52 protein-coding genes, 5 tRNA genes, 1 pseudogene, 1 riboswitch and 1 other annotated feature (1 of these 60 running past the window's edge) are annotated in these 57,671 nt (G+C 37.8%); of the genes and pseudogenes, 10 read left to right on the forward strand and 48 right to left on the reverse strand.

Going from position 1 to position 57,671, the window contains the following annotated elements:
- Window positions 1-240: 240 nt before the first annotated feature.
- From rpiA to B5E95_RS04490, 3 genes are all read right to left on the reverse strand, one after another.
- Window positions 241-933: a ribose-5-phosphate isomerase RpiA gene (gene rpiA / locus B5E95_RS04480; protein ID WP_087235668.1), complete on the reverse strand. Its 693-nt coding sequence runs from the start codon at window positions 931-933 to the stop codon at window positions 241-243.
- The gene (rbsK, locus tag B5E95_RS04485) at window positions 933-1,859 is read right to left on the reverse strand and encodes a ribokinase (protein ID WP_087235669.1); all 927 of its coding nucleotides are present in this window, start codon (window positions 1,857-1,859) and stop codon (window positions 933-935) included. The genes rpiA and rbsK overlap by 1 nt, the downstream gene beginning before the upstream one ends.
- Before the next feature lie 85 nt (window positions 1,860-1,944).
- Window positions 1,945-2,748, reverse strand: coding sequence for a DUF4931 domain-containing protein (locus tag B5E95_RS04490; protein ID WP_025005439.1), 804 nt, complete (start codon window positions 2,746-2,748; stop codon window positions 1,945-1,947).
- Between the two features lie 153 nt (window positions 2,749-2,901).
- On the opposite strand from B5E95_RS04490, the gene B5E95_RS04495 reads away from it, so the two are divergent.
- Window positions 2,902-4,203, forward strand: a complete 1,302-nt coding sequence (locus B5E95_RS04495) for an extracellular solute-binding protein (RefSeq protein ID WP_087235670.1) — start codon at window positions 2,902-2,904, stop codon at window positions 4,201-4,203.
- Window positions 4,204-4,372: 169 nt separating this feature from the next.
- On the opposite strand, the gene B5E95_RS04500 is transcribed toward B5E95_RS04495, so the two are convergent.
- From B5E95_RS04500 to B5E95_RS04525, 6 genes are all read right to left on the reverse strand, one after another.
- Window positions 4,373-4,816, reverse strand: a complete 444-nt coding sequence (locus B5E95_RS04500; RefSeq protein ID WP_025005437.1) for a hypothetical protein — start codon at window positions 4,814-4,816, stop codon at window positions 4,373-4,375.
- The gene (locus B5E95_RS04505) at window positions 4,813-5,733 is read right to left on the reverse strand and encodes a DUF2974 domain-containing protein (RefSeq protein WP_025005436.1); all 921 of its coding nucleotides are present in this window, start codon (window positions 5,731-5,733) and stop codon (window positions 4,813-4,815) included. Before B5E95_RS04505 ends, B5E95_RS04500 begins: the two co-directional genes overlap by 4 nt.
- A gap of 77 nt (window positions 5,734-5,810) precedes the next feature.
- On the reverse strand, window positions 5,811-6,467 hold the full coding sequence (locus tag B5E95_RS04510; RefSeq protein WP_025005435.1) for an amino acid ABC transporter permease: 657 nt from the start codon (window positions 6,465-6,467) through the stop codon (window positions 5,811-5,813).
- A 14-nt stretch (window positions 6,468-6,481) separates the two neighbouring features.
- Window positions 6,482-7,123 carry an amino acid ABC transporter permease gene (locus tag B5E95_RS04515; RefSeq protein ID WP_087235671.1) on the reverse strand — a complete coding sequence of 214 codons (642 nt, stop codon included), beginning with the start codon at window positions 7,121-7,123 and terminating at the stop codon, window positions 6,482-6,484.
- Window positions 7,123-7,938, reverse strand: coding sequence for a transporter substrate-binding domain-containing protein (locus tag B5E95_RS04520; protein WP_025005433.1), 816 nt, complete (start codon window positions 7,936-7,938; stop codon window positions 7,123-7,125). Before B5E95_RS04520 ends, B5E95_RS04515 begins: the two co-directional genes overlap by 1 nt.
- An 11-nt stretch (window positions 7,939-7,949) precedes the next feature.
- Window positions 7,950-8,690, reverse strand: coding sequence for an amino acid ABC transporter ATP-binding protein (locus tag B5E95_RS04525; protein WP_087235672.1), 741 nt, complete (start codon window positions 8,688-8,690; stop codon window positions 7,950-7,952).
- 239 nt (window positions 8,691-8,929) lie between these two features.
- Window positions 8,930-9,172: a binding site (T-box leader), on the reverse strand.
- 155 nt (window positions 9,173-9,327) lie between these two features.
- Here B5E95_RS04525 and udk point away from each other — a divergent pair.
- Entirely contained in the window at window positions 9,328-9,966 is a 639-nt protein-coding gene (gene udk, locus B5E95_RS04530) for a uridine kinase (protein ID WP_087235673.1), read from the forward strand.
- Between the two features lie 34 nt (window positions 9,967-10,000).
- Here udk and B5E95_RS04535 read toward each other — a convergent pair whose 3' ends face one another.
- From B5E95_RS04535 to B5E95_RS04560, 6 genes are all read right to left on the reverse strand, one after another.
- A complete protein-coding gene (locus B5E95_RS04535) occupies window positions 10,001-10,768 on the reverse strand; it encodes an MFS transporter (protein WP_241146316.1) in 768 nt (255 codons plus the stop codon).
- Between the two features lie 218 nt (window positions 10,769-10,986).
- Window positions 10,987-11,703, reverse strand: coding sequence for an MFS transporter (locus B5E95_RS04540; protein ID WP_241146317.1), 717 nt, complete (start codon window positions 11,701-11,703; stop codon window positions 10,987-10,989).
- Between the two features lie 310 nt (window positions 11,704-12,013).
- Complete coding sequence (locus B5E95_RS04545) at window positions 12,014-12,592, reverse strand: ECF transporter S component (RefSeq protein ID WP_087235675.1); 579 nt, start codon at window positions 12,590-12,592, stop codon at window positions 12,014-12,016.
- Window positions 12,593-12,639: 47 nt separating this feature from the next.
- Window positions 12,640-12,730, reverse strand: a riboswitch (TPP riboswitch).
- 27 nt (window positions 12,731-12,757) lie between these two features.
- Entirely contained in the window at window positions 12,758-14,527 is a 1,770-nt protein-coding gene (locus tag B5E95_RS04550; RefSeq protein WP_087235676.1) for an ABC transporter ATP-binding protein, read from the reverse strand.
- Window positions 14,527-16,257, reverse strand: coding sequence for an ABC transporter ATP-binding protein (locus tag B5E95_RS04555; RefSeq protein WP_087235677.1), 1,731 nt, complete (start codon window positions 16,255-16,257; stop codon window positions 14,527-14,529). Before B5E95_RS04555 ends, B5E95_RS04550 begins: the two co-directional genes overlap by 1 nt.
- Window positions 16,254-16,697: a MarR family winged helix-turn-helix transcriptional regulator gene (locus B5E95_RS04560; protein WP_087175909.1), complete on the reverse strand. Its 444-nt coding sequence runs from the start codon at window positions 16,695-16,697 to the stop codon at window positions 16,254-16,256. The genes B5E95_RS04555 and B5E95_RS04560 overlap by 4 nt, the downstream gene beginning before the upstream one ends.
- 142 nt (window positions 16,698-16,839) lie before the next feature.
- Here B5E95_RS04560 and B5E95_RS04565 point away from each other — a divergent pair, with 142 nt between their 5' ends.
- Window positions 16,840-17,658, forward strand: a complete 819-nt coding sequence (locus tag B5E95_RS04565) for a transporter substrate-binding domain-containing protein (protein WP_087175908.1) — start codon at window positions 16,840-16,842, stop codon at window positions 17,656-17,658.
- A gap of 44 nt (window positions 17,659-17,702) precedes the next feature.
- Here the strand turns inward: B5E95_RS04565 and B5E95_RS04570 are convergent, their stop codons facing one another.
- The 4 genes from B5E95_RS04570 to B5E95_RS04585 all read right to left on the reverse strand — a co-directional run bounded on the left by B5E95_RS04570 (window position 17,703) and on the right by B5E95_RS04585 (window position 22,144).
- Window positions 17,703-18,371 carry a type 1 glutamine amidotransferase gene (locus B5E95_RS04570; RefSeq protein WP_087235678.1) on the reverse strand — a complete coding sequence of 223 codons (669 nt, stop codon included), beginning with the start codon at window positions 18,369-18,371 and terminating at the stop codon, window positions 17,703-17,705.
- Window positions 18,372-18,384: 13 nt separating this feature from the next.
- Window positions 18,385-19,176, reverse strand: coding sequence for an XRE family transcriptional regulator (locus B5E95_RS04575; RefSeq protein ID WP_204206631.1), 792 nt, complete (start codon window positions 19,174-19,176; stop codon window positions 18,385-18,387).
- A 157-nt stretch (window positions 19,177-19,333) separates the two neighbouring features.
- Entirely contained in the window at window positions 19,334-20,956 is a 1,623-nt protein-coding gene (locus B5E95_RS04580) for an ABC-F family ATP-binding cassette domain-containing protein (protein WP_056945568.1), read from the reverse strand.
- 105 nt (window positions 20,957-21,061) lie between these two features.
- Entirely contained in the window at window positions 21,062-22,144 is a 1,083-nt protein-coding gene (locus tag B5E95_RS04585; protein ID WP_087235679.1) for a M42 family metallopeptidase, read from the reverse strand.
- A gap of 91 nt (window positions 22,145-22,235) precedes the next feature.
- On the opposite strand from B5E95_RS04585, the gene B5E95_RS04590 reads away from it, so the two are divergent.
- Window positions 22,236-23,435 (forward strand): MFS transporter, encoded by a 1,200-nt coding sequence (locus B5E95_RS04590; RefSeq protein WP_087235680.1) that lies wholly within the window; start codon window positions 22,236-22,238, stop codon window positions 23,433-23,435.
- Window positions 23,436-23,466: 31 nt separating this feature from the next.
- Here the strand turns inward: B5E95_RS04590 and B5E95_RS04595 are convergent, their stop codons facing one another.
- Window positions 23,467-24,936 (reverse strand): MFS transporter, encoded by a 1,470-nt coding sequence (locus B5E95_RS04595; protein ID WP_087235681.1) that lies wholly within the window; start codon window positions 24,934-24,936, stop codon window positions 23,467-23,469.
- A 128-nt stretch (window positions 24,937-25,064) separates the two neighbouring features.
- Here B5E95_RS04595 and B5E95_RS04600 point away from each other — a divergent pair, with 128 nt between their 5' ends.
- The 3 genes from B5E95_RS04600 (at window position 25,065) to B5E95_RS04610 (ending at window position 27,926) form a co-directional block, all read left to right on the forward strand.
- On the forward strand, window positions 25,065-25,856 hold the full coding sequence (locus B5E95_RS04600) for a Cof-type HAD-IIB family hydrolase (RefSeq protein ID WP_162606875.1): 792 nt from the start codon (window positions 25,065-25,067) through the stop codon (window positions 25,854-25,856).
- A 198-nt stretch (window positions 25,857-26,054) separates the two neighbouring features.
- Window positions 26,055-26,585, forward strand: a complete 531-nt coding sequence (gene pyrR, locus B5E95_RS04605; RefSeq protein WP_087235682.1) for a bifunctional pyr operon transcriptional regulator/uracil phosphoribosyltransferase PyrR — start codon at window positions 26,055-26,057, stop codon at window positions 26,583-26,585.
- A gap of 12 nt (window positions 26,586-26,597) precedes the next feature.
- Window positions 26,598-27,926, forward strand: coding sequence for a solute carrier family 23 protein (locus B5E95_RS04610; RefSeq protein WP_087235683.1), 1,329 nt, complete (start codon window positions 26,598-26,600; stop codon window positions 27,924-27,926).
- Between the two features lie 57 nt (window positions 27,927-27,983).
- Here B5E95_RS04610 and B5E95_RS04615 read toward each other — a convergent pair whose 3' ends face one another.
- From B5E95_RS04615 to B5E95_RS04625, 3 genes are all read right to left on the reverse strand, one after another.
- Window positions 27,984-28,820, reverse strand: coding sequence for an aldo/keto reductase (locus B5E95_RS04615; RefSeq protein ID WP_087235684.1), 837 nt, complete (start codon window positions 28,818-28,820; stop codon window positions 27,984-27,986).
- A gap of 55 nt (window positions 28,821-28,875) precedes the next feature.
- Window positions 28,876-29,409, reverse strand: a complete 534-nt coding sequence (locus B5E95_RS04620) for a GNAT family N-acetyltransferase (protein ID WP_255404982.1) — start codon at window positions 29,407-29,409, stop codon at window positions 28,876-28,878.
- A gap of 111 nt (window positions 29,410-29,520) precedes the next feature.
- Window positions 29,521-31,293 (reverse strand): oleate hydratase, encoded by a 1,773-nt coding sequence (locus tag B5E95_RS04625; protein ID WP_087235685.1) that lies wholly within the window; start codon window positions 31,291-31,293, stop codon window positions 29,521-29,523.
- Between the two features lie 109 nt (window positions 31,294-31,402).
- Here B5E95_RS04625 and B5E95_RS04630 point away from each other — a divergent pair, with 109 nt between their 5' ends.
- On the forward strand, window positions 31,403-31,915 hold the full coding sequence (locus B5E95_RS04630) for a TetR/AcrR family transcriptional regulator (protein WP_087235686.1): 513 nt from the start codon (window positions 31,403-31,405) through the stop codon (window positions 31,913-31,915).
- Window positions 31,916-31,922: 7 nt separating this feature from the next.
- Here the strand turns inward: B5E95_RS04630 and B5E95_RS04635 are convergent, their stop codons facing one another.
- The 7 genes from B5E95_RS04635 to rlmD all read right to left on the reverse strand — a co-directional run bounded on the left by B5E95_RS04635 (window position 31,923) and on the right by rlmD (window position 35,739).
- Window positions 31,923-33,389 carry an MFS transporter gene (locus B5E95_RS04635; RefSeq protein ID WP_087235687.1) on the reverse strand — a complete coding sequence of 489 codons (1,467 nt, stop codon included), beginning with the start codon at window positions 33,387-33,389 and terminating at the stop codon, window positions 31,923-31,925.
- 62 nt (window positions 33,390-33,451) lie between these two features.
- Window positions 33,452-33,524 (reverse strand) — tRNA-Val (locus B5E95_RS04640).
- 4 nt (window positions 33,525-33,528) lie between these two features.
- Window positions 33,529-33,604: transfer RNA gene (locus B5E95_RS04645), tRNA-His, on the reverse strand.
- Between the two features lie 7 nt (window positions 33,605-33,611).
- Window positions 33,612-33,685: transfer RNA gene (locus B5E95_RS04650), tRNA-Asp, on the reverse strand.
- Window positions 33,686-33,691: 6 nt separating this feature from the next.
- A tRNA-Ser gene (locus tag B5E95_RS04655) sits at window positions 33,692-33,778 on the reverse strand.
- Window positions 33,779-33,888: 110 nt separating this feature from the next.
- Window positions 33,889-34,389, reverse strand: coding sequence for a GNAT family N-acetyltransferase (locus B5E95_RS04660; RefSeq protein ID WP_087235688.1), 501 nt, complete (start codon window positions 34,387-34,389; stop codon window positions 33,889-33,891).
- A gap of 3 nt (window positions 34,390-34,392) precedes the next feature.
- Window positions 34,393-35,739 carry a 23S rRNA (uracil(1939)-C(5))-methyltransferase RlmD gene (gene rlmD, locus B5E95_RS04665; RefSeq protein WP_087235689.1) on the reverse strand — a complete coding sequence of 449 codons (1,347 nt, stop codon included), beginning with the start codon at window positions 35,737-35,739 and terminating at the stop codon, window positions 34,393-34,395.
- Between the two features lie 367 nt (window positions 35,740-36,106).
- On the opposite strand from rlmD, the gene nhaC reads away from it, so the two are divergent.
- Window positions 36,107-37,483: a Na+/H+ antiporter NhaC gene (gene nhaC / locus B5E95_RS04670; protein WP_056945565.1), complete on the forward strand. Its 1,377-nt coding sequence runs from the start codon at window positions 36,107-36,109 to the stop codon at window positions 37,481-37,483.
- Window positions 37,484-37,518: 35 nt separating this feature from the next.
- Here nhaC and B5E95_RS04675 read toward each other — a convergent pair whose 3' ends face one another.
- Window positions 37,519-37,860: a hypothetical protein gene (locus tag B5E95_RS04675; RefSeq protein WP_087175894.1), complete on the reverse strand. Its 342-nt coding sequence runs from the start codon at window positions 37,858-37,860 to the stop codon at window positions 37,519-37,521.
- 182 nt (window positions 37,861-38,042) lie between these two features.
- Here B5E95_RS04675 and B5E95_RS04680 point away from each other — a divergent pair, with 182 nt between their 5' ends.
- Window positions 38,043-38,747, forward strand: a complete 705-nt coding sequence (locus tag B5E95_RS04680; protein ID WP_025005413.1) for a Bax inhibitor-1/YccA family protein — start codon at window positions 38,043-38,045, stop codon at window positions 38,745-38,747.
- Window positions 38,748-38,787: 40 nt separating this feature from the next.
- On the opposite strand, the pseudogene B5E95_RS04685 reads toward B5E95_RS04680, so the two are convergent.
- The 17 genes and pseudogenes from B5E95_RS04685 to B5E95_RS04765 all read right to left on the reverse strand — a co-directional run.
- Window positions 38,788-39,479 (reverse strand): annotated as a pseudogene (locus B5E95_RS04685) (TMEM175 family protein).
- A gap of 65 nt (window positions 39,480-39,544) precedes the next feature.
- Window positions 39,545-40,465: a diacylglycerol kinase family lipid kinase gene (locus B5E95_RS04690; protein ID WP_056945564.1), complete on the reverse strand. Its 921-nt coding sequence runs from the start codon at window positions 40,463-40,465 to the stop codon at window positions 39,545-39,547.
- 25 nt (window positions 40,466-40,490) lie between these two features.
- Window positions 40,491-41,921, reverse strand: coding sequence for an Asp-tRNA(Asn)/Glu-tRNA(Gln) amidotransferase subunit GatB (gatB, locus tag B5E95_RS04695; protein WP_087235690.1), 1,431 nt, complete (start codon window positions 41,919-41,921; stop codon window positions 40,491-40,493).
- A 4-nt stretch (window positions 41,922-41,925) separates the two neighbouring features.
- Window positions 41,926-43,365 (reverse strand): Asp-tRNA(Asn)/Glu-tRNA(Gln) amidotransferase subunit GatA, encoded by a 1,440-nt coding sequence (gatA, locus tag B5E95_RS04700; RefSeq protein WP_087175892.1) that lies wholly within the window; start codon window positions 43,363-43,365, stop codon window positions 41,926-41,928.
- Window positions 43,365-43,673 carry an Asp-tRNA(Asn)/Glu-tRNA(Gln) amidotransferase subunit GatC gene (gene gatC, locus B5E95_RS04705; RefSeq protein ID WP_025005411.1) on the reverse strand — a complete coding sequence of 103 codons (309 nt, stop codon included), beginning with the start codon at window positions 43,671-43,673 and terminating at the stop codon, window positions 43,365-43,367. The genes gatA and gatC overlap by 1 nt, the downstream gene beginning before the upstream one ends.
- Window positions 43,674-43,684: 11 nt before the next feature.
- Window positions 43,685-44,833, reverse strand: coding sequence for a CamS family sex pheromone protein (locus tag B5E95_RS04710; protein WP_087175891.1), 1,149 nt, complete (start codon window positions 44,831-44,833; stop codon window positions 43,685-43,687).
- 12 nt (window positions 44,834-44,845) lie between these two features.
- Window positions 44,846-46,852 carry an NAD-dependent DNA ligase LigA gene (gene ligA / locus B5E95_RS04715; protein ID WP_087235691.1) on the reverse strand — a complete coding sequence of 669 codons (2,007 nt, stop codon included), beginning with the start codon at window positions 46,850-46,852 and terminating at the stop codon, window positions 44,846-44,848.
- A 40-nt stretch (window positions 46,853-46,892) separates the two neighbouring features.
- On the reverse strand, window positions 46,893-49,139 hold the full coding sequence (pcrA, locus tag B5E95_RS04720) for a DNA helicase PcrA (RefSeq protein ID WP_087235692.1): 2,247 nt from the start codon (window positions 49,137-49,139) through the stop codon (window positions 46,893-46,895).
- An 85-nt stretch (window positions 49,140-49,224) separates the two neighbouring features.
- Window positions 49,225-49,872, reverse strand: a complete 648-nt coding sequence (locus B5E95_RS04725) for a glycoside hydrolase family 73 protein (protein ID WP_025005407.1) — start codon at window positions 49,870-49,872, stop codon at window positions 49,225-49,227.
- 84 nt (window positions 49,873-49,956) lie between these two features.
- Window positions 49,957-50,044, reverse strand: a tRNA-Leu gene (locus tag B5E95_RS04730).
- Between the two features lie 65 nt (window positions 50,045-50,109).
- A complete protein-coding gene (locus tag B5E95_RS04735; protein ID WP_087235693.1) occupies window positions 50,110-50,580 on the reverse strand; it encodes a SprT family protein in 471 nt (156 codons plus the stop codon).
- The gene (locus B5E95_RS04740; RefSeq protein WP_087235694.1) at window positions 50,568-51,266 is read right to left on the reverse strand and encodes a glycosyltransferase family 32 protein; all 699 of its coding nucleotides are present in this window, start codon (window positions 51,264-51,266) and stop codon (window positions 50,568-50,570) included. The genes B5E95_RS04735 and B5E95_RS04740 overlap by 13 nt, the downstream gene beginning before the upstream one ends.
- A gap of 2 nt (window positions 51,267-51,268) precedes the next feature.
- Window positions 51,269-52,699 carry an oligosaccharide flippase family protein gene (locus tag B5E95_RS04745; protein ID WP_087235695.1) on the reverse strand — a complete coding sequence of 477 codons (1,431 nt, stop codon included), beginning with the start codon at window positions 52,697-52,699 and terminating at the stop codon, window positions 51,269-51,271.
- A gap of 4 nt (window positions 52,700-52,703) precedes the next feature.
- Window positions 52,704-53,858, reverse strand: a complete 1,155-nt coding sequence (locus B5E95_RS04750; protein ID WP_025005403.1) for a CDP-glycerol--glycerophosphate glycerophosphotransferase — start codon at window positions 53,856-53,858, stop codon at window positions 52,704-52,706.
- Window positions 53,859-53,944: 86 nt separating this feature from the next.
- Window positions 53,945-56,614, reverse strand: coding sequence for a calcium-translocating P-type ATPase, PMCA-type (locus tag B5E95_RS04755; protein WP_087235696.1), 2,670 nt, complete (start codon window positions 56,612-56,614; stop codon window positions 53,945-53,947).
- A 189-nt stretch (window positions 56,615-56,803) separates the two neighbouring features.
- On the reverse strand, window positions 56,804-57,634 hold the full coding sequence (nadE, locus tag B5E95_RS04760; protein WP_087175884.1) for an ammonia-dependent NAD(+) synthetase: 831 nt from the start codon (window positions 57,632-57,634) through the stop codon (window positions 56,804-56,806).
- Window positions 57,631-57,671, reverse strand: the final stretch of a protein-coding gene (locus tag B5E95_RS04765; RefSeq protein WP_087235697.1) for a nicotinate phosphoribosyltransferase. Its footprint extends 1,438 nt past the window's final position; only the last 41 of its 1,479 coding nucleotides appear in the window; its start codon lies off the right edge, out of view; the stop codon is at window positions 57,631-57,633. Before B5E95_RS04765 ends, nadE begins: the two co-directional genes overlap by 4 nt.

Raw genomic sequence — 57,671 nt, forward strand, 5'->3', positions numbered from 1 at the left:
CAGGGAAGTCGAACGTATGTCTCTATTTTTAGAATAAAAAAAGCTGACTGCTAGGTCAGCTTGGCCCTATCCATCCCCGCATTAAAATACGGGGATTTTCGGGCGTTTTTCATTAAAAATAAAATCTTCACTAGTATAGATAATTAATCCAGTGTTTACAATAAAAATATATTTTTAACAAAAGATATTAAAAAAACAAAATAAAAAATGGTTAAAGTTAACCATTTTTGCTAAAAATTATTATTTAATCTTATCTTCAATTGTGCCGTCGCTATGAGCAATGATTACCTCATCACACATATCAAGGAATAAGCCATGTTCAACTACACCTACAGTATGGTCAAGATAATCGGCTAAACCATGTGGTGCTGGAACTGGATCGGCAACCAAATCAATAATGTAGTTGCCATAGTGCGTGATGTAACGCTTATCGCCATCCATTCGCCATTGTGGCTTCAAGCCTTCTTGCTTAAAACGCTTAAAGTTTTGTTCACAAGAAATAGGCAATACTTCAACTGGCAAAGGAAATCCACTTAATCTGTGGACAAGTTTTGATTCATCCACAATCCAGATAATCTTTTTAGAATTAATGGCAACATTCTTTTCAAGGGTTAAGGCACCACCGCCGCCCTTAATTCCGTCTAAGTTGTTAGCAACACGATCAGAACCATCAACAGTTAAATCAACTTGATCAACATCAGCTAATTCACTAACTTTAAAGCCTAAGTCTTCAAGTTGCTTTTTACTTCTATTACTGGTAGTAACGATTGCTTTTAACTTTAAGCCATCATTATCCTTGCACTTGCCTAAGGCATCAATAAAGAAAGCAACGGTTGAACCAGTACCTACGCCTAAAATCATGCCAGATTTTACCATGCTTGCTGCCTTCTCAGCAGCTTCTTTTTTCAAGCGATCTTGTTCTGTTTTATCCATTATTCATCGTCCTCCATTGCATTTTCTACTTCTTTGGCAGTAGGAATTGAAGGTTGGGCACCTAAACGTTGAACGGCAATTGATGAAGCACGACTAGCAATTTTAGCGGCTTCTTCAAAGTTGGACAAGTCTGCTTTTAAATTGCTTGCCAAGTAACCAATAAAGGTATCGCCTGCACCAGTGGTATCAGTTGCCTTAACCTTGTAAGCTGGTACCAAAGTTTCAATATCTGCAGATGAGATATAGGCACCTTTATCACCATACGTAATTACTACATTTTTTACGCCAAGAAGATGCAACTTTTCAGCATTCGTTGCCAAAGTTGAATTATCCTTTATTTGGATGCCCGTAATCTTGGCACTTTCAGTTTCATTTGGCGTAATAATATCTGTGTATTGCAACAATTCTTCCGGAATCTTATCAATAGCAGGTGCAGGATTTAAAATTGTGATTTTTCCTGCCTTTTTAGCCAACTTGAAAGCCTCAATTGTTGCTTCAAGTGGGGTCTCGAATTGAGCAATCACACAATCTACATCTTTAAACAAATCACTAGCAGCCTGAATATCCTCTACAGTTAATTCATAGTTAGCGCCATGATCAATAATGATATCATTTTGTCCTGCTTCATTAAGCGTGATATAAGCATGACCGGTCTTGCTTCCCATCGTGGTTTGAACATAGGTAGTGTCAACGCCATAGCTCTTCAATTGATGGGTGATATAACCGCCTTCGCTGTCTTCACCGACACGATTAATAAAATAAGTCTCTGCGCCACTTTTAGCTGCAGCGATAGCTTGGTTTGCACCTTTACCACCACCAGCAGAGGTTATTTCTGTGGCATTAATTGTTTCACCTGGTTTTGGAAAGTCCTTTACGTGCAATGTAGTATCAACATTGCTTGAACCTATAACTACAATCTTCTTCATGAGCATCCCTTCTTAGAAATGTATTTAATCATTTCAATTATATCAAAAAAACGCATTCAATCTCGCTAATGCGTTTTTTGACATTTTAATGTAAAATACCGCCATTGACGAAGCCCTTAAGTCGCTCTGCTTCCCATTTTAAAGTATCGGAATCATCGACTTGCGAGATCTTATAGCCAACAAAATATGGTGAGGCATAAAAACGTGGAATAATCTTGCAGCAAGTTCCTTTGCCATCATTAATCGGATAAAAGAATAAGTTGTATGAATCTACACCGTGTGACAAAACAGAACGCATATATTGCGCACCTTTTTGGATTAAATCTGCCCACGTTTCTAAATTGGTATTATCTTGAGTTAAGATATTTACTTCTTGATAGCCTTGAATCGGATAAGCTGAAAGATTCATTTCTACTGAACCAGATCGACCAACCTCAAAGCCTTTGAAATTGTCAGGTCCAATATCGTGATAGCCATCTTTATGGTAAAGCCCAACAATCTGCATGTGGGGATGCGTTAAAGAACCATCAGATTTAGGACCAAAGTTTTTATACCAAAGAACACTTTCATAGCGGCCTGAGTTATTCATCTTTTGAAAACATTTCAGTCCAAACTTCATTAATTCTTGATTGTCTTCGCGTGTATAAGTTGAAATATCACCTTGGTGATCGCTTGATTCAATCAGAATTGTTTGGTCAGTATCCTGTAAAGTTGGATATTTATTCTTTAACCAAATTTTATCCCCATCTTTTTCATAGATATTGGTTAAATGTGCAACGTCACAGAAGGGGCAACCTGCATTTTGGTTACCCTGACGATTACCATAATCATAATCATAAGGCTTACGTTTACCGATTGAATATTCATATACTAAAGGATTTTTGTCCATATTTTCCACCTGCTAAAAATATTTACTTACTTTCAATATTAGAATCATTATATTTCGGTGTCAATTATGAACAATATTATATTTTATCTGTGAATAGTACGCTTATCTATGGTAAACTACCTTTGAAATGTAAAAAAGCGAAAGGCAGAAAAAATGAAATTTTACAAAAAAATGGCACTAATTGGAGCTTCCGTTTTAGCAGTTGCCAGTCTTAGTGCTTGTTCAAACAACAATAGTAGTTCTAAGAGTTCTTCTAAGATTCCTACTAAGATCAGCAAGAAGACAACGATTAACTTTTGGTACTCATTAACTGGTACTTCTCAAAGTGCTTTAAAGAAGTTAACTAATGACTTTGAAAAGAAAAATCCTAACATTCATATTAAGTTACAAAGCCAAGGTGGTAACTACTCTGACTTGCAAGCAAAGCTTGTTTCAGGTTTGCAATCACCAAAGGACTTGCCAACTATTACGCAAGCTTACCCAGGTTGGCTTTACAATGCGGCTAAGAACAACATGCTTGTTAACTTAACTCCATACGTTAACAACAAGTCAGTCGGCTGGGGCTCATACAAGAACAGTGGGATTAAGAAGGCACTTTGGGATGGTGCCAACATTGGCGGTACTCAATACGGTGTACCATTTAACAAGTCTGTTGAAGTACTTTTCTACAACAAGACTTTGCTTGATAAGTATGGTGTTAAGGTTCCAACTAACATGAGTCAACTTGCTAGTGCATCTGCTGAAATCTACCGTAAGAGTCACCACAAGGTTCGCGGTATGGGCTTTGACGCACTTAACAACTACTACATGATGCAAATGAAGGAAACTTACGGCAAGGACTTCAACAAGAACTTGAACTTTGCGGCTAAGGATTCTGTTAAGACTATTAACTACTACGCAAATGGTGTTAAGGCTGGCTACTTCATGCAAGCTGGTACACAAAAGTACATGTCAACTCCATTTAACAATGGTCAAGTTGCCATGTTCATCGGTTCAACTGCTAACGAAGCCTACCTTAAGCAAGGTCTTAAGAAGGGTTACGTTTACGGCGTAGCTGCTCGTCCAAGTCAAATGAATGTACAACAAGGTACTGACATCTACATGTTCAAGAAGGCTAGCGCAATGCAAAAGGCTGCCGCATTCAAGTACCTTAAGTTTTTAACTTCTAAGTCATCACAACTTTACTGGGCAAAGCAAACTGGTTACATGCCAGTTAACACTGCTGCTTTGAACGACTCAGCTTACCAACAAGCTAAGAACAGCAAGATTCCTGCAATTTTGTCTAAGACTTCAAAGAAGCTTTACTTCTTACCTGTAACTAAGAACTCAATTACTGCATATGACCAAGTTAATGTAAATATGCAAAATATTTTGGCTAAGGCAAGCAAGGGTCAAAACTGGACCAGTGATATTAAGACTGGTAAGGCTAAGCTTGACGCTTCTTGGAAGCAATAAAGATAGACTAATTTAGATAATTAAAAGGACATCCCCCAAGGAAAGAAGGGATGCCCTTTTTTATGTGGTCAGAATGTCGGACTCTGAATTATTCACTCAAAGCCTACTTTAAATTAAACCATTAAATCCAAATTTAGTCTGCAAAATTCCCACTACTGGGAAATATTTTCTACCTCAACACATAGCAAGTATTATCCTTACCCAAATCATACTGATCAAAGAGCTTACCAATCTCCACATTAAAATTCTGAATCAAATCATGCTGATTCTCCGCACTAAACTTCTGTGCAAACTCCTTAATCGCCGCATCCCTACTCTTCTCAAAATCTTCCACCGACTCTGCTCCAAGCACTGCAGCACTAATATCCGACTCCTCGGACAAAAACCGTAAATCATGATCAAAAACCAACTTATAACCATAATGATCATCATCGTTCTTCAAATAAAAGACAAACTCCACCTCATCAGGGTCCTTCTTCATTTGCCCCGTCAATTCCTTGAACTTCATAAAGTTCACGAAGAAATCATAAAAGTCGCCATAAAAATCTTCATCGAAATGATCAATCACTTTATCATTAATTACTTGCTTTGCTGCTAATTCATCTAGTTTCACTTATCTTCATCCTTTAACAATTCATTCTTAAATAGTTCAGCCAACTTCACCAGACTCTTATGATCTGGATAACGCTTCGTCAGCTCATCTATCTTCTCCGTTGCCATCTTCTTAATCTCATCGCTAGAGCTGATTTTTTCGATAAAGTCCGTCAATTCACCCGACCGGCTAAGCAGCTTATGCTCACTGCGGCTTTCTGCTAAAAACGCCTGGTCAATCTTACGCAACTTCAAGCTGCCATCCGGATTAAACTGGTAGCCGCCCCACATGTGCTGCTTAATCGGCTGCATTGGCTCACTATCAACATAGCATAACTTACCAACCATATGGTGCGTTTCCGTAATGCCCAAAGTTACCGGATCATAAATATCCACATAGTTAAAAATCCGTTCGCGCATCTGTACTACACGTCTTCTCTCCTTCGGTGTAAGCAATAACCAAATATTGGTACCTTCATACAAATAAGCTGCCGCTATCACCTCCGGATGACTGCAATTAGCCAAAGCAAACTGTGCGTTAATTGATCCCAGTGAATGGCCATAAATATAGAATCTGCTTCCTTTAAATTGACTAATCACATGATTCAAGAACTTACTGGCCGTCTTCAACTGACTCGGAATGCGTCTTTCGTTTGATAGCATCGCTCTTAAAATCGGGATATTCGTCTTAAACCATTCATCACGCCAAGTCTGCGGCGTGCCTTTTTTGATGCCATAAGATCCCTTAAACAGGATCGTAATTTCACTAAGATTACTAATGACGAACGCACTCATCCCGTCTTTAGCATGTTCTACCCGGCAAACAACGCCAACATGGTATTGGCCAATCGTTATGCTATCGCCTAATTGCAAATATTCATAAGATTTCTTAGTTAATTCGACCCGTTCACGGTCGGTTAATTGTTCATTTACGCCCATAATATTTTTCCTAATAAAAAAACTAACCCTTACCACCATAGTAGCATGAGTTAGTTTTTTGAATAAGATTATAACCACTAATTGTTGTACTTCTTTTGTAAGTAGTTGGCCACTTGTGATAAGCAGAAGCAGATGATGAAGTACATTACAGCGATGATCACGTACATCGGAATCAAGTAAGTCGTGTTTTGACTGTAGATGATTTGTGCGTGGTAAAGAAGTTCTGACAACACGATGATCGTTGCAAGTGAAGTATCCTTAACCAGTGATACGAACTGTGACAAAAGTGCAGGAATCATGTTGTGCAAAGCTTGTGGCATGACAACGTGATACATTGCTTGGCCATAAGACATACCGTTTGAACGGGCACCTTCCATTTGACCTGGATCAACTGAACCGATACCTGAACGAACGATTTCGGCCAACATTGCACCTTCGAAGATTACCAAAGCCGTAATCGAAGCCGACGTTGGATTCGTGACAATACCTAATTGTGGCAAACCAAAGTAGGTAAAGAAGATGATCAAAAGCAATGGCAAGTTACGGATAATATCAATGATAAAGCCAACGATTGCTGAAAGATATTTAATCTTCATGTAGCGGATCAAACCTAAGATCAAACCCACTACAAAACTAAGCGCAATTGAAATAAGTGATACATAAATCGTTACCCAAAGACCTTGTAATAAGAAGCGGATATCGACCCATGAATAAGCATGAATAAAAGTTTCCATTTTCTATCCCCTTCCTATTTAGCCAATTTCTTTTCTAGATGACGCATGTAGTAGCTGAGTGGCAAAGTCAAGATCAAGTAGAAAAGACCTACAATAATATATGTATCAATGGTTTGGAAAGTTGAAAATGCGATCAATTGTGCTTGATACATCAAGTCAAAACCAGCTACAAAGGCCAAAACTGAAGAGTTTTTAACTAAGTTTACAAATTGGTTGCCAAGTGGTGGGATCACGATCTTCATGGCTTGAGGCAAGATAACGTAACGCATTGCTTGCACATAAGTCATACCGTTTGAACGGGCACCTTCCATTTGACCTTCACCGATTGAGTTAATACCGGCACGCACTGTTTCAGCGATAAAGGCTGAAGTATAAAGTGTTAAACCAATTGTACCGGCTTGGAAACCTGACAACTTAACGATGTAACGCGGAACGATCAAGTAAAAGATCATTACGATAACTAGCAATGGAATGTTACGGAAAATTGCGATGTAAATCTTAGCAATCACGCGGCCAAATTTTGGCGGAGCTACTTCAAGCAGAGCGAAGAACACACCCAAAATCAAACTGAATACCAGGGCTATGGTACTACATAAAATAGTATTCCAAAAACCTGTCAAAAAAACACCCCAGTTATTGGTAATAATTTGCCACATTATTTCAATACCCCCTTAAGACTAAAACCAGGAATTCCTGCGAACCACTTCTTGAGCAAACGGTTGTAAGTACCATTTGCTTGAAGCTGCTTAAGAGCCTTGTCAATGTGATTTGCCATGTCAGTTTGACCCTTGTCAACAGCGATACCATAAGGAGCATCACTATAAACACCGCCGACTAACTTGTAGCCCTTGTTTTCTTGGGCGATACCAGCAAGAAGACCATTATCAGTAGTCAAAGCCACACCTTGGTTAGCCTTAAGTGCTGACATCGCTTGACCATAGTCATCATATTGAAGCACACGTGCCTTTGGTGCTGACTTATGCACATCATCAACTGCAGTAGTTCCTTTTACGGCAAGTACAGTTTTATTATTCAAATCTTTAACGTTGGTAATTTTGCTATTGTTGGGTACAAGCAAAGATGAACCAGCTGGGAAGTATGGCTTACTGAAGGTTACTTGTTTAGCACGCTCTGGCGTAATGGTCATAGTTGCTAAAACCGCGTCCACGTTACCGTTTTTAAGAAGTGGAATTCTAGTGTTGGCAGTAGTAGTAACAAAACTTGCAGTACCCTTTTTACCTAACATTTGCTTAGTTAAAGCCTTAGCCAGGTCCATTTCAAAACCTTCGATCTTACCGGTCTTAACGTTGGTCAAACCAAACAATCTGGTATCTGCTCTAACGCCCCAAACAATATGCTTATTTGCTTCTACCTTTTGGTAAACATTCTGATCCTTATGGCCACAGGCTGATAAAGTGAAAGCCAGCAGCACTAGTAAAGGTAAGAAAAGATATTTTCTTAATTTTTTCATGGCACGCCACCTTAGTCTTTAGAAATAATCTTGCTTAAGAATTGACGTGCACGTTCAGTATTTGGATGATCGAAGAATTCACCTGGATCACGGTCTTCTAAAATGTGACCTTGATCAAAGAAGATCAAACGATTACTTACTTTTCTAGCAAAGCCCATTTCGTGAGTAACCACAACCATAGTGATACCTTGTTCAGCAACATAGCGCATAACTTCAAGAACATCTTCGATCATTTCTGGGTCCAAGGCACTAGTTGGTTCGTCAAACAAAATAACTTTTGGATCCATGGCAAGTGATCTAGCGATGGCAACACGTTGTTGTTGACCACCTGACAATTGACGTGGGTAAGAATTGATCTTATCAGCCATACCTACTCTTTCAAGGTATTGCATGGCAATCTTACGGTTTTCGTCGTCTGGACGCTTCAAAACGATCTTAGGAGCGAGCATAACATTTTCAAGTACGGTGTGGTTGTTGTAAAGATTGAAGTGTTGGAACACCATGCCGACGTTTTTACGAATCTTGTTAATGTCTGTCTTTTTATCGGCTAAGTCATGACCAGTCACAATAAGTTGTCCACTGTTGATTGGTTCTAAGCCGTTCATTGTTCTAATTAAAGTACTCTTACCAGAGCCTGATGGACCAATAATTGAAACCACTTGGCCTTCATCAATTTTCAAGTTAATATCTTTCAATGCATGAAGTTTTCCGTAGTATTTGTTAACATGCTTAAATTCAATAATTGCTGTCATGGTTTCTATCTTTCCTCCATTTTTTGTAATAATATTATTCTACCTTTTTTTAAGGCAAAACTAAACCTATATTCAAGCTAAAATGATACATTTTTACATAAATTTACTATTTTTATTCGCTTTTGAGTAAAAATATCTTTCAATTGTCAAATGAAAGCAATTTCAATTTAGCTTTTTACGAATTTGTTTCAAGAAATGACTATGGCTCTTTTGAGTATAAAAAAAGCCTTCATCCCTTGTGCAGGGACGAAAGCTTTCCGCGGTACCACCCAAATTGTCTATCAAAAATAGACCTCCTCATAAAGCACAATCATGCTTTACCGGCGTGGTAACGTACCGGAGACGTCTCAACCTACTATAAGAATTGTTAGTTCGGCGAGCTGCTAAAAGTGTTATTCAATAATTCAGGGTCTACTGGCTTCCCACTAACGCCAATTCACTGTAAGAATGGACTATCTACTCTTCTTTTTCATAGCTTTTTAATTTCTTTATATGTATTTAACAGTATTTTGCTTAAAAAAGCAAGTAATATTTTTACATTTACGGATGAATCCGTTTTTAATGCAAATTTTTACTGTTAATATTCGGAAAATGCTTTAAAATGTTATTGATATGTAGAAAAATAAAGGAGTTATCTATGGGAAAACTTGAAAAACCCGTTATTATCGGAATTGCTGGTGGTTCAGGAAGTGGCAAAACTACCATTGCCCACGAGATTGCAGACAACATTAACGACAATGATCATGACCGCATTATGATCATGACGCAAGATTCTTATTATAAGGACAATACCGGCGTACCAATGAAAGAAAGGATGAAGATCAACTACGATCACCCTGACGCTTTTGATATGCCACTGCTTGAAGCACAACTTAATCAATTGATGCACAGAAAGCCAATTGAAATGCCAACTTATGATTTCACTGCTCACACAAGAAGTGATGAAACCATTCACGTTGAACCTGCCGACATCATTATTCTAGAAGGTATCTTAGTTTTATTTAACGAAGACATCCGTAACTTAATGGATATCAAGGTTTACGTTGATACTGATGACGACATTCGTTTTATCCGTCGTCTTGAACGTGACATGCAGGAACGCGGCCGTTCACTTGATTCAGTTATCAACCAATACCTTGGTACGGTAAAACCAATGTACAATCAATTTATCGAACCAACTAAGCGTTACGCTGACATCATTGTGCCAGAAGGCGGAGAAAATGATGTGGCAATCGACATGCTTACTACTAAATTACAATCAGTTTTAAACCAATAAAAAATGGGGCTAAGCTCCATTTTTTATTTTTTTATTATTTGGATTCTTCAGATGCATGACTATCACGCAAAATCCGATTATACTTTTTAGCAAATACGAGAATCAATACAACTCCTGACACAATATATAATGCAGCCGCAATAATATAAGCATTGGCATAACCTTGTTGCGTCTTCAAAAGATAGAATTCAGTAAATAATCCATCGATGACGCCAACAACTGACAATGCAATTTCAATTACCGCACTAAAAGCAGGACGCATATCCTTATCTACTAAAATCATTTGTACTTCTTGTTGTACAGGCATAGAGGCATTTGCAAGGCCTGAACGGAAGAATAAAATTGTGCCTACAACTGCAAATAAAGCGGCACCCGTTCCGAGCATCTTGGCATTGGCCATTACTAACATTAATGGTACACAAATGATTGTACTGATCGCAATCGTCATAATTGAACCTAACTTCTTAGCCAAATAAGGTGCAAAGAAGTAACCTACAAAGATGGCAACGGTTTGTAACGTATTAATAGTTGAAGTTATTACCCGTGGAATATGTAAAATATTATTCAAATAAATTGGCACGTATTGGATAAACAATCCAGCGCCTAATTGGACAGCACATAAATAAAGTACCCAGACAACCGTTTTATAGTTAACGCGTCGTTTGTAAGTTGTCATTTTCTGCTGCAATGTTTCTTTTTTATCTTTACTTTCAGTTGAACGATAATCAATTGGCTTATCTTTAATAAATAAAGCGAGAACAAAGGCATAAAGGTAATCACAGCTGTAATAATATTTACCCATTTATACGCGCTAATATAATTTGAAAGCATTGCCCCTTTCATTGCATTTGAATCGGCTGACAAATTTGAAGCTGTCTAATAACTGATACTTTGTAATTTACTAAAAATAAATACAACGGCTTTACCACCAATAAACATCATGATACTTTCAGCGATTAAGTTAACCACCTTAACTACAGTAAACATTTTCGTTCTTATTTTGCTAGGAACATAAGATGTTCACATCAGTGGGTACATTAAATCATAAACTCCAATTGCCGAAGAAGATACGTCACGTGGAATATGTAAATGATTATTTAAATAGATTGGCACATAGACAGCGATCAATCTCGCACCAAGTTGTACACCCGCAATATAAACAATCCACATAATGGTTCGTTTATTAAGCAACTTTTTGTACATTGCAGCTTTTTGAGCGGGTGTGGTACTTTCTTCACTTGCTTCTGAACGATGGTCTCGTGGTACATCATGAATGAATAAAGCTAAAATGAAGGCTAACATCGTTATAGCGGCGGTAATAACGAGCAAAATCCGATAAGCATTAGTATAGTTTGCTAATACTTGGCCGTGCATTAATTCTGGCCGTCCTGATGTAATAGATGCATCCCGATATGAAGTACCTTGAAGTAAACTAAAGAACCAAACAACTGCTTTTCCACCAAAGAAAGTACAGATCGTTTGAGTAATCAAGTTTACAATCATAACGACAGAGAACATTTTAGTTCTAATCTTCCCTGGTACATATGAAGTCCACATCAACGGATACATTAAGTCATAAACCCCAATTGCGGTCCATGAAATCGTATATGCAATCATAATGATAATTTGATTGGTAGTCACACAAGTTAAGGCCATAAAAATAGCAGTCATTGGTGGCAATACCAATAAGATATTTCTATAACCATATTTGTGAACAGTAGCAATCATTAAAGACATCAGGATCGCCGTTGCGGCATTAAAAATATTAAGTCCTGAAATTAAGTGTGGCGCAACAATCTTATAGTAAGAAAGTGCAGCATCATTAGTAATACCAGTAACTGCGCCTAAAATACCATAGATCCATAAATAATGACATTTTTACGATATCGCGGATTCCAATTTTTTATCGCTTCCGCTTCTTCTTTCTTTTCTTCACTTGTTCGTCGAGTCAAAAAAATCCCTTCTTTTCATGAAAGCGCATACACATATCCATATTCATTTTAGCACTCACCCATTATTAATTCAGTATATACGTTTTAGATAAGGCTTATTTGATTCTCGGCTTTAATGTTTTATCAAACAAATTAGTAATTAATTTTACTAGTACTCCATCAAAAAGAAAGGCTGAAATCATGCTAGTAATGAACATTGCGATCTGCAAGTTGACACTATAATGACTCCATCCAAATAAGAAATATGATGGAATAAAACCACCTAAGTTAGCAAAGAAGGCTCCTGTTAAAACGCTCTTCCAAGAAAATCTTTCATAACGTTCTTTTTTAGGGAAAAAGCCAATTTCATTTGTAGCACCCTGAATTAACCCTTCAAAAATAGTCAGAGCACCCCATTGGCCACCAATTGCCATCTCAACTGTTGCCGCTAATAATTCACCAATCGTACCTGAGCCTGCCGTAGGGACAAAATACATTGCAAGTGGTGCAGCCATATACCAGAGTCCAGTAAAGATATTGTCCACAACCGGTGCATATCCAGTCGGTAAAAAGCTAAGTTTAACCAAGTTATACACATTATTAAAACCATAAGTGTAGATGACTCCCATAATGATCCCAATTAAGGCAACTAAAATAATTGATTTAACATTCCACTTTGCTGATCGTGTAAACATAAAAATGCTCCTAACTAACTATTACAGTCAGTAGGAGCACAAAAATAATCGATTTCATCGCACTTTCCTTAACGCAAGTATTACCTTGTTCAGGTTCAAAGGGTATGTCTCAGCTTTTCAGCACCCCTAGTGACTTTTTTATTCAACTATTGTCAGTATACCACATTAATCAAATGCCATTTGGTCAGTATAAAGTTTGTAATAAAAACCTTTTTCTTTTAATAAATCTTCATGACTTCCTGACTCAATTACATTACCATCTTTGAGTACAACAATCTTATCAGAATTTAAGATTGTCTTTAGTCTATGTGCAATTACAAAGCTAGTCCGACCGGCAATTACCGCATCCATCGCCTGTTGAATCTTTTCTTCGGTTACCGTATCCACATTCGAAGTAGCCTCATCCAAAATCAGGAAATCGGGATTAATCAAAATAGTCCGTGCAATTGAAATTAATTGCTTTTGTCCTGTTGAAAAGACAGAACTACTATCATTCACCTTGGTTTCATAACCATCCGGTAAACTTTCAATGAAGTCATGAATATCTGCCTGTTTTGCGGCACTAATTACTTCATCCATCAACGCGTTTTGTTTACCGTAACGAATATTATCTGCAATTGTACCAGTAAACAAAACAGAATCCTGTAATACAATGCCGATATTATTCCGTAACGATTCAAGCTGAATATCACGCACATCGACCCCGTCGAAGGTTATCTTACCTGAGTTAACATCATAAAAACGATTAAGCAGATTCATGATCGTAGTCTTTCCTGATCCGGTTGGTCCAACTACGGCAACAGATTGACCCTTATTTACTGAAATGTTAACTCCATGCAAGATTTCTTTATTTTCATCATAGCCAAAATGGACATTCTCTAATTTAACAGCTTTTTGCAAACCGTTAATCTTTTTACCATTTGGCACTGCATTTTCGTCTTTTTGTTCTTCAACCGTTGCCAATCTTCTAGCACCTGTTAATGCCAACTGAATCATAGAATAAATAGAAGTAATTTGGGTTAATGGTTGGAAATAAGTCTGCGAATATTCCACAAAAGTTACAATTAAGCCCAAACCGATTGCTTGACTAACTTGACCGGAAATAATCATCCAAGCTCCCATCGCGATAACAATGGCTAAGTTAAGCAAATTTAGTCCGTTCATTAATGGAAAAAGAATGCCTGAGTAAAATTGTCCCTTAAACATAGCATTTCGAACTCGGTTGTTATAGGTCTTAAAGTTTTCTATAGATTCTTTTCTTAAATCATTGGTAATAATGATTTTTTCACCATTAATCTGCTCAGTAATATAACCATTCAAATCTCCGATTTCATCTTGTTGTTTATCAAGATAAATGCGAGCCTTTTTCATGATTAATACACTAACAATCAGGATTAATGGTGTGGTCGCAATTGTAGTCCAAGCAAGTTGTTGGTTGACCATAAACATGATGACAATCGTCCCAATGAACATTATTCCTTGGGAAATAATTTCAAAGATGGCGTTGTTCATTGCGTTAAAGATATTATCCAAATCGGAAGTAAATAAAGAAAGCAGCTTACCATCTTGATGCGTGTCAAAATAGCGCACTAACATACGTTGAAACTTAGCAAATAAATTTTCACGCATATCGTTAGTTGAATCTGCATTGAATTTGGACATAACCATCCATGCGATGAAAATTGCAACTTGACTTAGAACGTAGAACAAGAGCATTGACCATAATGCACTATAGAACGTATTTAAACTAGCTGTGTCTTTCTTTAAATCGGCTAAATAGTTAGTCAAATCAGTCACAGCACGGCCTAAAAACGTTGGAGCAATTACTTGTGCACCACTTGATAGCAAAGATAGAAGAATTACAATAGCAATGCCTTTTTTATATGGTTTTAGATACTTAATAAAATAGTGAATAGCTTTTCTTGTATCACTCATTATTTTCCTCCTCTCTTGCCCTTTTGTGTCTTGAAGATTTCTTGGTAAACAGGTGATGTCTTCAATAATTCTGCATGAGTGCCTTGAGCAACCAGCTTACCATCATCTAAAACTAAAATCGTGTCTGCATGCACAACTGACACAATCTTTTGCGCAATAATAAACGTCGTTGTATCTGGTAATTCATGTTCTAAGGCCTGTTGCACCTTCTTTTCAGATTCTGCATCAAGTGCAGAAGTGGAATCATCTAAAATTAAAATTGGTGTTTTAGCAACTAATCCTCGTGCAATAGAAAGACGTTGTTTTTGACCACCGGAGAAATTGGATGACCGCTCTTCTACCTCATGATCAAATGAATCATTATATCGCTCAATAAACTCAGATGCTTGAGCCATATTAGCCGCTCTTTGTAGTTCATGCATTCTAGCTCTAGAATTTCCTTGACGCAAATTAGAAGCGATCGTGCCAGAGAACAAAATTGCACGTTGCAAAACAAACGCTACAGTTTTACGCAGAGCCGTTTCATTAACATCTTTCAAGTTATGGCCACCAATTTTAACCTCACCTTTGGTTGGATCATAAAGACGCGCAATTAGCTGCGCCAAGGTTGATTTACCTGAACCTGTAGCACCAACAATACCAACCATTTGTCCTGGCTTGATCTTAAATGAAATATCTTTTAGAGTTTCATCTTCACCATCAGGATAAGTAAATGAGACATGATCAAATTCAACAGAACTGCCTAATATATCAGTAGACGCATTTTCATTGAATTTAACATCCGGTTCCGTATCCAAAATTTCTTTAATACGGCCTAAGGAAATGTTACCTCTGGCAAATTGCATCATAGTCATTCCGGCAATCATGATAGTCCACAGAAGTGTTAATATGTAGTTAACAAATGGACTGACGACTGCTACATCAGTTGAATGAGCTGCAATACCTTGTCCAATTAGATAAACTACCAGCGTAATTACTAAATACGCAATAAGTTGAAAGGCCGGCATAATCGTAGAGAACCAATAACCAATCACAATATTATAGTTGTTCAAATGATCTGAAGTCTGATTAAATTTCTTTATTTCTTGAGGACCTTGATTAAAAGATTTCACCACTCGTACACCTTGCAGAGTTTCCTGCGCTCGACCCGAAATCTTATCCATTGTTTTTTGAAATTTATCAAACAAACTGTTCATTTGTTTTAAAACATAAATACCAAAACCAATGATCAAGGCCACCATTATTACAGTTGCCCACCAAAAACGTGGGATAATTACAATACAGAAAATAAAAGATCCCACAATTAAAATAGGCATTCTGAGCAATTGCATAAAGAGTTGCATCAACATGTTCATGATCTGATTCATATCGTTGATCAAACGCGTGGTCAATGATCCCGCTGAAAAGTTTTCAATATTACCAAAAGAAAAGCTCTGGATCTTAGCATAGGTTTCTTCACGTAAGTCACTAGTCACTCCTTGTGCGATTCTAGCGGCATAGTAAACGTTGAAGACACCCGAAATGATGGCTACAATGCCTAATACAACTAAGATGATACCGTCGCGAACAACGATATCTTTTTGATCCAACATAATTGCTCGTTGAATATTTTCTAGCAAACGCGGTTGATATAATGTTGCAAAGGCGGAAACGATAATTGCAACAAGGGCTGCAAAAATATCTTTCTTGTAATGCTTAAAGTGCGGTATTAAGATTTTGAATGCTTTCATTTATTACTCCTTTCTTCATTAAAAAAATCCCAAAAGGTATTGCCCCATTCTGTTAATAAATCAGTTAAAAGCTGCATCTTTTCAGAGCCAAGTTTTTGAGCAGTCCGTTCTTCTAACTTAAATAATGACTGCATCTTTTGCTTAGCATACTTATTTCCGTCAGCAGTCAATTCGCAAAAACGTACTCGCTTATCTTGAGGATCCACGCTCATAATAAGATAGCCTGAATCATGCAATATTTTTATTCCCTTATTAATGGATTGTTTGGGTAAATCAGTTAAACCAACTAATTGTTTTTGCGTTAATTTTTTACGTAACAGCAATTCATATAAAATTACTGATAAATAATCTGAGAGTTCATGATCTTGATCCCACTGCTGGTAGGCCCTATTCCCATGAACTATGGCCATATTCAATTTTTCCGACTCACTTATTTTCATTTGTTTCACCTTCTTATTTAGTCTCTACACATACCAATAATATTAGTATATACAGAGACTATCATCAAGAAGATAAATTTTCATTTTTTCAGAATAAATTGGTATAATAAAAAATTATTATAGGAAGTTAGGAAGTGACACCATGAAAAAGAGATTTTTTCTTTCAACTTTACTAATTGGAATAGCGCTTTTTACACTATCAGCTTGTGGACAAAATAAAAATCAAAATGTCTACCAAACGGTGAAATCTACTAAAACAATCAATTGGGGTGTTAAGGCAGATACGCCGTTGTTTGGATCAATGAGCATCAAAACTGGCAAAATCAATGGTTTTGAAATTGATCTTGCTAAAGCATTAACCAAAGAAATGCTAGGTAAAAATGCTAAGGCAAATTTTGTTACTACAACGGCAAATACTAAAATTCAATTATTAAAGAATAGAAACGTAGATGCGGTAATTGCGGCGATGACCATTACACCTGAACGTGAAAAACAAGTTGACTTTAGCAAGCCTTACTTTCCTGCTGGTCAGTCAATTATGGTTGCCAAAGATAGTAAGATTAAAAATGTTAAGGATCTAAATAATAAGAAAGTTTTAGTAGTAAAAGGAACAACTGCTGCCGATGCAGTTAAAAAGTTCGCTCCAAAAGCAGAAATCCTCCAATTTGATGATTATGGTCAAGCGTTTGCTGCCTTAAAAGCTGGACAAGGTAATGCTTTTGTAACTGATAATGGTATCTTAGTTGGTATTTTACGCGACAGTTCAGGTTATAAATTAGTCGGCGGAAACTTTACCAATCAACCATACGGAATTGCTGTAAATAAAGGTCAGACCGAAATAGATAAACAAATTAATTTAGCTCTGACCAAGCTAGAAAAAAATGGCACTTACAATCGCTTGCTTAAAAAGTGGTTCGGCAATATTCCTGGTTTTAATGTAAAAACAGCTGAAAAATATTAATGAAAAAAAGATTAGCTATAAATTCATAGCTAATCTCTTTTTTACTAAGCAGTAATGTAATCAAGCAAAACAAACATTACATCTTTATTTTCTTTTGGAACACCATGAGCAATTATTTCTTGTGGTGTCTGATGCAAATCATTATTTTCTAATGCATATGCTCCATCATTAATAGCGATCTCTCGCACATTGTCTTCTTTAGGTTCAAAATGGAATTGCAATCCAATTACCTTATTTCCCAGTAAATATCCCTGATTCTTTACTAAATCACTTGAAAATAATAATTTAGCTTCTTTAGGAATTTCACTCATTTGCTGATGCCAATGAAGTGCTGTTAATTTTTCGGGAAGTTCAGTAATTGTATGATTTTGTAAATATACTGGAGCCCAACCGACTTCTTTAGCTGGTGCATCGAGTACCCGATATCCCAATGTTTTAGCAATCTGTTGACTACCAAAACAAATACCTAAAATTGGTTTATGAGCATCAAGCATTTGCTTAATTAACACCCGTTCATTTTCTACCCAATCCAATTCATCGTTAGGACTATTAGGACTTCCTAATATCACCAACAAATCAGTTTCATCAAGCGTAGGTAAAATACCAAAATCTGCTGGATGATAAACAAACATTTCATGGTTATGTTCATGGCACCAATCTTGAATAGATCCAGGGCCCTCATTAGGTGCATGTTGCAATACATTAACGCGCATTTCAATACTTCCTTTAACGTTGATTATCTACACTATAAAAAGCTCGCCAAATTTCTTCCATTCTAGCCAAACGATGCCAGTCGGCTTGCTGACACAATTTGTATAATTCATAAACAGGATCATAATCAATTGTGTCATTTTTGTTTTCCTTCAAATAGGCTAGCACAGTCTTAATCAGCATAAATCTGAATTTTTCTATTTCATTGCGATTAAAATATTTTTCATAATATTTAGTTATTAAGAAATTAATTGTAGAATTTGATGCTTGCTTTAAAGTTGCGGGATTTTTACGGTAATTGTTTAAATCATCTGTAGAAATACCCGTTTCTTTACTTAACTGTGATATTTTAATATTATCATCTGTTACTACTCGTTTAGCCTTTTCTACATCTGTTAAAAGGTGTGGCATAACCATATGAGGAGGTATTTGACGCTTATTCAACTCATTAATTATGTTCATAGCAGCTCGCTGCATTTGTTCGATTGCGGCATCTCGATCAAGATTACTATTCTTGATATGTCCCACGACAAAGGTATGATCCGACACCTCATACTTTTTAGTAACAGGATTAAAAAAATCACCTATTACATTATTTACTACAACTTCTTTTGTACTTGCATGATCATAATTAAAAGGTATATTTTCCAACTTACCTGTGACAGAAGAAAATGGTAAGTTATCTATCGTAAAAACTTGAACGTAAACATCGTATTCCTCCTTATTATCCATATCAGAAAAATGCTTATCATACATTCTTACTTCACGATCTTGAATAAAATCTTCAAAAATAATCTGCTCTTTCATTAACAACTTTCCCTATTCCCAATATAATATTTTTCTTATATTAATATTATAAACAAAGAACAACTCTTATAAAGCCAACTTTTTTAATTTTATTTTACTTTTCTATTTGTATTTTTAACACAAAAAAAGGATTCTTTTCATCTGAATCCTCTTAATTTTAATATATTTTCTTAACTTGTTCCTGAATACTGTCTTTATCCAAGAATTCATCATAAGTAGTATCTTGTCTGCTGACGATTCCTTTAGGGCCAACTTCGATGATATGATTGGCAATTGTTTGAATAAATTCGTGATCGTGAGAAGTAAATAATATTGAACCAGGATATGCTACCAAAGCGTCGTTCAAAGCAGTAATTGATTCCAAATCAAGGTGATTAGTTGGATCATCCATAATTAATACGTTAGCCGGCTCAAGCATCATTCTAGACAATTGACAGCGAACTTTTTCACCACCAGATAATACTTTAATTTTCTTCTCAATTTCTTCCCCACTGAAAAGCATTCTTCCTAAGAAACCACGAAGGAATGTATTATCATCTTGTTCCTTAGTCGCATATTGTCTTAACCAATCTAAGATAGTTAAATCATCGTTATTAAAGTTTGCATTTAAATCACGCGACATGTAGTTAAAGGCTGTAGTCTGACCCCAGGTAACAGTGCCTGTATCTGGCTTAATTTTGCCAGCAATAATATCAAGCAAAGCGGTTGTTGCTAAAGCGTTACGTGATAAAAATGCAACCTTGTCACCGGGACGAACTATAAATGAAACATTATCTAAGATCTTTTCACCATCAACTGAGTATGAAACGTTTTCTACCTTAACCAAATCATTTCCAAGATCACGATGCATTTCAAATTTAACAAATGGATACTTTCTTGATGATGGTTTAATATCATCCAAAGTAATTTTATCAAGTTGCTTCTTACGAGAAGTGGCTTGACGTGACTTAGACGCATTAGCTGAGAAGCGGGCAATAAATTCTTGCAGCTGCTTAATCTTTTCCTCTTTTTTGGCATTCTGATTAGCTGCTAATTCATTAGCCAACTTACTTGATTCATACCAGAAATCATAGTTACCAACATAAAGTTGAATCTTGCCACGATCAACATCACACATTTCAGTACATACCTGATTTAAAAAGTGACGGTCGTGTGAAACTACGATCACAATATTTGGATAATCAGCCAAAAAGTTTTCTAGCCATTCCACTGTGTGAACATCAAGACCGTTAGTTGGTTCGTCAAGTAAAAGAATATCTGGATTACCAAATAAAGCTTGAGCTAAAAGCACCTTAACCTTTTCTGATTCAGGCAATTCCTTCATTAACATCTGGTGTTCACTTTCAGGAATATCTAATGACTGTAACAATTTAGAAGCATCAGCTTCAGCATTCCAGCCATCAAGCTCTGCAAACTTACTTTCAAGTTCTGCCGCCTTAACACCATCTTCATCACCAAAATCAGGCTTAGCATAAAGCGCATCTTTTTCCTTCATTACTTGATAAAGTTCTTTGTGCCCTTGAATAACCGTATCCATAACGGTGAAATCTTCAAAAGCAAAGTGATCCTGGTTAAGACTAGACATTCTTTCATTCGGATCAATGCTGATTGAGCCTGTCGTTGGTTCAAGCTTACCTTCTAGCAATTTAAGAAAAGTAGATTTACCAGCGCCATTTGCACCAATCACACCGTAACAATTACCTGGGGTAAATTTTAAGTTAACATCTTCATAAAGTGTACGGCCGCCAAATTTAAGACTTAAGTCGGATACTGTAATCAATCGTTATACCTCACTATTATTAATTTAAAAAAGTTAAAATTATGTATCAGTATATCAAAAAAAGCAGATCCAAATGAAGTACGAATCTGCTTTTTTTACTTTTAATTAAAATTTCTTGAAGCTATCCAATTTTTCCTGTGTAATATCACGAATAATTGCAGTAGCTAAATCAACGGATGCCTTAAAGTCTTTGTAACTGCTGAAGCAATATGGGGAGTGCTCGTAACGCACTGGAATACCGATGACAATTGTTGGAGCACCGTTTTCGTAATAGATTGCGGCACCATCTTGTCCCCCGCCAGTTCTAACCGAACGAGTATATGGAATATTATTCTTATCAGCTAAGTCACAGGCATATTGTTGGAACTTAGGATTTGGCAAGAATGTAGTATCCATATCACGAAGCATTGGTCCACGCTTTAAACCGGTTTGTGAAAGCCAATCAGGAGTGAAGGTGTCATCTGCTGGACAGCTTTCAAGTACAATACATAGATCTGGCTTAACTTTTCTAGCAGTTACGTAAGCTCCGCGAAGACCTACTTCTTCTTGGCTAGACAAAGCGGCAACAACATCAAAGTTAGTTTCTTCACCCTTCAAGTTGTCCAAAACGTCAATCATCGCACCGGCACCAAAACGGTCGTCGAAGTCTTTACCAAAGAACAAACCAGATTTTTCGTGGTATTCGCATTTTACATCAACAAAGATTGGACAACCTGTGTCGATCTTGTAGTCCTTAATTGTTTCTTCACGGCTGCTTGAACCAACATCAATTGACATATCGGCAACGTCAGGCACGTTGTTTCTTTCAGCAGCAGTCATAAAGTGTGGTGGCTTAGTTGCGACAACACCAGGGATGTATTCGCCATCGCGGTTTCTAACCTTAACCTTCAAAGCAGGGATATTGTATTTTACCCAGCCACCGAGTGGAACAAACTTTATTAAACCATTTGGACGAACGGCCTGGGTGATAAAACCAACCGCATCTGAGTGGGCATCAAGTTGAATTACAGGACGGTTGCCCTTGTTTTCCTTCTTTGATGCATAAACATTGAGCATCCCGTCAGTCTCAATATTGGCTGTCTTTTCTGCATAGCTAGTAAAAAGTTTAACGAATTCTTCTTCAAAACCAGATGTAGCGTTAGCATCTGAGAATTCTTTAAGCATTTCGATTTCTTGTGCTTTTTCCATAATTTTCTCCTTCTGTAAGTCCTTACATCAAATTTTATCATAGTTCTTTATCTTTATTTTTTGCTAAACTAAAATTAGGAGGGTTTACATCGTGAAAGAAAAACCTATTTGGAAGAAAAATCTATTCGTCTTATCGATCGCGGTCTTCATTGCAGGGATCGCATTTTCAGAAATTATGCCTTTCTTATCGTTATACATTAACACGTTAGGCAACTTCTCTCACCAACAACTTAACTTCTGGTCTGGGATCGTTTATTCTGGTACGTTCATCGTTTCAGCGGTTGTTTCTCCTTGGTGGGGCAAATTAGCTGATAAAAAAGGACGTAAACCAATGATTTTGCGGGCCGGAATCGGGATGTCCGTCGTTATCGCCTGCATGGGGTTAGTCCAAAATGTTTGGCAATTGCTTTTGCTTAGAATGCTGCAAGGTGTATTTGCCGGCTTTATTTCTAACTCTAATGCCTTAGTTGCCACCGAAACGCCGAAGACAAATTCTGGACAAGCTCTAGGAACGATTGCTTCAGCGACCACTGCCGGTACCTTGCTGGGACCACTTGTTGGTGGTGCTTTAACATCAATTTTTTCATACCGCATTACCTTTATGATCACTGGTGGCTTGCTCTTATTATGCTCAATCTTAGTTCTATTCTTCGTTCATGAAGACGACTTTAAGCCAGTTACCGCGAAAAAATTGGACAAGGCCAGCGGCGTGATTAAGTCGCTTCGTTCGCCTCATCTGATCTTTGGTTTGCTATTAACCACTTTAATTATTCAAGCAGCTAATAACTCCATTAACCCAATCGTTTCACTATATGTCCGCCAATTACTTAACGGCCATGACAACGTTGTCTTCATCTCTGGTGTTATCGCCGCCCTTCCTGGGATTGCTACTTTCCTAGTGGCCTCCCGCTTCGGTGCACTTGGTGATAAAATCGGTACTCACAAAATCATCGTGGCTGGTTTTATTGCGGCATCAATTTTCTTCTTCCTGACCGCTTTTGTACGAAACACAGTTGAATTAGGAATTTTGCGCTTCTTAGTTGGTTTTTCTGACGCTTGTTTATTCCCACAAGTACAAACGATGTTAACCAAAAACTCACCTGCCGCCGTTACTGGCCGTATCTTTTCATGGAACCAGTCGGCTATGTACATCGGCAACATCGTAGGACCACTACTTGGTTCATTCGTATCAGGGATGTTCAACTATAGCATGGTCTTCATCGTCACCACGGTGATCGTATTAATCAATCTACTTTTGTTCAGAATCAACGTCATTCGCAATTTACAGTAAAAATAAAAGCTTGAGAAAAATCTCAAGCTTTTTATTCTGCCGCTTTTTTGGCTTCATGTCTGTTATAAATAAAGTTAACTACGTACGCACAAATCATTAAAAACAGTGCCACATACATAATTTCGATAATTCCTGAATGGAAAATTCTTCTCATGATTGGCAATAATGCAGTTGGCAAACTCTTAGCCGATTCCGCATCACTCAACTTGTTCATCATGGTCATCGTAATGCCGCGATGGCCGGCGATTCCTCGAGCCAAAGCCAAGTTCATGATGACCCCATAAATGGCAGCCATCACAGTTTGAGCAAGAATTCGAATCAAGAAACTCAGTGACGTAGCCGGTGCCATATCTTTTTCACTGGCGTCAATCTGCACCTTGATCTGCAAAATAACAAAGATCGAACCTACACCTAAACCAGATAAAGCTGCAATGATCATCAAGATTTGATACGGCGTGTTCATTGGCACCAAGATCAAGCCTAAAACGGTAATGACGATCAAAGTAAAATCGATAATGAGCAAACGATAATTGCTAAAATGACGCAAGAAATATGGCGCGCTTTGTGAACCGGCAATATCCAAAATGGAGTTAGGGATCAAGGTCATCCCACCGATTAAAGCGGAGGTCCCTAAAATGGCCTGCGACCACATTGGCAAATAAGTGTTAACTGAAATATAAGCACCCCATGCTAGGGCAAACAGGATAAAGTCGCCCACCAGCGCTTTATTCATAAAAACACTCAACGGTACAACAGGACTATCTGCCTTGTTTTCCACAAAGATAAAGGCAACAAGTAAGGTAACTCCGATAATGACGAAAGCTACAACCATGATGCCACTAGCTAAACCCAGCATCTGAATTCCAACTAAAAAGCAGGACAAGCCAGCGATCAAAGTGAAGGCACCCATTTTGTCAAAGTGTACTTTTTCCTTAGCCTTGTGCACATCGCGATAAAAGACAAAACTCAAAATAATGGAAATCAGTCCTAATGGGACATTGATGTAGAAGACCCAGTGCCAAGAAAGGGCATCAACAATCCAGCCACCAACAAGCGGTCCCGCAATACATGCCGCACTGAAGCTGGCCGCAATGTAGCTTAAAATAACCGTTCTTCTCTTAATATTCGGATAAATAAAACCGACAATAACATAAGGCAGCGAGCCCATACCGCCGGCACCGATACCCATTAAAATTCTGGCAATTAAGAAGAAGTAAATATTTGGCGCTATCCCTTCAAGTAGAGAACCAACAATAAAGAGGATAAGTGAAAGTTCAAAAGCAAATTTATTGCCCATTCTTTCACCTAATTTGCTCCAAATTGGTACTGAAACGGACATCCCCAGCAAGAAGCAGGCAACAATCCAGCCCATATATTGAATTCCGTGCAGATCAGAAACGATCGCAGGAATTGCCGTATTAATAATGGTAGCGTCTAGTCCTGACATGATATTAGCCAAAAGTAAGGACCAAGTTACCATCGAAATTTGCTTTTTATTCATTCAATCTCACCCTTTTACTTAGAAACTTTTTAACTAGAACATTATGCAAGTTACCTTTATAATTGTCAAAATAGTAAACGGTTTCATGATAAAATATAAATACCTACTTTTTATAGGAGAGATTTTCTATGATTAAATTAATCGCTGTCGATATGGACGGAACTTTTTTAAACTCACAAAGTAAATACAACGAAGTCAGATTCAAGGAGATTCATTCTAAACTTGATGAAAAAGGTATTCATTTTGTCGTAGCTAGTGGTAACCAATATTATCAATTAAAAGATTTTTTCACCGATTATGATGATATTGACTACGTAGCTGAAAATGGTGCACTTATCCGTAATCCAGAAAAGGTTTATACAGTACACTCTTACCCTACTGAAGCTGTTAAAGCCATCGAAAAATTTTTATTAGATCAAGTACCCAATCTTAATTTCTTAGTCTGTGGTGAACAAGCAGCTTATGGCCTAGATATCTTGCCAGAAAAATACTTTAAGATGTCTAGCCATTACTATCATCACTTAGAAAAAATTAAGAGCTTTAGTGACATTCACGATAAAATCCTAAAATTTGCAGTTCAATGTCCCGATGAAAAAACCGACTATTTTGTTCAATTATTCAAGGACAACTTGAGCCAATATAGCGGCGTTACAAGCAGCGGTCACGGAGACATCGACATCATCCAACCTGACATTCACAAAGCTAACGGCTTAAAAGAATTGGGTGATATTTTAGGCATTAAGTTAAGCGAAATGTGCGCATTCGGTGACGGTGGAAACGATCTAGAGATGCTCCGAGAAGTTGGCGATGGCGTCGCAATGAAGAACGCCGTTCCAGCCCTTCTTGAAGTGGCTAACCACGTGACTGACACTAACGATGAAGAAGGCGTTTTGAACTACATCGAAAAAAACATTCTTTAGAATCTGCTTGACAATATCCGCTTTTGCTAGTTTAATATAAGAAAAATATAGTGATGACCTTTAAAGTTAGTCCTGTGAGGCTAAGAAGGAAATCTGCGTGAGCTAGTCTTTTTTGTACTAGCAGAAACAGAAAGACCATCTTGGACTCAGTGTCCTTGGTGGTCTTTTTCTTTTGGTCATCCAAGAAAGGAAAAATATATGGCAAAAGAAATTGTTGATGCAATTAGTATGAAACGCGCCTTAATGCGAATGACCTACGAAATTATCGAACGCAACAAAGGTACTGAAAACTTAGTTTTAATCGGAATCAAGACTCGTGGTCTTTACTTAGCGCAAAGAATTGCTAAGAACCTTAAGAATCTTGAAGATGTTGATGTTCCTGTGGGAGCAATCGATGTTTCTCAATATCGTGATGACCTGCCAGAAAGCGAAAAGGAAAAGATGATTCATGGTCAACAACTCGACTTTGATATCACCGACAAAAACGTTGTTTTAGTCGACGACGTTTTGTTCACCGGTAGAACTATTAGAGCTGCGCTTGATGCAATCATGGATCAAGGTCGTCCAGCTAAGATCAACTTGGCAGTTTTGACCGACCGTGGTCACCGTGAATTGCCTATCAGACCTGACTTTATTGGTAAAAATATTCCTACTGCAATGAATGAGGAAGTTAAGGTCTCAATGACTGAAGTCGATGATAAAGACAGCATTGAGTTAATTAACAAATAGGAGTTTGAATGAATGAGTAAAAAAGAGAATTTTAGAAATCCAGACGCGATTTTAGACGTCTACGAAAAGCCCGAATTTGGCCAAGGCGTGCTCTTGTCCTTGCAGCACATGTTTGCCATGTTCGGTTCAACTGTACTAGTGCCAATTTTAATCGGAATCAACCCAAGTATCGCCCTGCTTTCATCAGGCGTCGGTACCTTGGTCCACATGATCTTGACTCACTTCAAGATTCCAGCATACTTGGGATCAAGTTTTGCTTTCGTTGCTACTATGCAAGCTTTGATGAAAGCCGACGGTTATCCCGCTGTTGCTCAAGGTGCGATTGCCTCTGGTTTAGTTTACGTTATCGTTGCTTTAATCATTGCTAAGGTTGGTTCTGGCTGGGTTAACAAGGTCTTGCCACCAATCGTTGTAGGACCAATTATCATCGTTATTGGTTTGTCTCTTGCTACGACTGCTGCCAATGATGCGATGATGAACAACCAAAAGTATGATTTAACCTACTTTGGTGTTGCCATTTTCACATTAGTCATGACTTTGGTCTTCCAAATGTGTTTCAAAGGCTTCACGAGCTTAGTTTCAATCATGCTCGGCATCATCTGTGGTTATATCTTAGCCTGCTTCTTAGGCATTGTAGACTTCTCAGGTGTTGAAAAAGCCGCTTGGTTCTCTATTCCTTCACTTGATGTGATGGGCATTAGCTACCACTTCAAATGGTATCCAGCTGCTATCTTAGCCATGGCACCAATTGCCTTCGTTACGATGACGGAACACATGGGACACATTATGGTGCTTAACTCATTGACTAAGCGTAACTTCTTTAAAGATCCTGGTCTTCACAGAACTATGATGGGTGACGGTATTTCAACGATTATCGCCGGTTTCATCGGTGGTCCTCCTACAACTTCATACGGTGAAAACATCGGTGTGTTAGCTATGACTAAGGTGCACTCTGTTTGGGTCCTTGCCGGTGCCGCAGTTTGTGCGATCATCTTCAGTTTTGTTGGTAAGCTTGCTGCGTTAATCGAATCAATTCCAATGCCAGTAATTGGAGGAATTTCATTCTTACTCTTTGGTACAATCGCTTCTAACGGTTTGAAGATCTTAGTTGACGATAAGGTTGACTTTGGTGAAAAACGCAACATGTTAATCGCTTCAGTTATCTTGGTTATCGGTATCGGTGGTGCCTACCTCCAACTTGGCAACTTCCAATTAACTTCAGTTGCCCTTTCAACCATTATCGGTATGATCTTGAACTGGGTTCTTCCTAAGAAAGCTGCCAGTGAAAAGGCACTTGAAGAAAAGAATAAGCAAAAGCAAGATGGTAAGATTTACCAATAATTAATATTAAGCAAAAAGCAGTTAGCTATCACTAACGATAACTAACTGTTTTTATTTTTATCTAAAACTTTCAGCAATCTCTGGGTCCATCTCATCTTCTAAAACGCTATGTCCTTGATCCAGTGTCTTAATCTTTGCCATGTCTTCAGCATCAATCTCAAAGTCAAAGACATCGAAGTTTTCAGCTAATCTTGCTTTATGAACAGACTTTGGAATTACAACATAATTTCTTTGCAAGAACCATCTAATCATCACTTGGGCTGTAGTCTTACCATGCTTTTGCGCAATTTCTGCTAAAACAGGATTGGTAAAAATATGCTCAGCACCTTCCGCAAATGGGGCCCATGCTTCAGGCTGTACACCTTCTTTTTCCATATATGCCTGTGATTTCCACTCTTGATTCCAGACATTTGTTTCAATTTGATTTACCGCTGGCTTCACATTATTGAAGGTAATTAAATCAGCTAACCGTTCATTCCAAAAACTGCTAACACCGATTGCACGAATGCGGCCTTCTTTGTATAAACGTTCCATTGCCCGCCACGTGCCATAATAATCGTTATAAGGCTTATGAATTAGATACAGATCAAGATAATCTAGCTGCAATTTCTTCATCGTCTCATCAAAAGCCTTGAGCGTTGCATCATAGCCGTAATCGTCGACCCAGACCTTGGAAGTGACGAAAATATCTTCTCGAGGGACATTACTGTGCTTAATTGCATCCCCCACAGCTTGTTCATTGCCATAAATTTGCGCAGTATCGACTAGACGGTAGCCGACTTCAAGTCCATCTTCTACGACTTGCTGCGTTTGAGCTAGATCATTAATTTGATAAACGCCAAAGCCAAGGCGCGGCATTTTTACGCCATTGTTTAAAGTTACATATTTTTCCATGATGTTATTCCTTATTAAGAAAAAAGAGTAAAACCACAACGGCTTCACTCCTCCATTATTTTTCAACTTTTGCCTGATAAAAGCCGAAGCTCATCTGACGCAAGGTATCAATGAAGCTTTCCTTATCCAGCTTCTTCCCTGTCGTTAGCGCTTCAAATTCTCCATCAGGATCTTTCAACTTTTGATCCGTTCTATGGAAACCATTCCGCTCATAGAACTTAAGTCGGCTAACTCGCTGTTTATAATTCTTCGCCTTTGAAGTTACTGGCTCAATATCAATCACAATTTGCTTATCTGGGAAACGATCTTCAAGCATGGTCAAAATCTTGGAACCATAGCCTTGGCCGCGCAATTCTTCATTGATTGCCAAGTAGGTCAAATAAACCGTCTTATCGTTTTCGGCATAATAAGTAATGCCGCAGAACTGATCTCCATTGTAAATTGCGTGAAACTTAACATTACGGTGTAGTGACATCGCTAAAAGAGAAAACATTGAGAATCTTTCCCATGCAGGAAAGGCCTTCATGTATAAATCTTTTGCGTCACGGTATGCTTTTGTGCCCCATCGGGCGGGTTTCGAGTCTAAAATAATATCCTTCTTTTCTAATTAAAATCACTATTAAAACTCAATACCATAATAATAACAGAAAAACTGCCGCATGACGCGACAGTTGCTCTGTTTTTCACAATATTTTATTGTCTAAATCAACTTATACTTCTTCATCAACTCTTCAACATAAGTGCCCTTAATCTTCTTGAGCATCCCCTTAATTACCAACTTCTCAGGCATTGGTAAATCAAGGTCTTCAAGCTTCTTTTGATCGTTCAAGTAGTACATCGCATTCATCAACATTCTGACATCAAAGGCAGAAGCGAATACTTCAGGTACGCCACGGTCGATATCAAGCAATGTGTAGACAGCTTCCATCGCGGTTCTAACTGAATATTCAGTAGTAAAGACAGTGTCTCTTGGAGTTTCCGCAAAGTTACCAATGAAGGCTAAGTTCTTTGAATGATCTGGCACTACCTTTGGTCTATCGCCTAATGCTCTTGGCATAAAGTATGAAGTAATGTATGGCATATGTGCTGGAATAGTAGTTGCAGCTGCAGCCATTTCAGGAATTCTTTCTTCAGGAACACCCATGTGGTAAAGCCATTCTTCACACAATTCGATACCATTACAGTCAGGCATAGTCTTTTCAACATAATTACCCTTAGTGTCTGAGAACAAGCCATAGAGCCAAACAATCAATTCATTTGGCTTTTGTGCCTTAAAGTGTGGCTGACGACTAATTGAGTAACCTAATAACCAGTTAGAATCCTTAATTGTAGTTGGTCCACTAGTAACAATTGAACCACTGTGTGGATCTTTCTTATTAACTGCTTCAATAAATGGCACAATATCATCATTCTTAAAGGTAATTGTAGCTGACATTCTCCAGTTAGCCTTTGGAATATCCCTGCAGAAGACCTCTGGATGACCAAAGTCTTCATCTTGAGCAGCCAAGTTCTTCCATAATTGCCAGCTAGCACCTAATTCATGCTCTGCTGGAGCTGGGTGGAAGTTATCACCATAAGTAGTGCTTTCAGTGATAGAACCGTTAGTGACAAAGACAAGATCGTTTTCAGTTAAATCAATTGTCTTTCTCTCACCTTTTTCAGTTAAAACAATTTGCTTGGCAACTTTTTTACCATCTGAACGGTTAACAAAGATGTTATCTACTACAGTGTCGTAATGGAATTGAACGCCATGTCCTTTCAAATATTTAACCATTGGCAGAATTAATGATTCATATTGGTTATACTTAGTAAAGCGAAGTGATGATAAATTCTTCAATGTAGCAACGTGTTGAACGAAACGCATCAAGTAGCGACGCATTTCCATTGCACTTGCCCATGGTTCAAAGGCAAACATAGTTGACCAGTAAAGCCAGAAGTTGGATTGGAAGAATTCTTTGGTAAAGACTTCGTTAATCTTCTTATTTTGCAAATCTTTTTCAGGTGTTAAGCAAAGGTCGATGATTTCCTTTACTGCCTTAGGTGTTAACAATAGTTGACCGTCAGTTGGTAAAGCTTCGCCGTGATTGATGATGACACGGGTTTTAGCATAGCTTGGATCTTTTCTATTCAAGCGATAGAATTCATCCAAAATTGATTCGCCTTCATGTTCGGTTGAAGGAATTGATCTGAATAAGTCCCACAAACATTCAAAGTGTGGCTCCATTTCACGACCACCACGGATGATATAACTTTCTTTTTCTTTATTGTAAATACCATCCATTGAACCACCAGGAAGAGACAATTCTTCAAAAATGTGAATTCTATTGCCCTTCATTTGTCCATCACGAATCAAGAATACAGCGCTGGCAAGAGCAGCTAATCCTGATCCAACAATATATGCTGATTTTTGATCAACGTCTTTTGGCTTTTCAGCCTTTACAAATGCTTCATAATTACCATTGCTATAATGCATAATTTACACTTCTTTCAAATAATCGTTACACCTGTAACTATTTACAGCTATAATAATAGTGTAAGCGATATCATTTGTCAAATTAAAACTAATCAAAGGATGATTTTTTATGAATATGAAAAGTCTGCACACGCAGCAACAGATAGAAGAAGCCTTATTTTCTTTATTACAAAAAAAGCCTTACACCGAAATTTCCATTGCAGAAATTACGCGTAAAGCTCATGTTTCTCGTACTTCTTTTTATCGTAACTATAGTCAAAAAAATGACGTACTAACGCTATTTTTAGCTAATCAATATAAAAAATTTATTGTTGATATTAATGAACATAAATTAAAGACATTGACCAAACAGCTAATTGTTTATCTGACATTTTTTAAAGAAAATCCTAAAGTCATGAAAATCTTGTTAGACGCTGGTTTTGAAGGCAGTCTATTAAACTTTCAAACTCGCTATTTGAAAAAACTGCTTGGTGTCTACCACCCAGACTTAAATTTACCAGATTATGCAGTCGCCTACCAATCAGGCGGAATTTATATGCTCTTAATTTGGTGGGTTAAGCAGGATTATCAAACTCCACTCGAAGATTTAATTAATTATGCGGAAAAACACATTATGCTTTAATGTCTTATTATTGCAATTTCTTGCGCTTTTTACCAAAGTTAAAGTAGAAATTCAGCACAAAGGCAATGATTAACAAAATTAACGATACCAACATAATTTCTTTGATTCCGGCATGGAAAATAGTTCTCATAGTTGGTACTAAATTCTGCGGCAATAATTTTGCACTTTTGGCGTCACTCAATTTATTCATCATGGCCATCGTAATACCTTTATGCGTATGAACTCCACTTGCTAAGTTCAAGTTCATAATTACGCCGTACACAGCTGCCATCACAGTTTGTGCCAAAATTCTAATCAAATATGACGTTGAAGTAGCTGTAGCCATATTCTTTAATCCAGCATCTAGCTGCACTTTTAACTGCATAGCAACGAAGATAAAGCCAACACCAATTCCTGAAAACGCACCAATAAACGTCAATATCTGTACTGGCGTATGAATATCTGCCAAAAACAAACCGACGGACGAAATCATCATCGCAATAATTCCAATTAAAGCCAATTTAAATGTTGTCATATGTTCTTGAATAGCCGCTACGCTTTGGGAAGCAATGATTTCTACGATTGAGTTAGGAATCAGAGTCATCCCACCTAAAAGTGCAGATAAACCGAGTAATGCTTGAGCCCACATCGGCATATAAGTATTAACAGCAATAAATGCACCCCAAGTGAAGGCAAATAAAAGAAAATCACCGTCTAAATCTTTATTTTTAAATAAGGATACCGGAATGATTGGATTAGCCGCATGATTCTCACGAATAAAGAAGAGAACAATAAACACTAGACTAACAATAATCAAGCTAATGACAATCCAGTTAGCTGTTAACCCAACTAGTTGAACGCCCATTAAGAATAAAAGCAATCCAATAACTAATAATCCGGCACCAGGAATATCGAAGACTGGTGTTTTTTCTGGTGTAACAGGCTTGTAGTAAACAAGACAGATGATTAATGCTATCAAACCAATTGGAATATTAATATAGAAAACCCAGTGCCATGAAAAGGCATCGATTAACCAACCACCAACCAATGGTCCTAAAATAGCAGCTCCATTCCAGCTTGCTGTTAAGTAGCCTAATACCTTAGTTCTGGTTTTAATATTTTTAAAAACATAACCGGCAATGATATAAGGAAGAGACCCCATACCACCAGCACCGATCCCCATGATGAATCTAGAGCATAAGAAAAAGATGATATTAGGTGCCATACCTTGTAAAGCAGAACCTAAAACAAACAAAATCAGTGAAATTTCAAAGGCCTTTTTATTAGTGATTTTCTCGCCTATCTTAGTCCAAATCGGAATTGAAATAGACATCCCTAATAAGAAAATAGCAACAATCCATCCCATAAACTGAATTCCATGCAAAGCTGCAACAATCGCTGGAATTGCGGTATTAATAATCGTCCCATCAAGTCCTGACATCACATTACCTAACATCAAGGCAATGGTGACCATCGTAATTTGTTTTTTATTCATTCAAATTTCCCCTTTAAAAAACAAAAACTCCTATTATCAGCGATAATAAGAGTAAAAAAATATGGAGGATACAGGGCTCGAACCTGTGACCTCCTGCTTGTAAGGCAGATGCTCTCCCAGCTGAGCTAATCCTCCATTATGGGGCGGAATGTGGGATTCGAACCCACGCATGCTGGATCCACAAACCAGTGTGTTAACCCCTTCACCAATTCCGCCATAAAACGGTCCATGTGGGATTTGAACCCACGATCTCCTCCGTGACAGGGAGGCGAGATAAACCACTGCTCCAATGGACCAATCAGAGGAGGATGTGGGATTTGAACCCACGCGCGGCAGAACCGCCTAACGGTTTTCAAAACCGTCCCCTTAAGCCACTTGGGTAATCCTCCATAGCCGAACAGATACTATTATACTAAAGTGAGATAAAAGCGCAAGTGTTTTTTGCAAAAAAATAGATATTGATCAAATTGACCAATATCTATTTTTAATCTATCTTCTTTTAATCATGCAAATTCTTTTGATATAGCAAGTACTTATATTCTTTTCCAGCAATTTCTACAAATTTTTCAGTTGCATTATTAATCCAACCAAAATGTTCAAAAAATTGTCGTGCATTTTCGTCTCCATCAATGCACCATAGATAGATCTTGCCATACCCCATCTTTTTTAATTCGTTTTCGGCAGCATTAAGTAGAGTTTTCCCAATATTAAATCCTTGAAAATTAGGTTCAACATAAAGAGCCATTAATTCACCGCATCCGAGCATGCGCGTATCACGAGGACGACCATAACTTACGGCTGCACGAATTTGATTATCATCATCAACAAAAATCAAGTTGTGACGACCACTCTCATTTAATCGTTTAACCCAAGCTTTTTCAGGAATATTATCTAAGAATACATCTGGCAATATATTTTTATATGTATCTTGCCAACACTTTTGAAAAAGTTGACTTGTTTCTTTTGCCTCATCTTCAAAAATTAGTGGTTTAATAATCATTTTTTACTTCTTTGTAAGAACAGTTACGGCTTCAACATGTGGAGTCTGTGGGAACATATCAACAGGATCAATACGCTTAAATTCATAACCCTTTTCTTGGAACAATTGCAAATCACGTACCAAGGTGGCAGGATTACATGAAATATAAACGACTTTCTTAGGTCCTGTCTTAACAGTTGCATTAATAAATTCAGGAGTTAATCCCTTTCTTGGCGGATCAACAAATACTACATCGGTTTTAAGACCACTCTTAGCCCAACGTGGCATAATTTCTTCCGCCTTACCTAAATAATACTTAGCATTAGTAATATCATTAAGCTTAGCATTATCCTTAGCATCTTTAATCGCATCCCGAACTACTTCAATGCCTCGAACTGCTTTAACATGCTTAGCAACACTTAACCCAATAGTTCCAATACCTGAGTAAGCATCAATTACAACATCATCTGGTTTTAAATCAGCCTGTTTGATTGCCAAATTGTACAAACGAGGTGTTTGCAAAGAATTAATTTGGAAGAAACTTTGAGGTGAAATTCTAAACTTCAAATCTCCAATTTGATCAGTAATTTGATCATTACCAAATACCAAGTAATCCTTTTGTCCCAAAATCACGTTTGTCTTCTTAGGATTATAATTTAAAATCAAACCAGAAACGCCTGGAATTTGGCTAACTTCTGCAGCAACATTCGGTAATTGCATGAAATCTTTGTGCAAGCAAACTAAAATTACCATCATTTCGCCAGTAGATTTGCTACGACGAACTTCTAAGTAACGCACTTCGCCCTTATTATTAATTTCATCATAAGCGGGCACTTTATATTTACGCAAAATATCTCTTACGGCTACTAAAACTCGATCAATTTCGGGATCAGTAGTAAAGAAATTAGTCAAAGGCACTAAATCATGCGAATGACGTCTAAAGAAGCCAATTTCAAGTTTGCCATTTACTTCACGCACAGGAACTTGCGCCTTATTACGGTAACCAACTTCTTCAGGACTAGCTAAAGTTTCCCCAACTTCAATATTTTCTAAATGTGCCTTTTTAAGCAGGTTAACTACTTGATTACGCTTAAAAGCAAGCTGCTTATCATATTTAATATGCGCAAGTGAAGCTAAACCAGTTTGAACGCCCCGATTTAATTCAACTTTTACTCGATCAGGGCTTTCTTTTTTAATTTTTTCAATTTTTGCAAAAGCAAAATTCTTCTTAACTTTTAAAATTTTTGCACTAACTATTTCTCCTGGAAGTGCATTCGTTACGAATACCGTCATTCCATTGTAATGAGCAACACCCATTGCTTCGTATGAAAGATCAGTGATTTCTAAATCTATAACTTGATTCTTTTCCATAAACACTCAGCCTTTTTAATAAACCATTTAATTCTTTTCTATTATAATACTCGATTTAAAATTACTACAAAATTATTTTATCTAAAAGTATTGACAGATTTTTTTAATCTTGCTATCATGTTTTCCAACAATCAACGACAAAGTAGCTGCTTCGTTAAGCGTTCAGAGATCTGGTGGTTAGTGCGAACCAGTCAGGCGAAGTTAGACGAATTACATCGTGATTAAATATTGTTCGGATAACTTTTCAGAACCGTTACCATCTGATAGAGATTCAAGCTCTTATGCTTGAAAGAGTGGGTGGTACCACGGCTATCGTCGTCCCGTTGACTATTTAGTCAACGGGATTTTTTTATTTGGAGGAATAAAAATGAAAAAGCAAAAAGTCTCCTTTACGGAATCAATTATTATCCTCATAGCTTTATTGGCTATTTTAGGTATTTCAGTAATCAAGTTCGGTTTATCGCCAGAAGTACCCGTTTTATTCACGGTTCTTTTGCTCACATTCTGGGCAAGACTTCGCGGCTTTACCTGGACAGATGTCCAAGATGGTATTAAAGAAGGTATTGGCGTGGCCATCATCCCTATCTTTATTTTTATTTTAATTGGTGCCTTAATTGGTCTTTGGATTAAAGCGGGTATTATCCCTTCCATCATGGTATTGGGTTTCCATTTAATTAGTGGTAGTTTCTTTGTTCCATCTGTTTTTGTAGTCTGTGCAATCGTTGGGGTAGCCATTGGTAGTGGTTTTACTACTATCTCTACAGTTGGGATTGCCCTCTTCGGTATTGGTGCCAGCATGAATGCAAATCCAGCTTTAGTTGCCGGTGCTATCATCTCAGGTGCCGTATTTGGCGATAAAATGTCTCCATTATCAGATTCAACTAATTTGTCATCTGCAGTGGCTGAAAGTGAATTATTCGCCCACATCAAGAACATGATGTGGTCAACTATCCCATCATTTGTTGTTTCCTTAATTCTGTTCTGGATTCTTGGTAACAGCGGTCAAATGGATCCAACTAAGATTGAACGTACTTCTCACGTTTTACAAACTAACTTCTCTATTTCTTGGTGGGCAATCGTTCCAATCGTTTTGATGCTCCTTTGCGCTTGGCGTAAGGTTCCAGCTATCCCTACTCTTTTCATCAACATTGCAGCAACTGTCATCATGCTTTTTGCCCAAAATCCTCACGAATCAGTGCAATCATTAAATAATTTAATCATGAATGGTTTTGTTGCCAAAACTAGTGACGCTTCTGTTAACGCCTTGCTTACTCGTGGTGGTATTTCTAGCATGATGGCTACTGTTGCCCTAATCATCTCTACTCTTTCATTAGGTGGGATGTTAATGAAATTCAGCGTAGTTCAAAGCGCAATGGAACCACTTGTTAAGCATTTGAGAAAGCCAGGTCGTTTAATTACTGTTACTATTCTTTCAGGTATCTGCATTAACTTGTTTGTTGGTGAACAATACTTATCAGTAATTTTGCCAGGTCGAGCATTTAAACCTGCTTTTGATAGAATTAAGCTTTCACCACTTGCACTTAGCCGTGTACTTGAAGATGGTGGTAGTGTTATCAACTACTTAATTCCATGGGGCGTTGCCGGTTCATTTGCTGCCGCTACCTTGGGCGTTCCAGTTTTACAATTCTTACCATTTGCATTCTTTAGTTTACTTTCACCGGTATTCTCAATCATCAGCGGATTTACTGGTATCGGTTTAAAGTGGGCTAAAGACAAAAAATAAACTTTAAAATTAAAAGAGTGCCTGAGCACTCTTTTTTAGTTATTCATATTTTCCATTCTAATTTGGGCTTTCTTATGCTCTTCACTTTCACGATATGGTTCATACACAATATCAGTGATCACAATTTCTGCACCATTCTTTTCAAAAACAAGCGCTTGATCTAGCTCGGCGTTCACCATTTTGCTTTTTTGATTATTTCGCTTAAATTTCAAATCATCTAATTCGCGATCAATAAATGTTTTTTGTGATCCCGTTAATTGCTGATATTTCTCCCACGCATTTTTAGTAAAACTTAAAACTAAACCTTTTTTCTCTGCCTGCTCTGGACGACTACTACGTTCACCGCGTACTTCATTATCTGAATATTTTTTATCCATAAAATCACTTCCTTAATTTAACTATACGGGAAAAGAACACACTACAAAACTTATTTGCTCTAGCTATAACAATCATAAGAAAACCTTAAAAACTAACTCTATAAACGGCAATACTACACTTTTTTTCTAAATACGTTAAAATATATTAAGACAACTAAATAAAAGAAAGAGTGACATACAATATGGATAACTTTTCAAATCCTGGACGTCGTGAAATTCATGACGTTGCAGAAGTTAACGGTTTTCTTTCAAAAATGTATGGCTACATGGGACTATCTGTTTTAGTTTCAGCTATTGCCGCATTTTTGACCATGACTGTCTTTAGATCAGCAGTGATGCAAATGCCACCTGCAATGATGTGGATTATTCTTTTTGTTCCAATTGGTTTATCATTGGGCATCAATTTTAAAGCTACTAGAAATCCTGTTGCTGGCTTTGTAATGTTAATGATCTTAGCCGTAATCTATGGCTTTGAATTTGCACTTCTAGCTGGCTTCTACACCCAAGCTCAAATCGGTACAGCATTTGTATCATCTGCAGCTGTATTCGGTGCAATGGCTATCTTTGGTACATTCACTAAGAAGAACTTAAACAACATGGGTTCTTACTTAGGAGCTGCCTTAATCGGTTTAATAGTTGCGATGGTCGTTAACATTTTCTTGCGCAATTCCGTTGCAAGTTTCGTCTTTTCAATCATTGGTGTAGTGATCTTCACTGGGTTAACTGCTTATGATGCACAAAAGATGAAGGCAATTTACAACAACTATGGCAGTCAAGTTTCAACCAATGGTTTAGCTGTACTTGGTGCATTGCAACTTTACTTAGATTTCGTGAACATCTTCTTGTTCTTGCTTCAAATTTTTGGCATGGGCGGAGATCGCGACTAATATCAATAAAAAGAGATGCAGAAAATCTGCATCTCTTTTTTTATCTAAACCCTCTACTATTAATGGGCATTAAGAATGAAATAAACGGAATAAGAATATATAGAAACATAGCCACTCTAGGTAAAATCAATGATAATAGAATCAAAAATATTGTCAAAACAAGAACCAGAATAATTCTATGTACCGAAGTTTTTACCATCATAATGTTCATTACCTGCGGGCTTCGCATCAATGGCTTGGCACCGAAATATTGCACAAACACTTTTAAAATTTGAGCAATGAAATACACAATTCCAAAATTTGTCACCGCAAAGGCGGAATCTCGCATCATGATCCACTTAGTCATCACAGGTAAAAGTGATAAGTAGCCAACAAACAAAAATCACAAATAGCGGTAATTTTATCAGGTTTAAAGATGAAATAAGAAAAAGCTAAATGCAAATCATACCAAAAATCCGCAATAATAAAGAAAGCTATAATGAAAATCACGATATTTCCTAAAAATTCTAAATATTGGCTTGTTTTAAAAGCGGGCTGTATTTGCAAAACAATAATCGTAATAATGATTGCAATTACTGCATCATTAAAAGTTTCAACATGTTCTCGCAATCTTTCAGGCTCTTTTTGCTGCGCCTGACGCACTTTCTCCCTTGCTTCTTTTAATTCTTCCTTCTGAACTGATGATAGCCTTCGATAATGTCGACTATCGAACACTTTATGCAGTTTAAACATTTTTCACCTAAAAATGGAGCTTAGCGCAATTAGCTAAGCTCCATTTATTTTTATAATTTTAACTTTTATTTACCAACGTAAAATTCAATGCGTTGTTGTAAATTATCAAATTCTACTGGGCAATAACCACCAATTTCACCATCAAGGTTAACTGGCAAATCTTGTCCTGCACTCTTACCGATCAGCTCGGCCTTTAAGCTACGCGTCTTGGTATAAATAATATTAGGATCATCAACGTGCTTACCATTCAAGGCTAAAGCCATCAGCTTCATCATGCTGACAGGGTCAGAAGGCTTAACCACAATTAACTGGAATAAGCCATCACTAAGTTGTGCATCTGGCATAACTTGTTCAAAGCCACCAATTGAATTGGTCATTCCAAGTAAGAACATGGAGAGCTTGCCTTCATATACGCCATCATCGTAAGTCAAGCGCATTTCGTTCTCTGTCAAGCGAGGCAACATTTCTGCACCCTTGATTAAGTATGCAGCATACCCTAAAGCTGATTTAACTTCAGATGGCACACCATACGTTAATTCTGTTAAAGAACCGCTGGCAGCAATATTTACAAAATATTGAGTTTGATTGCCAAAAACTGCTTTACCGATATCCATTTTCCGTGTTTTATTTTTCAGAATAACTTTCGCTGCATCTGGAATATTATCACGTGGAATGGCTAATGCACGGGCATAATCGTTAGTTGTACCTGCTGGAATAATTGCCATCTTAGGTCTCTGATCTAAAAAGGCAATCCCATTAACTACTTCATTGATTGTCCCGTCACCACCGGCTGCAACGATCAGGTCAAAACCCTCTTTTGCAGCACGCGTAGCTTCATTGCGAGCACTATTTTGTTCAGGTGTAGTTCTAAACGCACTAGCTTCATAGCCAGCTTGCTCTAACACATCTAAAATATCGGCCACGTTTTTGGGCATCTGCTCGTGACCGGATACAGGATTATAAATTAATCTTGCTTTACTAGTCATAATTACTACCTTAACGTTCTAAAAATTAGCGACTTTGCAATTCTTGGTTAAGCAACTTGTTAACCATCTTAGGGTTAGCCTTACCACGAGTTTGCTTCATGATTTGACCAACTAAGAAGCCGATTGCACGGTCCTTACCATTCTTAAAGTCTTCAACTGATTGTGGGTTATCGTCAACAACCTTCTTAACCATTGGAGCTAAGACTGAAGTATCCGACAATTGAACCATACCGTTGTCTTCAACGTACTTCTTAGGATCAGTACCGTTAGCAATAGTTTCAGCAAAGACCTTCTTAGCGATCTTAGATGAAATAGTACCATCTTTGATCAACTTGATCATTTCTGCTAAGTGTTCTGGAGTAAGCTTAATATCATTCAAACTTACACGGTGATCGTTCAAGTAACCATTTACTTGAGTGTTCATCCAGTTAGCAGCAAGTGTTGGATCGGCACCAGCTTCGACTGCTGCGTCAAAGAAGTCTGAGCTTTCCTTAGTTTGAAGCAAAACATTTGCATCGTATGGCTTCAAACCGTACTTGTTTACATAATCATCGTAACGATCAAATGGGCTTTTTGGAAGTTCCTTAGCAATTTGATCGATCCATTCTTGGCTAATATGGTCAGGAGCAATATCTGGTTCTGGGAAGTAACGGTAGTCAGAAGCACCTTCCTTAACACGTTCCAAAACAGTCTTACCAGTTGCTTCGTCGAAACGACGAGTTGAAAGTTGGATGTGACCACCAGCTAAAAGAACTTGTTCTTGACGCTTTTCTTCGTATGCAAGTGAACGACGTACGTGGTCAAATGAGTTCAAGTTCTTCATTTCAACCTTAGTACCAAGTTCCTTTTGACCTGCAGGACGGATGGAAATGTTGGTATCAACACGCATTGAACCTTCTTCCATCTTAACGTCTGAAGCACCAGTAAATTGAACAATCTTACGTAATTTTTCAAGGTATGCGTAAGCTTCTTCTGGGTCTTCCATGTCAGGTTCAGAAACAACTTCAAGAAGTGGAACACCTTGACGGTTCAAGTCAACGTATGAGAAACCGTTGGTTCCGTGAGTGTTCTTACCGGCATCTTCTTCGATGTGCATTTCGTGGATACCGATTCTCTTCTTCTTACCGCGAACTTCAACTTCGATGTAACCATCACGAGCAAGTGGTTGGAAGAACTGAGTAATCTGGTAAGCCTTTGGGTTATCAGGATAGAAGTAGTTCTTACGGTCAAAGTGAGTAGTTGGCAAAATGTGAGCATGAGTTGCAATGGCAACCATAATACCTAAACGGTAAACATTCTTGTTAACCATTGGCAAGGTACCAGGCATAGCCCAGTCAATAACATTAGTCTCCGTGTTTTGTTCAGCACCATAGGTTACTGGTGAAGGAGAGAAAATCTTGCTCTTTGTCTTTAATTCGAAGTGGACTTCAAGTCCGATAGTCGATTTAAAATTCATTCAATTAATCCTCCATTCCAGTTGGTGTTTTTTCATAAAACTTATTTGTGCGTTCAATAAAGTCAGCAGTCTTGAAGACATTACCTTCATCAAAACGCTTAGCCATAACTTGTAAGCCGACAGGCATACCATCAACTAAACCAGCTGGAACACTAGCTGCAGGAATACCTGCTAAGTTGGCAGAAATAGTCAAAATATCGTTGTTGTACATCTTAATTGGGTCAGAAATTTCACTGCCAATATCAAATGCAGGTTCAGTAGTTGTTGGACCAACGATCACATCATTTTCAGCAAAGATCTTATCGAAGTCGTTGCAGATTAATGTTCTAACTTTAGCAGCTTGTCTAAAGAATCTATCGTATGAACCAGCTGAAAGTGCAAATGAACCAAGCATGATACGACGCTTAACTTCTGCACCAAAACCTTCAGAACGTGATTTAACGTAAACATCAAGCAAGTTCTTAGTGTCTTCTGCACGATAACCGTAACGAATACCATCGTATCTTTGAAGGTTTGATGAAGCTTCACTTGAAGCGATGATGTAGTAGTCTGGCACAACGTACTTAGTATGTGGCAATGATACTTCATTGATGATTGCACCGGCATCCTTTAAAGCATCAATTTGCTTTTGGATAACTTCACGCATTTCACCACTAACTGCTTCCATGTATTCCTTAGGAACGGCTACGCGAAGACCCTTAACATCTTGGCCAATAAACTTGGTAAAGTCAGGAACTTCACGAGTTGAAACAGTTGAATCGTGTTCATCGCCACCTGCAATTACATTAAGTACTTCTGCTGAATCCTTAACGCGCTTAGTCATTACACCAATTTGATCAAGTGAAGAACCAAATGCGATAAGACCCCAACGAGATACACGGCCATAAGTTGGCTTAATACCAAAAATACCATTGAATGCAGCTGGTTGACGAATTGAACCACCAGTATCTGAACCAAGAGCTGCTACAACTTGACCACCAGCAACTGCTGCTGCAGAACCACCGGATGAACCACCAGGAACCTTATCTAAGTTCCATGGGTTATGGGTTGCACCATAGTATGAGTGTTCAGTTGAAGAACCCATAGCAAATTCATCCATGTTGGTCTTACCAACAAAGGTTGCTCCAGCCTTCTTAAGCTTAGAAACAACTGTTGCATCATACATTGGCATGTAATTGTACAACATATGACTTGCTGCAGTAGTCTTAATACCATTAGTAATAATGTTGTCCTTAATGGCAATTGGAATACCTGCTAATTTACTCTTTGAAAAATCAAGGTTTTCTGCAGGCTTTGCATCATCTACTACAGTAATCCAAGCATTTAACTTCTTATCTGTATCTTTAATGTTTGCCACAGTATCTTGAGCCAACTTATCTGCTGACAAGTCACCGCTGGCAAGCTTTTTATTTAATGAATCAATATTTTCGTTTAAGTAATTCATTACTCGTCCTCATCCTTATTAATAATTACAGGAACCTTAATGTAGCCGTTAGCCTTTTCAGGAACATTAGCCATTAATGTTTCTCTGTTTTGTCCTTGCCAGTGTTCAGGTTTATCTTCTCTAAATACAGTATCACGATCAACAACTTGCACAGTTTCTTCAACGCCTTCAGTATCAACTTCACTAAGTTGATCTGCCATGTTGATAATTGATCCCATTTGATCTGTAAATTTATCTAATTCCTCTTCATTAAACGCAAGTCGCGAAAGAGTCGCAACGTGTTTAATGGTATCTTTTGTGATTTCCACGCAAATACCTCCTATTCGCCGCCATATACATGGACTTGATAATCACTGTCGCCGGTTTCCTTAGCAATTAATGCTTGCACATCATCAACCGATCCAATTTTAATTTCAATTGGAACATTATTAGACAGATATTTCTTTGCCGATGACAAAACTAAACGAGTAAAACTCTGAATTTGCTCATAACCATAAAATTGTGTGGTAATTGAAATATTTTCTTGAGCAAGCTTGCCATTATCATAACGCAAAGTTGCTGTTACTCCACTAATATTAGGGAAGTAATTTTGAATAGCTGCCTTAAAATCATTAAAGTGAGATGCATCATCACTATTAATTGCTTTTTCATTACCAGTTGTCGGTAAAACTTGCATTTTTTCCGACACGGATTTCCATTTAGTTATTTTACTACTATTAGCGGCCGCTGTCCCGTAAGCAAAGTAAGTTCCGCCAACTAATGAATCTTTTTCTGTCTTTGAGAACAATCCAATGGTAATTGGAATATTCTTCAAAGCCTTCTTCTTACGCAAACGAGCTACAATTTCATTAGCAATTTTTTCACCTTGAGCCTTTTGTTCAGCTCTTGAAATTTCAGTCTTAAATTCTGCACCATCACGCTTTTTTTGGTAATAGTCAACAGAATTCATTGCTAAACCTAAGCTCATTCCACCAAGTTGATACTTTGAACCTGAACCAGTTAAATAGTCTTGCTCTACAATTTCTTCCAAATAAATTGGATTACGAGTATCAGGACCATTTTTGCCATTATCAGCTGGATTCAAGCCCTTTGGATTGCTCTTAGACTTTCTAATCAGCCAATCTGTCACTGTTGAAGTATCTAAGTATTGTCCTTCTTGGAACACATATTGGTTAGGTGAAAATTGATTTTTAGAAATCTGGATTAAGCCACGCTCTAATTCACGCGTATCAACTGAATTATCATTATCAGTTGCGGTTAAACCAGCAATTGGACTAATTACATAGCGACCATTTTTCATTAAAACGGTGTAGCCATTTTTACCTGTATTGGTTGTTTGATAACTTTTCTTTTTAGCTGTTGAAGTAGTAGTGGCATTATTTGCTAAACTTGAATCTTTTAATTTACCACAACCACTCAGAGTGAGCATTGCCCCAGCTAAAGCTATAATCTGCAAATATTTTTTCACAATAATTGTCCTTTATTCAATTTGTGCGATTGCCTCTTCTTCAGTCAGAAGTGGTACTCCCAGTTGCTCAGCTTTATTATACTTAGATCCAGCATCTTTTCCATAAATTACGTAATCAGTTTTACGCGATACAGATCCTGTGACCTTGGCACCTAAAGCCTGCAATTTCTTGGTAAATTCACTTCTTGTATAATGCTCTAATTTACCTGTTAAAACAACGGTTTTATCTTTAAATGGATTATCTGGTGCTGCTTCTGGTTCATCTGCACCTAAGTAGTCCATATTAAGTCCGCTTTCTTTTAATTCTTCAATTAATTTTTGTGCTTCAGGTTGAGCAAAATATGTTGTCATTGATTCTGCAATCGTCATGCCTATTGTATCGATTGAAGCAATATCTTGCACCCCTAGTGACATAATCTTTGTTAGATTTTTAAACTTTTGCGCAATTAAGCGGGCTGCCTTAGCTCCAACATGGTCAATTCCTAAACCAGTAATCAATAATTCAACAGAATTATTTTTGGAATTATTAATTGCCGTTAACAAATTATTGATGGATTTTTCTTTAAAGTGATCAAGTTGGGCAAGATCTTCATTTGTTAAATGATAAAGATCAGCTACATTATGCACTAAGTCCTTAGCAATCAATTGCTTAACAATTTTAGGACCTAAACCTGCAATATTCATGGCAGGACGAGAAGCAAAGTGAGTAATGCCTTCTTCCACTTGAGCTGGACAAGATGGATTAATGCAACGCAAGGCTACTTCATCTTCTAAGTGGACTAATTTTTGCCCGCAGGACGGACAAGTAGTAGGAATTTCATAAGGCACAGAATCTGCTGGTCTCTTTGATAAAACCACTTCAGAAATCTCAGGGATAATATCGCCGGCTTTATGAAGCTTAACGGTATCACCAATCCGAACGCCTTTTTCATTCAAATAATCTGGATTGTGCAGTGAAGCTCTTGCAACGGTTGTCCCTGCCAGTTGGACAGGATCCATGACTGCCGTTGGCGTTACAACACCAGTTCGGCCAACTGTCCAAACGATATCACGCACGATCGTTTCTTGCTCTTCTGGTGGGAACTTATAAGCAATCTCCCAGCGTGGCACCTTCACGGTATTTCCTAATTGCTGTTCAAGACTTAAATCATCAACTTTTAGAACAATTCCATCAATACCATATGTTAGACTATTACGCTTAGCCGTGTATTCGTCGATAAAATTAAACACTTCATCAAGGTTAGCTAATTTGCGACCTGTTTCATTAGTATGAAAACCTAATTCATGCATGCGTTCAATCGCTTGGTGCTGACTGGTAATCTCGCGCGGTGGATTAACCCATGTATAAATAAAAGTACTTAGTTGACGTTTCTTAGTAACCTTAGGATCAAGCTGACGAAGTGAGCCAGCAGCCGCATTACGTGGATTTGCAAAAACGCTCAAGCCTTCTTCTTCACGCTCTTGGTTTAACTTGGCAAAAGCTTCTTTTCCCATATAACATTCGCCGCGAACCTCAGTAGTTAAAGGTTCTGGTAAAACTTGAGGAATATCCGCAATATAACGTGCATTAGCCGTTACATCTTCACCAACATAACCATTACCTCGAGTCGATGCACGAACCAATTTACCATCTTGATATTCAAGTGATAAAGATAAGCCATCGATCTTTAATTCGACATTATATTCCACGGGGTGACCAACCAGCTTTTGCATTCGTTGGTCAAATTCCTTAAGTTCTTCCTTAGAAAAAACATCCCCCATTGAAAGCATAGGAATTGGGTGGTTAACCTTTGTAAAATCACTATCGATTTCTCCACCTACACGCTGAGTGATTGAATCAGGCGTAACAATTTCAGGGAAAGCTTTTTCTAATTCAAGCAAACGGTTGTAATTTTGATCATAAACATTGTCTTCAACTTCAGGCGCATCTTTAGAGTAATACGCATCGGCCCATTCATCTAGCTGGGTTCTAAGAGAAGCTGCTTCTTTTTTAGCTTCATCAAGAGTAATCTTAGCCATTTTTACCTCCTGATTAAAAATCCTTTTATTTTTATCTTTATTATACCTTCTTAATAGGCGCAAAAGCTGCTAGAAGACGCTTAATTCCTTTATCTGGGAAGGCAATATCTAATTCCATATCTTCCCCTGTGCCATTGACTTTGGTTACAACACCGCGGCCCCAAGCTTTATGTTCAACTTGATCGCCAACACTCCAGCCTTTCTTTTCGGCACCTACAGCACCAGAAGCCTTTTTAGCAGTATAAACTTGGGCACGAGCTCGTTCAGCTTTACGCGCAAATGGTGCAGGTTGTGATTGAAAATTAGATTCAATAAAGCTACTTTGAAGTTGATTGCTTTCTTCTTTTTGCAAATCTTTAGGATCAATTTCATCCAAAAATCTTGAAGGTGGATTATTTTGCATACGACCGTACATCATCCGTGAATATGCATTAGTCAAATAAAGTTCCTTCTTAGCTCTAGTAATTCCTACATAAGCTAAACGGCGCTCTTCTTCAAGTTCATTATCATCCATCATTGCTCGCTGCAATGGGAACAACCCATCTTCCATGCCGACCAAGAAAACAACTGGGAATTCTAGACCTTTAGCAGCATGCAAGGTCATTAAAGCAACTTGATTATCATCTTCATCTAAATCATCCTGATCACTCAATAATGAAACTTCTGCCAAGAAGTCACTCAACGGATTTGATTCATCTTCATCGGGTTCATAATGATCATCAAAACGCTTAGTAACTGATAAGAATTCATCCAAGTTCTCTAATCTAGTTTCAGCTTCAATAGTATTTTCCGCTCTTAAAGCATCAGTATATTCAAAGTCAGACAAGATCTTTTCAGTTAAACCAGTTACGCCATGCGTTTGTGCATAAGCTATTGCATCCCTCAATTTTGTGCCAAAATCGCTTAACTTTTTAGCAGCTCTGGTATTAATTGGACTTTCTGCCACATGATCCATGGCATCCAAGGCATTATAGTGATTTTCATCCGCAAATGCCAACAACTTATCCACAGTCGCTGCACCAATACCACGCTTAGGCACATTGATAATACGATTCATGCTCATTGTATCCGCAGGATTTGCGACCAACTTCAAGTAAGCCATAATGTCCTTAATTTCTTTACGGTCGTAGAATTTGTGACCTCCCACGATTTGATAAGGAATATTTGATTTAACAAAAGCTTCTTCGACTGTACGTGATTGGGCGTTAGTTCGATAAAGAATGGCAAAATCTTTGTAAGTGCGTTTTTTAGCTTCTACTTCTTCCTTAATTTTCGAAATAATGTAGTGGGATTCATCATCACCACTTTGAGCTTGATAATAAGTAACCTTGGCACCCTCGCCTTGATCAGTCCATAAATTCTTTGCCTTACGGTTCTGATTATTTTTAATCACTGAGTTTGCGGCTGATAAGATATGACCAGTTGAACGGTAATTCTGTTCTAGCTTAACAGTTCTAACTCCATCAGTTTTGTAATCTTGCTCAAAATTCATGATGTTTTCCATGTTAGCACCACGCCAGCCATAGATTGACTGATCAGCATCCCCAACTACACAAATATTTTTATATTGTGCAGCTAATGCATGACAGAGTTCATACTGAGCTTGGTTAGTATCCTGATATTCATCTACCAAAATGTAACGGAACTTATTTTGATAATAATGAAGAGTATCTGGATCTTTTTTAAATAAAACCAAAGTCTGCATAATCAAATCGTCAAAGTCCATAATTTGATCACGGCGCAGTCTTCTTTGATATTCTTCATATACCTTAGCTGCCATTTTATCAAAAGGTGAACTAGCACTTGCAGCAAAAGCCTTAGGATCAAGCAAGTCGTTCTTTCCATTAGAAATAGCAGACAAAATTCCACGTGGATCGTACATCTTAGGATTAATATTCAAATCCTTTTCAATATGTTTTACCAAAGTCAATTGTTCTGCAGAATCCGCAATAGAAAAGTTATGACTATAGCCAATCTTATCAGCGTCTCTACGCAAAATTCGAACACAAAGGGCGTGGAAAGTCGACATCCAAATATTTTGAGCGGCTGGCCCTAGCAATTTTTGTTCACGCTCACGCATTTCATTAGCCGCCTTATTGGTGAAGGTAATGGCTAAAATATTCCATGGTGCAACTTGATTTTCTTCAACTAAGTAGGCTATTCGTCTAGTTAAAACAGAAGTTTTACCAGAACCTGCCCCAGCAACGACCAACAGTGGTCCTTCTGTAGTTTCAACCGCTTTTTTCTGTTGCGGATTCAAACCGGCTAAGATAGATTTTTCGCTCATTATTGTCCCCTTCACAAAAATAAATTTACTAATGCAACTCGAATATTATACCAAAAAAAGCAGCATTCATTTTGCTGCTTTACTTTTACTTATCATATTTTTCCAAATCAAATTGTTCAATCAAATTAATCAATTTATCCGCATAATCAGGATCGGTAGCGTAGCCATCAGTAACCAAAGCCTTCGCCTGAGTCTTATAGTCTTTAGAAGCTAAGACATGCTTATATTGTTGATGATTCCAAGTCGTTCCATTTTGGAATAGACGCGCATGGGCTCTAATCGATGCCTCATATGAATCATAAATTTGAAAGCGTGCCTTAACAGTGATCCACTTGCCCTTAACATATTCCTTAGTTGTCATCACCGCAGAAGTATTAGGATTAGTTCCCTTCACTCCAAATAAATTATTATATTTTTGTGATAAATCGCTTTGCCCGTAATTACTTTCAAGACAAGCTTGGGCAACAGTAATACTTGGTAATAAATCGTATGATTTATCTACTTCACGGGCAATCGGCCCAATCTTTTTAATAAATGCTTTCTTTTGCCGTAATAATTTTGCGGCTTCTTGTTCACGCTGCAGTTGTGCTTGTCTAATTTGTTCAGATTGAATTGCATATCTTCTGTAGTAATGAAAACCTACATATGCCACTAACAAAATAAACAAAATGATAAACACACGTACAACGGTCTTTACGCTTTTAGGTATCCTTGACTTACGCTTTTTTGCCATAATACTTATTTCCTTTAATTCATTAAGTAAAGTATAACCTATTTTTGTGTAAAAAAAAGAAGTCGCTCACTGCGACTTCTTAATTGGTGCGGGCGAGAAGACTCGAACTTCCACGATCTAAAGCGATCACAAGATCCTTAGTCTTGCGCGTCTGCCATTCCGCCACGCCCGCGGCACATCAACTATAATAGACTAAATCTAAGAGATGTGCAAGGGAAAATTGAAAATAATTTAAATTTATTTATTAGAAACTTTAAAATTTTGCTCTAAACGCAGCTGCCTCTTGCATTTACCGCATCTATACCTTCTAGTATTAATTCGGCGCATACGCGGATAATGCAAGCCGCAATTTTCACAGACATAAATATAATTAAATTTTTTACGCCGACGCAAGCCTATATCGGGTGCATAGCGACTGCCACCTACTTTTTGGAGCAAAATTTTAAAATCACGATCGCGATGATGATAACCACGATGCAATAAATGCAAGTGATAGTGACACAATTCATGCTTAATAATGCCTACCAAATATTCATGATATTGTGGCGCTAAAAAATGCGCATTAATTTCAATATGATGATCATCAAGGTGGTAACGTCCACCTGTTGTCGTCATTCGGCGATTGATTTTTATCTGATGCAAAAATGGTCTATTAAAACATTGCAGAGAAATTTGCTCTATTAAATTTTGTAATTCTACCGAATCCATTTAGCATATCGCCCAGCCTGTTTTGGAGTATTGATATGACGTTTTAAATCCGTTACGATCTTATGCTTAAAAGTATGCTTGCCGTTCATCCAAGTCCCTGTAAAAAGATGGATAGACTTGGAATCTTTGGAAGGATTGCACAATACGCCGTCTGGATAAACATGAATGCCCTCTTTAAGCATTTGTTCTTTATTACCAATTTTTAGACCATATTTATCTATCAAGATGTCAGTAACCGAAATGCTGTTGACTCCTGCCATTTGATTATGAGAATCGAATTCAAAACTGCGATCTTGATAATAATCTAAAATATCTTGCATGAAGGGATGCTTTTTCTCTGCACCAAAAATTGCGGCTGAGAGATAATCTTTGTTCTCAAAGCCAATAAAAGCCTGATCCTTTAACAAAGGAGTTAGATCATCAATTACGCGCACATCGGTATCCAAATAAATACCACCCTGCTCATAAATTGCCCGTGCACGAATATAGTCAGAAACAAAGGCCCATTTTTTAGCCTGATAGGCCTGCTCAATATATTTATTTTCATGCATGTCAAAATTATCTTCATTCCATTCAATGAATTGATAAGCAGGCAGATTTTTCTTCCAGGTCGCAATACATTCTTTAATTATTTTTGACTTAGGATTATGACCTACCCAAACATAATGAATTATTTTTGGTATCATTTTCAACCTCGTTTAAAGAAATTCTTGAGCAGTTTAACAATATCTTCGTTAAAGTCCAACTTAAACAGGAACATCAAGCCCAAATAAATTACGAGCATGATAATTGATTTAACTGCCATATTGAAAAATGCAGATGAAATAAAGTTAGGCATCAGCATCCCTGCAGCTAAGGTAATCAAAGCAATTGCAATATATTTAGGCACATCATGAAAGACATATGTAAATTGATAGCCATCGCGTACTACCCACAGTCTAAGTATCAACACAACAAATTCAGTAATTAAAATGGCGATCATTGCTCCCATCGCACCATATGGACGGTCTAGCACGTAACTTAAAACAATTTCTAAAATCGCTCCAATTACGACCGGAAAAGCATAATCACGGTCCCGACTATTAGCCAGAGCAAACTGATTAGCAAAAACCCCACCGGTTGGAATCATGATAATGGTTAAGGTAAACCAAAACATCAACGGTGTCATTGGAATATATTGATTTCCGAAAAAGAATGGCACGAATTGTTTAGTATTAGCCATAATGATTACTGCAAATAATGTCCCCAACATTACCGTGGCTTCTAGGGACTTCTTCATCACTACCTTTTGTGCTTCTTTTCCTTCACTGGCCATCTTCGGCATGATAACAAGCGAAATACTAGTGATTACGCCTAAGATCATGTTTGAGATTCTTTGCGAATTATCATAAAAAGAAACCTGGGTTGAACTTGAAAAAAGCCCCAAAATTGGTTTATCTAACGATGTATAAATTTGGGTCGCAATCTGCGGAATCATTAGCGTACCAATCGCAATTGCCGTCTTTTTGAACTTATAAAAATGAGCGACTGGCTTGCCTACATAACGGTGAATGTCAAACCAAAAGACAAAGGACCCAAGCATAGTCGAAACCGACATGATTAACAAATACTTCCACAAGTCTGCTGGTGATTTTACCCATAATAAGATCAATACAACGCTGACTAGTTTTACACAAGTATTTTTCAAAACAACTCGGCCGAAGTCGGCTAACCCTTGGAAGAACCATGAGATATCCACTTGTGCAGAAATCAAATATGGCACCATTAATACTAGATAAAACCAATATTGAATATGGAATACTGTAGTAATAAAAACAGTAAAAGCAATAGTAATAATCCCAGCAATCCCCTGGAAATACCATAATCCCCAAAATGCTTTAGTTAAATCTTCAGGTGTACCATACGTCCGTGTTTTTGAAATCGTCCGCATCCCCACATAAGAAACTGACAAAATACAAAAGATCATCAAAAATTGGACTGTGTTATTAACACTACTGTAGATTCCATAAGTTTTTGGCCCTAATACCCTTGAAAGATAGGGTACTGTAATCAGCGGTACTAAAACGATAAAGATCTGATAAACTGCATTATATAAGATATTTAAAAATGTTTTACGCAATACCTTAACCTCGATATTCTTGAGTCATATATTCAAAGACATTTTGACAGTATGAATCACCCTTAGCCTCACTGGTTAAATGCAGCCAGTAAAGACGCCGATTGACAATTTGTTGATTATCAAGATGATCCAAATTATTGATTAATTCCGCTTCTGAATTAACGCAAATACCCGGTGTAATTTCATCATACGGACTAAGCAGAAGTCCACGCGTCTTTTTATATTGCTGTAAGAAGTTAGTGACAAAGACAATCGGTTTATTAAGATGCAGATAATCGAAATAAATCGATGAAAAATCAGTCATCAAGAAATCGGTATCGCCCAAGAGTTCATACAAATCATAATTGTGGTCAAATAAGTAATCATTGTTTAAAAAGGCAATGTTGGAATAATTACTCTTGAAGTTAGCGAATAAGCGCATTTCGTAGGGATGCAATTTCACAATTAAGTATTGGTGTCGCTTAGCTAATTCGGCGTTTAATTTTTCCCCATCGAAGTCTTCAAATGCAAAAAAGTTACCTTCTTTGATTTTATCCATAATCGTCTTATCTTCTAACTCATACCTAAACGTAGGCATGTAAATCCCGATCTGTGCTTCTGAATCAGTAGTGTTAAACAAATCTTTTAATAATTGCTCTTTGCTAATAACAGGCTTATCTAGTAGATCTAGACGAGGAAAGCCTAACTTATGGTACTTTTCAGTTTCGATCGCCATACAGGCGCTCATGAGTGTCTCATACAAATCTGAACTTGAAGCGACGATATCTGCATTCTTATGCCACAATTTTTCATTACGCTTATTATCACGATAGCGAGTATTGTTTGCCATGATCCCCATCCGCTTAAGTGGAACACCGTGCCAAAGCTGAACGTTAATTTGATGCTTGCGTACTTTAAATGGTTGGTGCGTTGTAATGACGTAACGCGCCGCACCGATCTTTTGCCAGGCTTCCCATTTCAAGTGAGATGATGGCCATGGTTCAATCAAGCTGACGTTATATTCGGGATGATTAAGCAATAGCCATTTATAAAAGGCATAGCCATTTGAACCTGACCGACCTGAGCCATTTAAGATAACGATATTATTATTTTCCATCGTCGTAAAATGCGCTCTAAATTTCATCAATGATAAATATAGGCGGAATAAAAAACTTTTCATCTGATAACTTCCTCAAAATAATCTGATTTAAGCATACAAAAAAAGCCTGAGTTTACTCAAGCTTTTTTCGTTTATTTTGGCAAACTTTATCTTTTTCCGGCTCTTCTTTCAAAGAATTTAACAATTTCGACAATCAAAATCATGCACAGCCCGGCAATTAAAACAACTGCCCATTGTGCACCATTAAGTTCAGTGACATCAAAGAATCTAGTCATAAATGGCAATTCAACAGCTGACATCACTAAAGCAGAGATGATGATCGCACCATTGAACCATTTGTTAGAAAAGGTATGTCTTCTAAAAATAGATTGGTGTAAGTACTTTGAATTAATTGCATGGAACAATTGGATCAAGCCTAAAGTCAAGAAAGCCATGGTTAAAGCATCCCCATGCTGCAAAGCTGGATTATCAATATGTGGACCAACATGCAGACCAAACTGGTAAGCACCTAACACTAGGATTCCTTCCAAAATACCTTGATAAATAATTGAGCTAGCTACACCGCCGCTAAAGAAGTTAGACTTTTTACCACGAGGCTTACGCTTCATGATGCCATCTTCAACTGGCTCCACACCTAATGCAATGGCTGGCAAGGTATCAGTAACCAAGTTAATCCAAAGAAGTTGCACTGGGGCTAAGATATCCCAGCCCAGCATCGTCATCATAAAGACAGTTAACACTTCACCGACGTTACAACTCATTAAGTAAAGGATCGCCTTTTGAATATTGCTAAAGACTTTGCGTCCTTGCTTAACTGCTTCAACAATTGTCGCAAAGTTATCATCGGCTAAGACCATATCGGCAGCACCTTTAGACACTTCAGTACCGGTAATTCCCATACCGATCCCGATATCAGCTTGCTTTAAACTTGGAGCGTCGTTAACACCGTCACCAGTCATGGCAACGATCTTATCATTTGCCTGCCATGCCTTCACAATTCTTACTTTATGCTCTGGCGACACACGAGCATAAACGTTATAGTCACCAACATGCTTAGTAAAGTAATCATCGCTTAATTGATCAAGCTGTGCACCAGTCAAAACACGTTCGTCATGTCCTGGCTCTAAGATCCCCAATCTTTCCGCAATCGCTTGAGCCGTTACTTGGTGGTCACCAGTAATCATAACGGTTCTAATACCAGCACTGTGAGCTTCGGCTACGGCAGCTTTTGCTTCAGGCCGTTCTGGATCAATCATGCCAACAAGTCCTGCAAAAATTAAATCCTGTTCCACGTTATCAGTACTTGGATCATCGTAAGTCTGATCAACTATCTTGTAAGCTAGGCCCAAGACACGCAAGGCTTTTTTAGCCATATCTTTGTTAGTTTGTAAAATATCTTGTTTTTGCTCTGCAGTAATTGGTGAAATTTCACCATTAATTTTGACCGAAGTTACGCGCTTAAGTAATTCATCAGGAGCACCCTTAACGGCAACAAAGAACTTATCGCCATACTTATTAACGGTACTCATTAACTTACGTTCTGAATCAAATGGTACTTCTTGCACTCTCTTGTGTTCTTCAAGCAAGTCATGAACATTAATGTTTTGATCAAAAGCATATTGAATCAAAGCCGTTTCGGTAGGATCCCCTAGCAAGTCCCCACCATTTTCAATCTTGGTGTCATTGGCCAAGACCATTGATAATAAGGCCGGATTGTCCTCCTCGATTTCATCATTATCATCATGCAAACTGCCGCGATAAAAAATCTTTTCAACGGTCATCCGGTTTTGGGTCAAAGTACCAGTCTTATCTGAACAAATAATGTCAGTAGCACCTAAAGTTTCAACAGCTGGCAATTTTCTGACGATAGCCTTGTGTTTGGCCATTGTTTGCGTACCTAAAGCCAAAATAATCGTAACAATTGCTGGAAGTCCTTCTGGAATAGCAGCTACGGCAAGTGAAACAGCAACTAAGAACATATCAATCAGCAAAGCATTCATTGGCTCCGTGCCTTGCTTAGTGAACATCCCGACAACAAACACAATCACACAAATAGCCAAAATCATGATCGTCAAGATCTTGCCTAAATGGTTCAAGTTTTCCTTCAAAGGAGTGTCGGTTTCATCGGCATTGTTAAGCATCGTGGCGATCTTACCAACTTCGGTATTCATCCCTGTTCCAACGACAATCCCTTCACCGCGACCATAAGTAACATTGGTACTAGAATAAGCCATGTTAATTCGATCAGCCAAGGCAATGTCATCACCTTGAAGAGTTTCATCGCTTTTATCAACAGGAACCGATTCACCGGTTAAAGCAGCTTCTTCAATTTTTAAGCTATGTGCTCTAATTAACCGCAGATCAGCTGGAACAACATCTCCAGCTTCAAGCAAGACAATATCGCCTGGTACAAGTTCTGTACTTGGAATTTGTACAATAGCATTATCTCGCCGCACATGCGCACTCGGCGTTGCCATCTGCTTTAATGCGTCGATCGCAGCTTCAGAACGTGCCTCTTGAATTACCCCTAAAACAGCGTTCAGAATAACCACGATCATGATAATTGCGGCGTCTGTCCATTCATGGGCAACTACCCCACTAAGAATTGCAGCAATGATCAAAACAATGATCATAAAATCTTTAAATTGATCAACAAAGCGCATGAACATGCTCTTCTTCTTTTTAGAAGCAAGAGAATTCGGACCATACTTTGTTAATCTCTTTTTGGCTTCTTCACTAGACAAGCCAGTGTCGATGGCGGTATTCAAATTCTCAACGACATCGGGAATTGTCTCTGTGTAATATTTTCGAGCCATTTTATTTCATCCTTTCTCATAATAAAAAAGAGACTTACATGCTTGTAGCACATAAGTCTCACAAATTAAGGTAAATCCAGAAGTGATTACTTCGGCTGTTGGATTTACCGCAAGCAAATTGCCGTTACTCCCTTATGATCAAGTTCATTATAAGAAGGTTTTGAATCTTTAACAAGTTTTAGTGAATGATTATTTCTTGTAAAAATCATCAAAAACAGTAACTGGCAAATGACGCTTGTGTTCACTCTTCTTCCATAACTTTTCGATTTGATCAGCTGCTTTATCGCTAACTTCCTTGCCTTCAAGGTAGTCATCGATTTCCTTGTAAGTTACACCCAAAGCAACTTCATCTGGCAAATCTGGCTTTTCTTCTTCAAGGTCAGCTGTAGGAGCCTTTTCATAAAGATGAGCAGGGCAACCTAACTCCTTCAAAAGCATCTTGCCTTGGCGCTTGTCTAAGCGGAACAGTGGAGTTAAGTCAGCGGCACCATCACCAAATTTAGTGTAAAAACCACTAAAGTTTTCAGCAGCATGATCAGTACCAACTACGGCACCCTTGTTAGCACCGGCAATGGCATATTGCACAACCATTCTTTGACGAGCCTTGATATTACCCTTGTTAAAGTCAGTAATCTTTTGGCCACTAGCTTCAACTACTTTCACCATAGCATCTACTGGTTCCTTGATGTTAACAATTAAATCTTGATCAGGCTTTTGAAAAGCTACAGCATCTGCAGCATCACTAGCATCAGCTTGAACGCCGTATGGCAAACGTACAGCGATAAATTGGTAAGAATCATCACCAGTTTCTTCACGCATTTCTTCAATTGCCATTTGGCAAAGCTTACCAGTTAAAGTAGAATCTTGACCACCAGAAATGCCCAACACATATGACTTCAAAAATGGATTAGCCTTTAAATAATCCTTTAAAAAATCAATTGAACGTCTGATTTCTTTTTTAGGATCAATTTCAGGTAAAACATGTTCATAGGCAATAATTTCTTTTTGTAACTCTCTCATCGACCAATGCTTCTTTCTCTAATCTTACGACGAATAT

The organism is Lactobacillus gallinarum, from assembly GCF_002160635.1.
Taxonomy (GTDB): domain Bacteria; phylum Bacillota; class Bacilli; order Lactobacillales; family Lactobacillaceae; genus Lactobacillus; species Lactobacillus gallinarum.

What these genes read in the sequence shown, in the direction of transcription:
- B5E95_RS04625 (WP_087235685.1), bottom strand. Translation starts at nt 31,293, where the DNA reads ATGCATTATAGCAATGGTAATTATGAAGCATTTGTAAAGGCTGAAAAG.
- B5E95_RS04570 (WP_087235678.1), bottom strand. Translation starts at nt 18,371, where the DNA reads ATGCGCGTTAATGTATTGCAACATGCACCTAATGAGGGCCCTGGATCT.
- B5E95_RS04630 (WP_087235686.1), top strand. Translation starts at nt 31,403, where the DNA reads ATGAATATGAAAAGTCTGCACACGCAGCAACAGATAGAAGAAGCCTTA.
- B5E95_RS04495 (WP_087235670.1), top strand. Translation starts at nt 2,902, where the DNA reads ATGAAATTTTACAAAAAAATGGCACTAATTGGAGCTTCCGTTTTAGCA.
- B5E95_RS04660 (WP_087235688.1), bottom strand. Translation starts at nt 34,389, where the DNA reads ATGATTATTAAACCACTAATTTTTGAAGATGAGGCAAAAGAAACAAGT.
- B5E95_RS04675 (WP_087175894.1), bottom strand. Translation starts at nt 37,860, where the DNA reads ATGGATAAAAAATATTCAGATAATGAAGTACGCGGTGAACGTAGTAGT.
- B5E95_RS04560 (WP_087175909.1), bottom strand. Translation starts at nt 16,697, where the DNA reads ATGAAAATAAGTGAGTCGGAAAAATTGAATATGGCCATAGTTCATGGG.
- B5E95_RS04755 (WP_087235696.1), bottom strand. Translation starts at nt 56,614, where the DNA reads ATGGCTCGAAAATATTACACAGAGACAATTCCCGATGTCGTTGAGAAT.
- B5E95_RS04750 (WP_025005403.1), bottom strand. Translation starts at nt 53,858, where the DNA reads ATGAAAAGTTTTTTATTCCGCCTATATTTATCATTGATGAAATTTAGA.
- nhaC (WP_056945565.1), top strand. Translation starts at nt 36,107, where the DNA reads ATGAAAAAGCAAAAAGTCTCCTTTACGGAATCAATTATTATCCTCATA.
- B5E95_RS04490 (WP_025005439.1), bottom strand. Translation starts at nt 2,748, where the DNA reads ATGGACAAAAATCCTTTAGTATATGAATATTCAATCGGTAAACGTAAG.
- B5E95_RS04545 (WP_087235675.1), bottom strand. Translation starts at nt 12,592, where the DNA reads ATGTTTACACGATCAGCAAAGTGGAATGTTAAATCAATTATTTTAGTT.
- nadE (WP_087175884.1), bottom strand. Translation starts at nt 57,634, where the DNA reads ATGAGAGAGTTACAAAAAGAAATTATTGCCTATGAACATGTTTTACCT.
- B5E95_RS04540 (WP_241146317.1), bottom strand. Translation starts at nt 11,703, where the DNA reads ATGTCTTTAATGATTGCTACTGTTCACAAATATGGTTATAGAAATATC.
- B5E95_RS04740 (WP_087235694.1), bottom strand. Translation starts at nt 51,266, where the DNA reads ATGATACCAAAAATAATTCATTATGTTTGGGTAGGTCATAATCCTAAG.
- B5E95_RS04510 (WP_025005435.1), bottom strand. Translation starts at nt 6,467, where the DNA reads ATGGAAACTTTTATTCATGCTTATTCATGGGTCGATATCCGCTTCTTA.
- B5E95_RS04690 (WP_056945564.1), bottom strand. Translation starts at nt 40,465, where the DNA reads ATGACTAGTAAAGCAAGATTAATTTATAATCCTGTATCCGGTCACGAG.
- udk (WP_087235673.1), top strand. Translation starts at nt 9,328, where the DNA reads ATGGGAAAACTTGAAAAACCCGTTATTATCGGAATTGCTGGTGGTTCA.
- B5E95_RS04555 (WP_087235677.1), bottom strand. Translation starts at nt 16,257, where the DNA reads ATGAAAGCATTCAAAATCTTAATACCGCACTTTAAGCATTACAAGAAA.
- B5E95_RS04635 (WP_087235687.1), bottom strand. Translation starts at nt 33,389, where the DNA reads ATGAATAAAAAACAAATTACGATGGTCACCATTGCCTTGATGTTAGGT.
- B5E95_RS04535 (WP_241146316.1), bottom strand. Translation starts at nt 10,768, where the DNA reads ATGGGTAAATATTATTACAGCTGTGATTACCTTTATGCCTTTGTTCTC.
- gatA (WP_087175892.1), bottom strand. Translation starts at nt 43,365, where the DNA reads ATGAATTACTTAAACGAAAATATTGATTCATTAAATAAAAAGCTTGCC.
- B5E95_RS04615 (WP_087235684.1), bottom strand. Translation starts at nt 28,820, where the DNA reads ATGGAAAAATATGTAACTTTAAACAATGGCGTAAAAATGCCGCGCCTT.
- B5E95_RS04565 (WP_087175908.1), top strand. Translation starts at nt 16,840, where the DNA reads ATGAAAAAGAGATTTTTTCTTTCAACTTTACTAATTGGAATAGCGCTT.
- pyrR (WP_087235682.1), top strand. Translation starts at nt 26,055, where the DNA reads ATGGCAAAAGAAATTGTTGATGCAATTAGTATGAAACGCGCCTTAATG.
- B5E95_RS04725 (WP_025005407.1), bottom strand. Translation starts at nt 49,872, where the DNA reads ATGGCAAAAAAGCGTAAGTCAAGGATACCTAAAAGCGTAAAGACCGTT.
- B5E95_RS04610 (WP_087235683.1), top strand. Translation starts at nt 26,598, where the DNA reads ATGAGTAAAAAAGAGAATTTTAGAAATCCAGACGCGATTTTAGACGTC.
- B5E95_RS04550 (WP_087235676.1), bottom strand. Translation starts at nt 14,527, where the DNA reads ATGAGTGATACAAGAAAAGCTATTCACTATTTTATTAAGTATCTAAAA.
- B5E95_RS04505 (WP_025005436.1), bottom strand. Translation starts at nt 5,733, where the DNA reads ATGGGCGTAAATGAACAATTAACCGACCGTGAACGGGTCGAATTAACT.
- rbsK (WP_087235669.1), bottom strand. Translation starts at nt 1,859, where the DNA reads ATGAAGAAGATTGTAGTTATAGGTTCAAGCAATGTTGATACTACATTG.
- ligA (WP_087235691.1), bottom strand. Translation starts at nt 46,852, where the DNA reads ATGGCTAAGATTACTCTTGATGAAGCTAAAAAAGAAGCAGCTTCTCTT.
- rpiA (WP_087235668.1), bottom strand. Translation starts at nt 933, where the DNA reads ATGGATAAAACAGAACAAGATCGCTTGAAAAAAGAAGCTGCTGAGAAG.
- B5E95_RS04515 (WP_087235671.1), bottom strand. Translation starts at nt 7,123, where the DNA reads ATGTGGCAAATTATTACCAATAACTGGGGTGTTTTTTTGACAGGTTTT.
- B5E95_RS04735 (WP_087235693.1), bottom strand. Translation starts at nt 50,580, where the DNA reads ATGGATTCGGTAGAATTACAAAATTTAATAGAGCAAATTTCTCTGCAA.
- rlmD (WP_087235689.1), bottom strand. Translation starts at nt 35,739, where the DNA reads ATGGAAAAGAATCAAGTTATAGATTTAGAAATCACTGATCTTTCATAC.
- B5E95_RS04600 (WP_162606875.1), top strand. Translation starts at nt 25,065, where the DNA reads ATGATTAAATTAATCGCTGTCGATATGGACGGAACTTTTTTAAACTCA.
- B5E95_RS04680 (WP_025005413.1), top strand. Translation starts at nt 38,043, where the DNA reads ATGGATAACTTTTCAAATCCTGGACGTCGTGAAATTCATGACGTTGCA.
- B5E95_RS04520 (WP_025005433.1), bottom strand. Translation starts at nt 7,938, where the DNA reads ATGAAAAAATTAAGAAAATATCTTTTCTTACCTTTACTAGTGCTGCTG.
- pcrA (WP_087235692.1), bottom strand. Translation starts at nt 49,139, where the DNA reads ATGAGCGAAAAATCTATCTTAGCCGGTTTGAATCCGCAACAGAAAAAA.
- B5E95_RS04595 (WP_087235681.1), bottom strand. Translation starts at nt 24,936, where the DNA reads ATGAATAAAAAGCAAATTTCGATGGTAACTTGGTCCTTACTTTTGGCT.
- B5E95_RS04575 (WP_204206631.1), bottom strand. Translation starts at nt 19,176, where the DNA reads ATGAAAGAGCAGATTATTTTTGAAGATTTTATTCAAGATCGTGAAGTA.
- B5E95_RS04585 (WP_087235679.1), bottom strand. Translation starts at nt 22,144, where the DNA reads ATGGAAAAAGCACAAGAAATCGAAATGCTTAAAGAATTCTCAGATGCT.
- gatB (WP_087235690.1), bottom strand. Translation starts at nt 41,921, where the DNA reads ATGAATTTTAAATCGACTATCGGACTTGAAGTCCACTTCGAATTAAAG.
- B5E95_RS04525 (WP_087235672.1), bottom strand. Translation starts at nt 8,690, where the DNA reads ATGACAGCAATTATTGAATTTAAGCATGTTAACAAATACTACGGAAAA.